General features: G+C 69.2%; 50 protein-coding genes and 1 pseudogene (1 of these 51 running past the window's edge). 16 read left to right on the top strand and 35 right to left on the bottom strand.

From position 1 onward, the window contains the following. The 6 genes from tsaD to dapA all read right to left on the bottom strand — a co-directional run. Positions 1-536, bottom strand: the 5' portion of a protein-coding gene (gene tsaD, locus ON43_RS06465) for a tRNA (adenosine(37)-N6)-threonylcarbamoyltransferase complex transferase subunit TsaD (protein ID WP_040804646.1). Its footprint begins 496 nt before the window's first position; the window shows 536 of its 1,032 coding nt (coding positions 1-536); the start codon lies at positions 534-536; the stop codon falls past the left edge of the window. Continuing rightward, entirely contained in the window at positions 533-1,042 is a 510-nt protein-coding gene (gene rimI, locus ON43_RS06460) for a ribosomal protein S18-alanine N-acetyltransferase (protein ID WP_051178016.1), read from the bottom strand. The genes tsaD and rimI overlap by 4 nt, the downstream gene beginning before the upstream one ends. Beyond that, the gene (gene tsaB / locus ON43_RS06455; protein WP_040804645.1) at positions 1,039-1,749 is read right to left on the bottom strand and encodes a tRNA (adenosine(37)-N6)-threonylcarbamoyltransferase complex dimerization subunit type 1 TsaB; all 711 of its coding nucleotides are present in this window, start codon (positions 1,747-1,749) and stop codon (positions 1,039-1,041) included. The genes rimI and tsaB overlap by 4 nt, the downstream gene beginning before the upstream one ends. Positions 1,750-1,843: 94 nt before the next feature. Beyond that, positions 1,844-2,290 (bottom strand): tRNA (adenosine(37)-N6)-threonylcarbamoyltransferase complex ATPase subunit type 1 TsaE, encoded by a 447-nt coding sequence (gene tsaE, locus ON43_RS06450; protein WP_040804643.1) that lies wholly within the window; start codon positions 2,288-2,290, stop codon positions 1,844-1,846. Further along, a complete protein-coding gene (gene alr, locus ON43_RS06445; RefSeq protein ID WP_245568492.1) occupies positions 2,287-3,423 on the bottom strand; it encodes an alanine racemase in 1,137 nt (378 codons plus the stop codon). Before alr ends, tsaE begins: the two co-directional genes overlap by 4 nt. 37 nt (positions 3,424-3,460) lie before the next feature. Then, a complete protein-coding gene (dapA, locus tag ON43_RS06440) occupies positions 3,461-4,354 on the bottom strand; it encodes a 4-hydroxy-tetrahydrodipicolinate synthase (protein ID WP_040804642.1) in 894 nt (297 codons plus the stop codon). 71 nt (positions 4,355-4,425) lie between these two features. Between dapA and ON43_RS06435 the strand changes: the two genes are divergently transcribed. After that, positions 4,426-5,316, top strand: coding sequence for a LysR family transcriptional regulator (locus ON43_RS06435; protein WP_040804640.1), 891 nt, complete (start codon positions 4,426-4,428; stop codon positions 5,314-5,316). On the opposite strand, the gene ON43_RS06430 is transcribed toward ON43_RS06435, so the two are convergent. Then, complete coding sequence (locus ON43_RS06430) at positions 5,282-5,773, bottom strand: hypothetical protein (RefSeq protein ID WP_040804638.1); 492 nt, start codon at positions 5,771-5,773, stop codon at positions 5,282-5,284. The two genes, ON43_RS06435 and ON43_RS06430, sit on opposite strands and share 35 nt — an antisense overlap. Before the next feature lie 91 nt (positions 5,774-5,864). Then, positions 5,865-7,394: an NAD(P)H-hydrate dehydratase gene (locus ON43_RS06425; RefSeq protein WP_040804703.1), complete on the bottom strand. Its 1,530-nt coding sequence runs from the start codon at positions 7,392-7,394 to the stop codon at positions 5,865-5,867. A gap of 167 nt (positions 7,395-7,561) precedes the next feature. On the opposite strand from ON43_RS06425, the gene ON43_RS06420 reads away from it, so the two are divergent. Beyond that, positions 7,562-7,987, top strand: a complete 426-nt coding sequence (locus ON43_RS06420; RefSeq protein WP_051178014.1) for a cupredoxin domain-containing protein — start codon at positions 7,562-7,564, stop codon at positions 7,985-7,987. 21 nt (positions 7,988-8,008) lie between these two features. Here ON43_RS06420 and glmS read toward each other — a convergent pair whose 3' ends face one another. Then, positions 8,009-9,877: a glutamine--fructose-6-phosphate transaminase (isomerizing) gene (glmS, locus tag ON43_RS06415; RefSeq protein WP_040804637.1), complete on the bottom strand. Its 1,869-nt coding sequence runs from the start codon at positions 9,875-9,877 to the stop codon at positions 8,009-8,011. A 101-nt stretch (positions 9,878-9,978) separates the two neighbouring features. On the opposite strand from glmS, the gene ON43_RS06410 reads away from it, so the two are divergent. After that, positions 9,979-10,842 (top strand): dienelactone hydrolase family protein, encoded by an 864-nt coding sequence (locus tag ON43_RS06410; RefSeq protein WP_040804635.1) that lies wholly within the window; start codon positions 9,979-9,981, stop codon positions 10,840-10,842. A 229-nt stretch (positions 10,843-11,071) separates the two neighbouring features. On the opposite strand, the gene ON43_RS06405 is transcribed toward ON43_RS06410, so the two are convergent. The 4 genes from ON43_RS06405 to ON43_RS06390 all read right to left on the bottom strand — a co-directional run bounded on the left by ON43_RS06405 (position 11,072) and on the right by ON43_RS06390 (position 14,056). Then, on the bottom strand, positions 11,072-13,048 hold the full coding sequence (locus tag ON43_RS06405) for a hypothetical protein (protein WP_040804634.1): 1,977 nt from the start codon (positions 13,046-13,048) through the stop codon (positions 11,072-11,074). Then, positions 13,045-13,383 (bottom strand): hypothetical protein, encoded by a 339-nt coding sequence (locus ON43_RS06400; protein WP_040804633.1) that lies wholly within the window; start codon positions 13,381-13,383, stop codon positions 13,045-13,047. Before ON43_RS06400 ends, ON43_RS06405 begins: the two co-directional genes overlap by 4 nt. A gap of 40 nt (positions 13,384-13,423) precedes the next feature. Next, positions 13,424-13,735, bottom strand: a complete 312-nt coding sequence (locus ON43_RS06395; RefSeq protein ID WP_040804631.1) for a DUF6802 family protein — start codon at positions 13,733-13,735, stop codon at positions 13,424-13,426. Between the two features lie 102 nt (positions 13,736-13,837). Then, positions 13,838-14,056 (bottom strand): PspC domain-containing protein, encoded by a 219-nt coding sequence (locus ON43_RS06390; protein WP_040804630.1) that lies wholly within the window; start codon positions 14,054-14,056, stop codon positions 13,838-13,840. 116 nt (positions 14,057-14,172) lie between these two features. Here ON43_RS06390 and ON43_RS06385 point away from each other — a divergent pair, with 116 nt between their 5' ends. Both ON43_RS06385 and ON43_RS06380 read left to right on the top strand, forming a co-directional pair. Next, entirely contained in the window at positions 14,173-15,816 is a 1,644-nt protein-coding gene (locus ON43_RS06385) for an ABC-F family ATP-binding cassette domain-containing protein (RefSeq protein WP_040804629.1), read from the top strand. A 4-nt stretch (positions 15,817-15,820) separates the two neighbouring features. Beyond that, the gene (locus tag ON43_RS06380; protein WP_051178012.1) at positions 15,821-16,954 is read left to right on the top strand and encodes an aminotransferase class I/II-fold pyridoxal phosphate-dependent enzyme; all 1,134 of its coding nucleotides are present in this window, start codon (positions 15,821-15,823) and stop codon (positions 16,952-16,954) included. A 113-nt stretch (positions 16,955-17,067) separates the two neighbouring features. Here the strand turns inward: ON43_RS06380 and glmM are convergent, their stop codons facing one another. The 3 genes from glmM to rplM all read right to left on the bottom strand — a co-directional run bounded on the left by glmM (position 17,068) and on the right by rplM (position 19,631). Then, a complete protein-coding gene (glmM, locus tag ON43_RS06375) occupies positions 17,068-18,444 on the bottom strand; it encodes a phosphoglucosamine mutase (RefSeq protein WP_040804628.1) in 1,377 nt (458 codons plus the stop codon). Between the two features lie 231 nt (positions 18,445-18,675). Next, on the bottom strand, positions 18,676-19,191 hold the full coding sequence (gene rpsI / locus ON43_RS06370) for a 30S ribosomal protein S9 (protein WP_051178010.1): 516 nt from the start codon (positions 19,189-19,191) through the stop codon (positions 18,676-18,678). Further along, positions 19,188-19,631: a 50S ribosomal protein L13 gene (gene rplM, locus ON43_RS06365; RefSeq protein WP_033086000.1), complete on the bottom strand. Its 444-nt coding sequence runs from the start codon at positions 19,629-19,631 to the stop codon at positions 19,188-19,190. Before rplM ends, rpsI begins: the two co-directional genes overlap by 4 nt. A gap of 266 nt (positions 19,632-19,897) precedes the next feature. Between rplM and ON43_RS42215 the strand changes: the two genes are divergently transcribed. Beyond that, positions 19,898-20,518: a hypothetical protein gene (locus tag ON43_RS42215; RefSeq protein WP_051178009.1), complete on the top strand. Its 621-nt coding sequence runs from the start codon at positions 19,898-19,900 to the stop codon at positions 20,516-20,518. On the opposite strand, the gene ON43_RS46085 is transcribed toward ON43_RS42215, so the two are convergent. Continuing rightward, entirely contained in the window at positions 20,435-22,915 is a 2,481-nt protein-coding gene (locus tag ON43_RS46085; protein ID WP_245568491.1) for a hypothetical protein, read from the bottom strand. The genes ON43_RS42215 and ON43_RS46085 overlap by 84 nt on opposite strands. A 79-nt stretch (positions 22,916-22,994) precedes the next feature. Next, the gene (locus tag ON43_RS06350; RefSeq protein WP_040804626.1) at positions 22,995-25,757 is read right to left on the bottom strand and encodes an FHA domain-containing protein; all 2,763 of its coding nucleotides are present in this window, start codon (positions 25,755-25,757) and stop codon (positions 22,995-22,997) included. 130 nt (positions 25,758-25,887) lie between these two features. Here ON43_RS06350 and ON43_RS06345 point away from each other — a divergent pair, with 130 nt between their 5' ends. Then, a complete protein-coding gene (locus tag ON43_RS06345) occupies positions 25,888-27,342 on the top strand; it encodes a neutral zinc metallopeptidase (RefSeq protein ID WP_040804690.1) in 1,455 nt (484 codons plus the stop codon). Positions 27,343-27,427: 85 nt separating this feature from the next. Here the strand turns inward: ON43_RS06345 and ON43_RS06340 are convergent, their stop codons facing one another. Then, a complete protein-coding gene (locus ON43_RS06340; RefSeq protein ID WP_040804624.1) occupies positions 27,428-28,849 on the bottom strand; it encodes an FHA domain-containing protein in 1,422 nt (473 codons plus the stop codon). Positions 28,850-29,005: 156 nt separating this feature from the next. Between ON43_RS06340 and ON43_RS06335 the strand changes: the two genes are divergently transcribed. From ON43_RS06335 to ON43_RS06315, 5 genes are all read left to right on the top strand, one after another. Next, a complete protein-coding gene (locus ON43_RS06335) occupies positions 29,006-30,577 on the top strand; it encodes a serine/threonine-protein kinase (RefSeq protein WP_040804623.1) in 1,572 nt (523 codons plus the stop codon). A gap of 82 nt (positions 30,578-30,659) precedes the next feature. After that, positions 30,660-31,886 carry a DUF7373 family lipoprotein gene (locus tag ON43_RS06330; RefSeq protein ID WP_157513934.1) on the top strand — a complete coding sequence of 409 codons (1,227 nt, stop codon included), beginning with the start codon at positions 30,660-30,662 and terminating at the stop codon, positions 31,884-31,886. 11 nt (positions 31,887-31,897) lie between these two features. Next, positions 31,898-33,118, top strand: a complete 1,221-nt coding sequence (locus ON43_RS06325; protein ID WP_157513933.1) for a DUF7373 family lipoprotein — start codon at positions 31,898-31,900, stop codon at positions 33,116-33,118. A 183-nt stretch (positions 33,119-33,301) separates the two neighbouring features. Then, positions 33,302-33,631, top strand: coding sequence for a WXG100 family type VII secretion target (locus ON43_RS06320; RefSeq protein ID WP_040804619.1), 330 nt, complete (start codon positions 33,302-33,304; stop codon positions 33,629-33,631). 41 nt (positions 33,632-33,672) lie between these two features. After that, positions 33,673-33,975, top strand: a complete 303-nt coding sequence (locus ON43_RS06315) for a WXG100 family type VII secretion target (protein ID WP_040804689.1) — start codon at positions 33,673-33,675, stop codon at positions 33,973-33,975. A 77-nt stretch (positions 33,976-34,052) separates the two neighbouring features. Here the strand turns inward: ON43_RS06315 and ON43_RS06310 are convergent, their stop codons facing one another. Further along, positions 34,053-38,084: a type VII secretion protein EccC gene (locus ON43_RS06310; protein ID WP_040804617.1), complete on the bottom strand. Its 4,032-nt coding sequence runs from the start codon at positions 38,082-38,084 to the stop codon at positions 34,053-34,055. Between the two features lie 81 nt (positions 38,085-38,165). Here ON43_RS06310 and eccD point away from each other — a divergent pair, with 81 nt between their 5' ends. After that, the gene (gene eccD / locus ON43_RS06305; protein ID WP_040804687.1) at positions 38,166-39,641 is read left to right on the top strand and encodes a type VII secretion integral membrane protein EccD; all 1,476 of its coding nucleotides are present in this window, start codon (positions 38,166-38,168) and stop codon (positions 39,639-39,641) included. A gap of 4 nt (positions 39,642-39,645) precedes the next feature. Further along, positions 39,646-41,061 (top strand): type VII secretion-associated serine protease mycosin, encoded by a 1,416-nt coding sequence (gene mycP / locus ON43_RS06300; protein ID WP_245568490.1) that lies wholly within the window; start codon positions 39,646-39,648, stop codon positions 41,059-41,061. Positions 41,062-41,162: 101 nt separating this feature from the next. On the opposite strand, the gene eccB is transcribed toward mycP, so the two are convergent. Continuing rightward, the gene (eccB, locus tag ON43_RS06295; RefSeq protein ID WP_040804615.1) at positions 41,163-42,650 is read right to left on the bottom strand and encodes a type VII secretion protein EccB; all 1,488 of its coding nucleotides are present in this window, start codon (positions 42,648-42,650) and stop codon (positions 41,163-41,165) included. 108 nt (positions 42,651-42,758) lie between these two features. Between eccB and eccE the strand changes: the two genes are divergently transcribed. Beyond that, positions 42,759-44,399 carry a type VII secretion protein EccE gene (gene eccE / locus ON43_RS06290; RefSeq protein ID WP_083913197.1) on the top strand — a complete coding sequence of 547 codons (1,641 nt, stop codon included), beginning with the start codon at positions 42,759-42,761 and terminating at the stop codon, positions 44,397-44,399. Here the strand turns inward: eccE and ON43_RS06285 are convergent. The 4 genes and pseudogenes from ON43_RS06285 to ON43_RS06275 form a co-directional block, all read right to left on the bottom strand. Then, positions 44,396-44,974 carry an NADPH-dependent FMN reductase gene (locus tag ON43_RS06285; protein WP_040804613.1) on the bottom strand — a complete coding sequence of 193 codons (579 nt, stop codon included), beginning with the start codon at positions 44,972-44,974 and terminating at the stop codon, positions 44,396-44,398. The genes eccE and ON43_RS06285 overlap by 4 nt on opposite strands. Positions 44,975-44,997: 23 nt before the next feature. Then, positions 44,998-45,978 (bottom strand): NAD-dependent epimerase/dehydratase family protein, encoded by a 981-nt coding sequence (locus tag ON43_RS47120; protein WP_444543737.1) that lies wholly within the window; start codon positions 45,976-45,978, stop codon positions 44,998-45,000. 201 nt (positions 45,979-46,179) lie between these two features. Beyond that, positions 46,180-46,407 (bottom strand): annotated as a pseudogene (locus ON43_RS47325) (NAD-dependent epimerase/dehydratase family protein); the annotation flags it as partial. A gap of 232 nt (positions 46,408-46,639) precedes the next feature. Continuing rightward, positions 46,640-47,455 (bottom strand): S-methyl-5'-thioadenosine phosphorylase, encoded by an 816-nt coding sequence (locus ON43_RS06275; RefSeq protein ID WP_040804611.1) that lies wholly within the window; start codon positions 47,453-47,455, stop codon positions 46,640-46,642. A gap of 96 nt (positions 47,456-47,551) precedes the next feature. On the opposite strand from ON43_RS06275, the gene ON43_RS06270 reads away from it, so the two are divergent. Further along, positions 47,552-47,896, top strand: coding sequence for a metal-sensitive transcriptional regulator (locus ON43_RS06270; protein ID WP_040804610.1), 345 nt, complete (start codon positions 47,552-47,554; stop codon positions 47,894-47,896). A gap of 4 nt (positions 47,897-47,900) precedes the next feature. On the opposite strand, the gene ON43_RS06265 is transcribed toward ON43_RS06270, so the two are convergent. The 10 genes from ON43_RS06265 to ON43_RS06220 form a co-directional block, all read right to left on the bottom strand. Beyond that, positions 47,901-48,887, bottom strand: a complete 987-nt coding sequence (locus ON43_RS06265; protein WP_083913196.1) for a nitrilase-related carbon-nitrogen hydrolase — start codon at positions 48,885-48,887, stop codon at positions 47,901-47,903. A 79-nt stretch (positions 48,888-48,966) separates the two neighbouring features. Further along, positions 48,967-49,929, bottom strand: coding sequence for an AraC-like ligand-binding domain-containing protein (locus tag ON43_RS06260; RefSeq protein ID WP_040804608.1), 963 nt, complete (start codon positions 49,927-49,929; stop codon positions 48,967-48,969). Between the two features lie 133 nt (positions 49,930-50,062). Next, on the bottom strand, positions 50,063-50,917 hold the full coding sequence (locus ON43_RS06255) for a nitrilase-related carbon-nitrogen hydrolase (RefSeq protein ID WP_040804676.1): 855 nt from the start codon (positions 50,915-50,917) through the stop codon (positions 50,063-50,065). Positions 50,918-51,000: 83 nt separating this feature from the next. Then, positions 51,001-51,981 (bottom strand): AraC family transcriptional regulator, encoded by a 981-nt coding sequence (locus ON43_RS06250; protein ID WP_040804607.1) that lies wholly within the window; start codon positions 51,979-51,981, stop codon positions 51,001-51,003. A 230-nt stretch (positions 51,982-52,211) separates the two neighbouring features. Continuing rightward, a complete protein-coding gene (locus ON43_RS06245) occupies positions 52,212-53,135 on the bottom strand; it encodes an AraC family transcriptional regulator (RefSeq protein ID WP_167333417.1) in 924 nt (307 codons plus the stop codon). Positions 53,136-53,332: 197 nt separating this feature from the next. Continuing rightward, positions 53,333-53,989, bottom strand: a complete 657-nt coding sequence (locus tag ON43_RS06240) for a hypothetical protein (protein ID WP_040804603.1) — start codon at positions 53,987-53,989, stop codon at positions 53,333-53,335. Between the two features lie 703 nt (positions 53,990-54,692). After that, complete coding sequence (locus tag ON43_RS42205; protein WP_051178000.1) at positions 54,693-55,664, bottom strand: AraC family transcriptional regulator; 972 nt, start codon at positions 55,662-55,664, stop codon at positions 54,693-54,695. A 13-nt stretch (positions 55,665-55,677) separates the two neighbouring features. Then, entirely contained in the window at positions 55,678-56,592 is a 915-nt protein-coding gene (gene truA, locus ON43_RS06230) for a tRNA pseudouridine(38-40) synthase TruA (RefSeq protein WP_083913192.1), read from the bottom strand. 34 nt (positions 56,593-56,626) lie between these two features. Next, positions 56,627-57,130 (bottom strand): 50S ribosomal protein L17, encoded by a 504-nt coding sequence (gene rplQ, locus ON43_RS06225; protein WP_040804602.1) that lies wholly within the window; start codon positions 57,128-57,130, stop codon positions 56,627-56,629. Positions 57,131-57,183: 53 nt separating this feature from the next. Continuing rightward, positions 57,184-57,671: DNA-directed RNA polymerase subunit alpha C-terminal domain-containing protein (locus tag ON43_RS06220; RefSeq protein ID WP_040804601.1), on the bottom strand; the 488-nt coding region annotated here is incomplete at its 5' end.

The following is a 57,671-nucleotide window of genomic DNA, read 5'->3' as shown; positions in this document are numbered from 1 at the left end:
TAGCCGAGACCGAGCAGGCGCGCCACCTTGTCGAAGGCCTCGCCCGCGGCGTCGTCGACGGTGCTGCCCAACTCGACGATGGGCTGCGCCAGATCGGTGACCTGCAGCAGATGGGTGTGCCCGCCGGAGACCAGCAGCGCGACCGCCGGCGGCATGGGCCCGTGCTCGAGGGTGTCCACGGCCACGTGCCCGCCGAGGTGGTTGAGCGCGTAGAACGGGATATCCCACGCCGCCGCATAGGCTTTCGCGGCCGCGACGCCGACCAGCAGCGCACCGGCCAGGCCCGGACCGATGGTGACGGCGAGCGCGTCGGGCTTGCCGATCCCGGCCGCCGCAAGCGCGCGGCGCATGGCGGGCACGATGGCCTCGAGGTGTGCGCGCGAGGCGATCTCGGGCACCACGCCGCCGAAGCGGGCGTGCTGGTCCACGCTGGAGGCGACCTCGTCGGCGAGCAGTTCGCAAGAGCCGTCGGGCAATCGGCGCACGATGCCGACTCCCGTTTCGTCGCAGGAGCTTTCGATACCCATGACGATCATGACGAGACCTCGGCGTCGGTGGTGAATCCGTCCTGCGGGAACCCGGCCATGGCGGGGCGTCGCATGGTGTACGCGTCCGCGCCGCTGGGCTGGTAGTAGTTCTTGCGCAGGCCGATGATGTGGAAGCCGTGCTTCTCGTACAGCGTGATGGCGGGCGCGTTGTCGGTGCGGACCTCGAGGAACACCGGTCCGCCGCGGCGTCCGGCCTCCAGCAGCAGGGCCTCCAGCAGCAGCGTGCCGATGCCACGCCGATGGTCGGCGGGATCGACGCCGATGGTGTGGATCTCGGCCTCGGGGTGTTCGTCATTGCCCAGCAGCGCGATTCCGGCGTAGCCGACCATGCGGCCCTCGCGGTCGCGCGCGGTGATGTAGCGGTTGTGCGGTCCGGCCAGCTCTGAGAGGAACGAAACCTCGTGCCAGGGATCGTCCTCCGGGAAGAGCACCTGCTCGAGTTCGGCGCAGCGGGAGACGTCGGCCGGCCGCATCGGTTCGATGCGGATGGTCATCGGCCCACCTGCGCGTAACTCTTCTCCACCGCGTCGGGGCGGCGCAGATACAAAGGGACCAGCGGCTCCGGGACGGCGCCGGCGAGAATGTCGCGGGCGGCGACCTGCACCAGGCCCTGCGGGGACGGCGTCTCGACCGGCAGCACGGGCAGGTCGAAATAGTCGACGTGCGAGGCGGATCCGGCGATCACGGTGGCGGCGGCCTGATCCAGATCGGCGGGCTTGCTCACCTCGGGACCCTCGACGCGGGCCAGGGTGTTGCCCTCGCCGATGGCGCGGTAGCGCGCCCAGTACACCTCGCGGCGGCGGGCGTCGGTGACGACCAGCAGTTCGGTCGGCTCGGAGCTCTCGCGCAGGTAGCTCTCGGTGTCGGCGGCGATGGCGTCCAGGCTGCACACCCCGTACACGGGGACGCCGAGCGCGTCGCCGAAGGCGGCCGCGGTGGCCATGCCGACGCGCAGTCCGGTGAACGGGCCGGGCCCGATGCCGGCCACGACCGCGGCGATATCGGCACGGGAGCGCCCGGATTCGGCCAGGCAGGCCAGAATCTGCGGGGTCAGCACCTCGTTGTGCGCGCGAGCGTCCACGGTCACCTTCGCGGTGATCGTGGTGATGCGCGGTGCGTTCGACCCGGGTTGCGCCGGTTCCAGTTCCACCAGTCCCGCTGTGACGGCGGGGGTCGCGGTGTCGACAGCCAATATCAGCATGATTGTCTTTACGATACCGGGTGGTACAGCCCACTCGGCGTGGTGTCTGCCTGCGGGAACTTACTCGCGGATCAGGTGGCTTCCGGTGCGCCCATCAATTCGCGGCGACCCACTCCCATTCGGCGGTGCGCACATCCGACTCCGGTTCGCGGCGCAACTGCACCCGCAGATGGCGGTCGGCCAGGTGTTCGGCCACGCCCAGACCCCATTCGACCACCACGACGGCATGCTCGAGATCGGTGTCCAGATCGAGGGCGTCGAGCTCGTCCAGATCACCGCCGAGCCGGTACGCATCCACGTGCACCAGCGCCACCGCACCCGGATGGGTTCCGGCGCGATGCTGGCGGGCGATGACGAAAGTCGGTGAGCTGACCCGTCCTTCGACGCCCAGCCCCGCCGCGATGCCCCGGGTGAGCGCGGTCTTGCCCGCGCCCAGCGGGCCGTCGAGGATGACCAGATCCCCGGCCTGCAACTGGTCGGCGAGTTCGCGGCCCAGCGCCTCGGTGTCCTCGACGGTGGCGAGCATGCGCTGCTCGGTCATCGGTCACCGCCGAGGTGGGTGCGCACGACGCGGCCGCGCGGGCCGCACACGATCTCGTAGTTGATGGTGCCCAGCGCCTGCGCCCACTCGTCCGCGTGCGGGTGACCGGGCTCACCGCCGAACAGGACCGCGGCATCGCCCGCCGCGACCCCGGCTTCGTTCTCGCCCAGGTCCACCACGATCTGATCCATGCAGACCCGGCCGATCTGCGGGTGGCGCGCGCCGCCCACCCACACCGAGAACTTGCCGCCCAGCGGACGCGGCACGCCGTCGGCGTATCCGGCGGGGACGAGGGCGACCGTGGTGTCGCGCTCGGCGATCCATTCGTGGCCGTAGGAGACGCCCTCACCGGCGGCGACCCGCTTCACCCGCAGCACCCGGGCGCGGAAGGTCATGGCCGGGCGCAGGCCGAAATCGGACAGCTCAGGCATCGGCGACAGGCCGTACACGGCGATGCCGGGGCGCACCATGTCGAAGGCCAGGTCCGGACGGGTCAGTGCGGCAGCGGAATTCGCCAGGTGCACCAGTTCCGGCTCCAGGCCGTGCTCCTTGGCGGTGGCGATGAATTCGAGGAAGCGTTGGCGCTGCATGTCATTGACCGGATGCGCCGGCTGATCGGCCAGCGCGAGGTGGGAGAAGATGGCGCGGAAGCGCACCGTGCCCTCGGCCACCAGTTGCGCGAGCAGGTCGAGGACCTCGGGGAATTCGGCGGCGGGAATGCCGTTGCGGTTGAGGCCGGTATCGACCTTAAGGCTCACGACGGCTGTGCGGCCCAGCTTCCGCGCCGCCGCTGCCACCTCCTCCAGCTGTGCGAGCGAGGAGACCCCGAGTTCGATGTCGGCGGCGATGGCGCTCGTGTAATCGGCGTCGGAGGTGTTGAGCCAGCACAGGATCGGGGCGGTGATCCCGGCCGCCCGCAGCGCCACCGCTTCGGCGGCCGTGGTGGTGCCGAGTTCCCGCGCACCAGCCGCGAGCGCCGCGCGTGCCACTTCGACGGCTCCGTGGTTGTACCCGTCCGCCTTCACGACGACCATGACCGCGGCGTCTCCGGCGTGCTCGGCCAGGATGCGCACGTTATGGGCGATGGCGTCCAGATCGACGAGGATTTCCACCTGCGGGTCGGGCTTGTTCACGCCCTCGATCCTGCCATTGGAACCACAGCGAGTCGGATCACACCCGAATCCCGGCCCGGTGGGCGGACACGACCGACAGGGCCGCGGACAGCGCCTCGGAGCTTGCCGGGAGCAGGGGAAGGCGGACATTCGGGGTGGGGATGCGGCCCTGGGCGGCCAGAACGGCCTTGACGACAATGGGATTGGGCTCGGCGAACAGGGCGGCCGCGAGGGGAGCCAGGCGGTTGCCGAGGTCGCGGCCGCGCGGAAGATCACCCGTGAGCCAGGCGGTGACGAGGTCGGCGTAGGCGGCGGGATCGACATTGGCGCAGGCGAGGATCGCGCCCGAGGCGCCCAGGGCGAGCAGCGGGGCGGCGTAGAGATCGTCGCCCGCCAGGATCGAGGTGTAGTCGGGCAGGCGGCTCAGAAAGGCGATGGTGGTGTCGTCGATGCCGCCGGCGGTGTATTTGAAGCCCGCGACATTCGGCAATTCGGCCAGGCGGCACAGGGTTTCGGCGCCGAGGGTGCGGGAGGTGCGGTAGGGAATGTGATAGATCAGCACCGGGACCGGGCTCGCGGCGGCGAGGGTCCGGAAGTGTTCCACCACACCGGCTTCGGAGGGGCGGTTGTAATACGGGACGACCGCGAGGGCGGCCGTCGCCTGGGGGTCGAGGGCGGTGAGGGCGCGGGCGGAGTCGGCGGTGGCGTTGGAGCCCGCACCGACGATCAGGGCGGCATCGCGCTCGCGGCAGACCCCGGCGCAGATATCGATGACCCGGGCCTGCTCGGCGGCGGTGAGGGTGGTGGGTTCGCCGGTGGTGCCGAGCGCGACCAGCCCGGCCGCCCCCGCGTCGAGGGCCTCGTGGGCGAGGGCTTCCAAGGCGTCTCCCGCCACCTCGTCGGCGGCCGTGAAGGGCGTGACCAGGGGCACGTACAAGCCGGTGAATGTCATGCCCACCAGCCTGGCCGCTCTGATGCGTCAGGTCTATTTCACGTTTCTACCCTCGAGCGTAAGCTCACCTGATGCTGGACGTCCGCCGCCTGCGCCTGCTCCGCGAGCTCGCCCACCGCCAAACCATCGCCGCGGTCGCCGAGGCCCTCACCTACACCCCCTCCGCCGTCTCCCAGCAACTATCGGCCCTCGAACGCGAAGCCGGAGTCCCCCTCCTCGACCGCACCGGCCGCAGCGTCACCCTCACCCCAGCCGCCCTCCGCCTGGTCGACCACACCGAAACCATCCTCGCCGTCCTCGAACAGGCGACAGCCGAACTGGCCTCCACCCGAACCGAACTCACCGGCACCCTCCGAATCGGCGCCTTCCCCACCGCAGTCCACACCATCCTCTCCCCCGCCCTCGTCACCCTCAGCCGAGACCACCCCCTCCTGGAACTCCTCGTCACCGAACTGGACCCGGCCGCCGCCCCCGCCGCCCTCCGCGCCGAAACCCTCGACATCGCCCTGCTCCAGGAATACGACTACGTCCCCCTCGCCCCCGAACCCGGCCTCGACACCGAACCACTGTTCGAGGAAACCATTCACCTCGCCACCCTCGAGCCCGGATCGCTTGCCGCGCAGTCGGATTCCCCTTGGATTGCGGGCACTCCCGGCACCCTGTGCCACGAAATGACCGTCCGCGCCTGCCTGGCAGCGGGATTCAGCCCGCGCATCCGCCATCACGCCGACGACTTCGGCACTGTTCTCGCCCTCGTCGCAGCGGGCCAAGGCGTGGCGCTCGTCCCCGACCTGGGTGCGCTCGCCGTGCCCGCGGGCGTCCGCCTCACCGCGCTGACGGCCCGCCGACGCACGCACCTCGCCTATCGCAGCGGCACCGCCGGGCATCCGGTCGTGACGGCGGCGCGCACCGCCCTGCACGCCGCCGCTACCCCGGGTACCTCGGATACGACGGGCTCGTGATCTTGTCCGGATACAACAGTGCGAGCCCCACGAGGAACCCGACGACTTGGAATCGGACCAGCCACACCACGGCATACCCGACCGCCAGCCGCCAGGGCGGGTTCTCCGCTATCACCATGAGCGCCAGGACGATCGGCACCACGAGCCACAATTCGGCGGCGAATACCGCCATGCCGGGCAGATCCGCCGCCGGGCTGTACCGTGCCAGCACCACGACGACGACCACGAACACCGCGTGGCACACGAACCAGCCGAGCAGATTCGGATATTCCGCATCGAAATCCAGCAGCCGGACGAAGGGCCATCGAGTCGGCTGCCAGTCGTCGCGCAGCCGGTCCCGCCAGGTCTTCCACAGGCCGTCATAGAAGAGCACGCTCATTATGAACAGGGCCGGAACGGCCCCCGCCAGTGCCCAGTACGCCGCATACGAGATGGACTTCACCGCAAGGTCATCCATGACCGAGCCCCCTCCCCGGAGTTCATTCTCCGCGCGACGCGTCGCATCGCCAAGCCACCGAAATCCGGGGAGAGACTCCCCACAGGAGACGTCAGATGGCGAGTTCGCGGAGGGTGCCGATGGCCTCGCGGAGGTGGGAGAGCAAGGGGGAGGCGGAGATCGGGGCGCCGGCGGTGGTGGTGGCGTGGGCGGCGAGATTGGCGGCGAGGGAGTGGGCTCGGGCGGCGGATGCGGCGGCGAAGGCGGGGTGGGAGCCGTGGGCCAGGAGGGCGGCGATGATGCCGGAGAGGACGTCGCCGGAGCCCGCGGTGGCGGCCCAGGAGCCGCCCGCCTCGTTCACGAAGACGGGGCGGCCGGGGGTGGCGATCAGGGTGGACCGGCCCTTCAAAAGGACTGTGACCTGCCAGGATTCGGCGAGTTTGCGGACCGCGGTGACTCGGTCGGGGCCGGGTTCGGAGCCGGTCAGGCGGGCGAATTCACCGGCGTGGGGGGTGAGGACGGTCGGGGCGGTGCGGCCCTGTACCAGGCTCGGCTCGGCGGCGAGGAGGGTGAGGGCGTCGGCGTCGACCACGACGGGCAGATCGGTGGCGAGGATCTCGGCCAGTCGGTCACGGGCGGCCGCGTCGGTGCCCGCGCCGGGGCCGACGACCCAGGACTGGACCCGGCCGGTGGCGGAAATCGATTCGGCGGCGATCACTTCCGGGAAGTGCGCGAGCACCTGGGCCGCACCGGTGCCCGCGTAGCGGACCATTCCGGAGGTGGCGGCGACCGCGCCGCCGGTGCAGAGGATGGCCGCGCCGGGGTAGGTGGCGCTGCCCGCGCAGACGCCGGTGACGCCCTGGGTGTATTTGTCGTCGAAGGGGCCGGGGACAGGCCATTCCTCGCCGACCGTCCGGGGTTCCAGCGCTGCCAGGCCCGGCAGGCCCTCACGTAATCCGATGGGCACCAGTTCGATTCGGCCGCAGTGCGGGGTGGCGAGGGCGTGCACCGGCTTGTACGCACCGAAAGTGACGGTGACGTCGGCGGTGACGGCCGGGCCGGTCACCTCGCCGGTGTCCGGATCGACGCCGCTGGGCAGGTCGGCGGCGATGATCGGGCAGCGCACGCCCGCAACGATTTCGGCGGCTACCGGCCGCAGCGCGCCGCGCCCCGAGATACCGACGATGCCGTCCACGACGAGGTCCGGTTCGCCGAGCAGGTCGCGAACCGGCCAGGGCACCTGCGAGCTGGTGCGCACCTGCAAGACCTGCCCCGGTGGCATTCGGTCCGCGCGCAGTTCCTCCGGGTCGGAGGGAGCGGATACGACTCGGCCGCCCGTCCGGCGCAACGCGGCCAGCCCTTCGGCATGCGCGCGTTCGGGCGACAGCAGGACCGCGCGCACCGCGACACCGCGACGGCGCAGAAACGAGCCCGCCCACAGCGCGTCGCCGCCGTTGTCGCCGGAGCCGACCAGCAGGGCGATCGCGCGTCCGGCCACACCGCCAGTGCGTTCCCGCAGTTCCCGCGCCACCACGTCGGCGAGTCCGAAAGCCGCCCGCCGCATGGGCATTCCGGCCGGTACCCGGGTGAAGAGTTCGGCCTCCATGGCCCTGACTTCATCCGCCGTGTAGTACGCGCGCACCGCCGGTGCGGTCATGGTTCGCCTCCCGGGACTGGACTGTGTGGGCCCGCGGTCGACCTCGGCCCAACCTGCCTGCGCTTCAGGACACTACGCCGGTCGGGCCGGGGCGCAGGTCAGCGCGGGTGCCCGCGAATGGTCGGCTATCGGCGGGGACTAACCTGGCCGACATGTCGATCCGTCGCCAGTCGTCCTCGCGTGCCCCGCTTCTCGTCGCCGTCGTGGCGGGGGCACTAGTGGTCGGGGGCTGCTCGTCGAACTCGGACAAGGCCGCCACCTCCACCACGGCGGCACCGGCGACCACCTCGGCCGCCGCGACCTCCACCGGTCCGGCCGCGGCCGCCGCGGTGACGGTCGAGGTGAAGGACATGAAGTTCTCGCCCGCCGACATCACCGTCAAGGCCGGGGACACGGTGACCTGGAAGTTCGATGATCGCGCGCCGCATGCCGTGCAGGGCATCGGGGATACGGCGCTCGGTATCAACAGCCCGATCATTCACAAGGGCGAGTGGAGCCACACCTTCACGACTCCGGGCACCTACCGGTACCTGTGCCCGCTGCATCCGGACATGAAGGGCACCGTCACCGTTCAGTGACGGCACCCGACCGGTCGAGAGCTATTCGACGGTGACCGACTTGGCCAGGTTGCGCGGCTTGTCCACGTCGTAGCCGCGGGCCTGAGCCACCTCCGCCGCGAAGATCTGCAGCGGAACCGTGGACAGCAGCGGCTGGTACAGGGTTGGGGCCGAGGGGATTTCGATCAGGTGGTCGGCGAAGGGGCGCACGGTGTCGTCGCCCTCTTCGGCGATGACGATGGTGCGCGCGCCGCGGGCCTGGATCTCGCGGATATTGCTGAGCAGCTTGGAGTGCAGCATGGCGCGGCCCTTGGGTGAGGGCATGACCACGAAGACCGGCAGCCCGTCCTCGATGAGGGCGATCGGGCCGTGCTTGAGCTCGCCCGCGGCGAAGCCCTCGGCATGGATGTAGGCCAGTTCCTTGAGCTTCAACGCGCCCTCGAGAGCGACCGGATAGCCGACATGCCGTCCGAGAAACAGCACGGTCGGTACGTGTGCGAACTCACGGGCGATCTCGCGCACCCGCTCGGCCGACTCCAGCACCTGCGCAACGAGTTTCGGCATGGACTCCAGTTCCGCGAACTCGCGCGCCACCTCGTCCGGATACTTGGTGCCGCGCGCCTGCGCCAGCGCCAGCCCGACCAGGTAGTTGGCCGTGATCTGCGCCAGGAACGCCTTGGTGGAGGCGACCCCGATCTCCGGGCCGGTGCGGGTGTAGAGCACGGCGTCGGACTCGCGCGGGATCTGCGCGCCATTGGTGTTGCAGATGGCCAGGACTCGCGCCTTCTGCTCCTTGGCGTGCCGCACGGCCTCCAGCGTGTCGGCGGTCTCGCCGGATTGGGAGATGGCGACCACCAGGGTGGAGCGGTCCAGAACGGGGTCGCGGTAACGGAATTCGCTGGCCAGCTCGACCTCGACGGGCAGCCGCGTCCAATGCTCGATGGCGTACTTGGCCAGCAGGCCCGCGTGATACGAACTGCCGCAGGCCACCACGAAGATCTTGTCGACCTCGCGCAGCTCCTGATCGTGCAGCCGCTGCTCGTCGAGAACGATCTTGCCGTTGGCGAAGTGGCCGATCAGCGTGTCGGCGACGCCCTGCGGCTGCTCCTCGATCTCCTTGAGCATGAAGTAGTCGTGGCCGCCCTTCTCGGCGGCGGCCAGATCCCAGTCGATGGTGAACGGGCGGGTGCGGACACCGTCGGTATTGCCGTGGAAGTCGGTGACCCGGTAACTGTCGGCGGTGATGACGACGGCCTGGTCCTGGCCGAGTTCGACTGCCTCCCGGGTGTGTTCGATGAAGGCGGTGACATCGGAGGCCAGGAACATCTCGCCCTGGCCGACCCCGACCACCAGCGGGGTGGAGCGGCGGGCGGCGACGATGGTGCCGGGATGGTCGGCGTGCGAGAAGACCAGGGTGAACGCGCCTTCGAGGCGGCGGACCACGGAGAGTGCGGAGGCGACGAAGTCACCGGCGGTGTCGCCCTGGGCGTAGGCGCGGGCGACCAGATGCACCGCCACCTCGGTGTCGGTGTCGCTGCCGAGTTCGACCCCGGCCTCCTCCAGTTCGCGGCGCAGCGGGGCGAAGTTCTCGATGATTCCGTTGTGCACCACCGCGACCCGGCCGGTGCGGTCGCGGTGCGGGTGGGCATTGCGGTCGGTGGGCGCGCCGTGCGTGGCCCAGCGGGTGTGGCCCATGCCGGTGGCCCCGGCGAATCGGGCGCTGCCGCCCTCGGCGAGCTCGGCCTCGAGATTGGCCAGGCGGCCCGCCTTGCGTTCCACGGCGAGCCCGCCCGCGCCGTCCAGGATCGCGACTCCCGCCGAGTCGTAACCGCGATATTCCATGCGGCGCAACGCATCGACCACCACGCCGAGCGCATCCCGGTACCCCACATACCCCACGATTCCGCACATGGGCCCATAGCCTAACGGGATAACCCGGATGCACGAATCCGAGTCGATGTCCGACCGGGCGAAACGCCCCAAGTACATCTCGATCGGATAGGTTCTAGTCCGTGTCGGCGTCTGTGAAATCGCTCCTGAGCACTCTGACCCTGCGTGGCCCGCACGAGGTGCTGCGCGGGAATCTCGGCATCGCTGGATTGCCCGGGGTGGTGTTCACGCCCGGGAAGGGGCTCAACCTGCCCGCGGTGGCCTTCGGGCACGGGTGGCTGACCGGCGTCGGCAACTACCGGCGGCTGCTGGAGCACCTGGCCTCCTGGGGATATGTGGCCGCCGCGCCCGACACCGAACGCGGACCCATTCCCTCGCACCTGAACCTGGCCACGGATCTGCTGACCACCCTGGACATCTGCACCGGCGTGCGGCTGGGCGCGGGCAATATCAGCGTCGACCCGCGCAAGCTCGCCCTGGTCGGCCACGGCATGGGCGCGGGCGCGGCCGTCATCGCCGCCTCCCAGCGCGAAGTCGCCGCCGTCGCCGCCCTGTACCCGTCCCCCACCGCGCCCTCCGCCGCGGCCCTGGCCCCCAAGGTCGACGCTCCCGCCCTGATCCTGGCCAGCGCCACCGATATCGACGCGGTCAGCTCCGACGCCCTCCCGCTGGCCTCCGCCTGGGGCGAGGACGCCATCCTCCGCTCCCTCGACAAGGCCACCCACAACGGCATGGTCGAGGGCCGCCGCGCCCTCGCCGCCCTCGGCGCCGGCAAACACGAGCCCAAAACCGAACGCCTCACCCGAGCCCTCCTCATCGGCTACCTCAACTACACCGTCCTCGGCGACAAGAAATACAAGCCCTTCGCCGACCCCGAAGCCCTCATCCCCCACACCCAACTCGTCGACCCCGACGCCGTCGAGGAAGAACCCGACCAGCCCCAAAAACTCCCGGTCCTCCAACTCATCCAGGCGCTGCGCAAGTAACCGACCACCGGTCGTCACCCGAATCCCGCGGCGAGCAACCAGGATTCGGACCGACGCATCGGCGCGCCACCGGCGGCCTGCCGACCATGCCTCGAGCCGCGACGCAGCCGGTCGGCCCTGGCCGGAGTATTCAGACTCCCGCCCACGGGGCTGTCCGCGATCGATCGCGAGTGCATTGAGCAGGCGGTCCTCGGACCCGGCAGCGGTCGTGACCCGGCAAGGCCCGGTCTCACGGCCCGGTTGGTTGAGCGTGCGGTGAGATCTCCGGGATCTCGATGCCTCCATCCGGGATCTCCAGGGGTGCGTCCGGACTGCCCAGTGGCGGAGCGGTATTCGGCTGCGGCGTCGATGGCGGCACGGAGTCCGCAGGCGGTGGCGGCCGATCATCCGCGTCAGCGGGAGGCGAAACTGCCGGTGGCACAGGGTTGTCGAGGGGCGGCTGCGGTGCGCCGTATTCAGGCGGTGGCACCGCGCAGGTCGACGGTGGCTGCGCAGGGGTGATCGAACCGTCGGTCGGGCAGGGGTCGGGACAAACCTTCGAGTCCCAGCCGGGCGGCGCATCCGCCGTACCAGGGTCAGTGGCGGGTCCCGGAGCGGCCGGAGCGGGATGCGGCGCTTCCCTGCTGCCTTGCTCGGGGCAGGGATCTGGCATGGCGTCCGGGGTACAGCCCGGCTGGTCCGCGCCGGGCGGCGGGTCGCTCGGCGCACCGCCACTCGCACCCGCCGGATCCGCCGGGGCGGGTGGAGTTCGGCCCGACTCATCGCCACCGGCGGGGGCCTCATCGCCGGCTGCGGGAGCGGTGGGGTTGGGCGGGTCGGCGGCGAGGGTGGGGTTGCCGTTTTGGTCGAAGGTCAGTTTGTAGGTGTGGGTTTGGCCGGATTCGTCGGTTATGGCGGCGGTCAGTTCGCCGGTTGGGGTGCGTTCGAGGACGAAATGCTTTCCAGCGAGGTCGAATTCGAGGTGACCGGTCGGAAGGCTCAGGCCCGATTGACGGTCCGGGGCGGGTTTGGGTTCGGTTGCCGACTCCGGATCGTCTGCCGCCTCCGGGGCGTCGGAGGTGGGCGGGGTTTGGTCGGCGAGGGAGCCGAGTTTTTCAACAGCGGCGGAGATGCCCTGTTGGAGGCCGGTTTCGAATTGGGTGAGGGCGTCTTTCAGGGTGGTGGCGAACTGGTCGGTTCGGGGTTGAACCGGGTCCGTCGTACCGGCAGGTTCTGTTGAAACGGCAGGTTCTGCCGAAACGACTCCATCGGCCTTGGGGTTTGGGGTTATGGCGGCGGGCTGGGCGCGATCCGTTGACGGTCCCGGAATCGGATCGGGCGTGGCAGCCTGAGCTACCGGTGGCGTCGAGTACGCAGGTCCGGCTCCGGAGGACTGTGCGGGGCCAGGACTCTCCGAAGCCGTCGGCCACGTCGCCGTGTACGGCTGCTGAGCGCTGCGCCGCTCAGCGGTCCCTACCGGAAGCGGTTGCGGGGCGGGGAGATTCGGGGCGGGGGCCGGGTCGGCCCGGGGCAACAGGGTTGGGGCGGGTTGGGGGTAGGGGTGGTCTATGACCTGGGCGAATGCGGTGAGGATGGTGCGGTAGTGGGATTCGAAGGTGTGGGCGGTGGTGTCGCAGGCGGCGGCGAAGGTGGTGAGTTTGCGGTCCACGTCGGGGCGGAAGGTGGTGGACAGCCAGGGGTCGGTGCCGTCGGTGACGAGAGCGTCGATGTCGTCGGGGGATTTGCCGTCGATGGCTACGCGGCCTGTCCCGTCGGCGGTGGGTTCGAGGAGCGCGAGAGCGACTTCGGCCTTGGTCAGGACCGCCTGGTGGAGGGGGCCGAGGGCGGCGGAGATGGCGGTGGCGGCCGTGCGGGCCGTGTCGAGGTCTTCTCGAGCCTGGCGGAGTTGGGAATTCATGAGGGTGAGGGCCTCGGTGCCGGTGGCGCCGGTCCAGGCCGCGGGGAGAGCCTGGGCCAGAGACTGGTGGGAGGACCAGCGGGATTCGGCTTCGGTGAGGGCCTTGTCGAGTTCTGCTCGGGCCGTGTCGAATTCGGCGAGGTTCGCGCCGCGTTGTTCGTCGTAGCGGGCGTAGACGTCGGTGAGGGAGAACCGGGGTGCGCCGAAGGCCTTGGTGTACAGGGGCAGGAAGTGTTCCCAGTACTCGAGGCCGGGAGCGCCGTAGTCGAGGATCTGGTCGACGCTCTTGCCGGTGGGGTCGAAGCTCATCGGCCCGCCTCCGTCAGGGCAGTGGCACCGGTGAGAGCGGCGGCGCGGGCGCGGTCGAGGCGGGCGTATTCGGCGGCGGCGCGGTCGAATACGTCGGCGGTGGCGGTGGCGGCGGCCGCCCAGCAGCGCAGGCAGGCGGCGACGCGTTCGAAGCCCTGGTGGATGGCGGCGCCCTGGGCCGCGTAGTCGCGTCCGGCCTGGTCGTTGCCGATACCGAAGGCGTGGTCGCCGACCGTGCGCGAATGCCCGTGCAGGGCAGCCGCATTGTCGCGCAAGGTGGTGGCCGCGGCGTGCAGCGTCGAAACGCGCACGCCGAAATCGCCGGATTCACCCATCGATCCCCCTCGAGTGCCGTGAAAACCCCCGCCGCCCCGGCTATTTGCCGCCGAGGTGTCCTCGATCCGACCGCACCCATTCGGTGGTGCCGTCGGGATGGTGGTGGAACTCCCACGCGGTGTAGTCCCCGCCGCCGTCCACCACGGTCACATGATCGGCCAACCCGTCGTGATCCAGATCCGTCCACACCTGCATGGCGTGGTCGGTCGTGGTGGTCACGGTGTCGAGTAGCCCGTCGCCGTCGAGATCCTGCGTGGGGTGCGGTAACTCCACCGTCCCCATCTCACCCAGTTCCGAATGCGCGTCGAAACCAGGCAGATCCAGCCCGGGCAGATCACCCGATGTGACCATGTGCGCTCCTCCGCAGTGACGTGGCACTCATCCTGTCACCCGCGGAAACCCCTCGCAGCACCTTCGATACCGAATGTGGATAACTCGCGGCCTGGGGATAACTCACTTCTTGGGGATGATGATCCACAGCGCGATGTAGAGCAGGAACTGCGGTCCGGGCAGCAGGCAGGACGCCACGAAGAGGATACGGACCAGGTTGGCGTTCCAGCCGAGATATTCGGCCAGGCCGCCGCACACGCCGCCGATCCACGAATCCGTGCTGGAGCGGGTGAGGCGCTTGTGGGTCTGGGGCGGGGTCGAGGTGGGGAACTGTGTTGTCATGACTCCACTGTGCCGAGTTCGATCACCTGGCACATCGGTCCTCCGCCCCATTCCGACCCTGACTTTCGGCAGGGCCGGAATCAGGGTGGCACCCTGAGCACGGCAGAATCGCCCTGGTGAGCACCACTCTGCATGCGCGCGGCCTGGCCGCCGGACACGGTGAGCGGATCCTGTTCTCCGATCTGGACCTGATCCTCGCCCCCGGCGACGTGATCGGGCTGGTCGGCGTGAACGGGGCCGGCAAGTCCACCCTGCTGCGCATGCTCGCCGACGGCGACGCCCCCGAGGGCGAGATCGTGCTGAGCCCGCCCGACGCCACCGTCGGCTACCTGGCCCAGGAGCCCGAGCGGGTGGCGGGCGAGACGGTGATCGAATTCCTGCGTCGCCGAACCGGTGTGGCCGCCGCCCAGCACACCATGGACGCCGCCGCCGAGCGTCTGGCCGACGGCGGCGAGGACGAGTACTCCCCCGCCCTGGAGCGCTGGCTCGCCCTCGGCGGCGCGGATCTGGAGCAACGCGCCGAGGAGGTGGCCGCCGATCTGGGCCTGGCCGAGAGCCTCCCGCACGGCCTGGACACCCTCATGACCGTGCTCTCCGGCGGTCAGGCCGCCCGCGCCGGTCTGGCCTCGGTCCTGTTGTCCCGCTTCGACATTCTGCTGCTCGACGAGCCCACCAACGACCTGGACCTGGACGGCCTGGCCCGCCTCGAGCAGTTCGTGACCGGCGTCCGCGAGCCGCTCATGGTGATCAGCCACGACCGGGAGTTCCTGGCGCGCACCGTGAATCGCATTGTCGAACTGGATCTGGCCCAGCAGCAGGTCGGCGTCTACGACGGCGGCTACGAGTCCTATCTGGAGGAGCGCGCCATCGCGCGCCGCCACGCCCGCGAGGCCTACGACGAATTCGCCGACACCAAGGCCGGTCTGGAAGCGCGCGCGAACATGCAGCGCAACTGGATGGAACACGGTGTCCGCAATGCCCGCCGCAAGTCGAAGGCGGATTCGGACAAGATGGGCCGCAAGGCCCGCGCCGAATCCACTGAGAAGCAGGCGTCGAAGGTCAAGCAGACGCTCAAGCGCATCGAACGCCTGGACGCGGTCGAGGAACCGCGCAAGGAGTGGGAGCTGCGCATGTCCATCGCCGCCGCGCCCCGCAGCGGCTCGGTGGTGGCGACCCTGTCCGGTGCGACGGTCACCCGCGGCGATTTCACCCTCGGACCGGTGACGGTGCAGGTGGATTGGGGCGACCGCATCGTGCTGACGGGCGCGAACGGCGCGGGCAAGTCCACCCTGCTGTCGCTGCTGCTGGGAAAGACGAAGCCCGACAGCGGATCCGCGGCCCTCGGCTCGGGTGTCGCCATCGGCGAGGTCGATCAGGCTCGCGGCCTGTTCCGCGGCAGCGCCTCCCTCGCCGACACCTTCAGCGCCGAGGTCCCCGACTGGAACGAATCCGACGTCCGCACCCTGCTGGCGAAGTTCGGCCTGCGCGGCCCGCATGTCATGCGCCCCAACGACACCTTGTCCCCCGGCGAGCGCACCCGCGCGGCTCTGGCCCTGCTGCAGGCACGCGGCGTCAACCTGCTGGTCCTCGACGAACCCACCAACCACCTGGATCTACCCGCGATCGAGCAATTGGAGGAGGCGGTCGAATCCTTCGAGGGCACAGTGCTTCTGGTGACACACGACCGCCGCATGCTCGACAATGTGCGGGCCACCCGCCGCTGGCACATCACCGACGGCCAGCTCACGGAGACCCTCTAGCCCCATGCTCGTCCAGCGCCTGCGCCCCTACAGCTCTTCGGTTTTCGGTGAGATCTCCCAGCTGGCGGTGACGCACGGCGCGATCGACCTCGGCCAGGGTTTCCCGGACTACGAGGGCCCGCGCGCCATGCTGGACCGCGCCCGCGAGGCCATCGCCACCGGCGTGAACCACTACACCTCGCCGCAGGGCCAACCGGAACTGCGCAATGCGATCGTGGCCGAGCGCGCCCGGCATCTGGGCGAACAGTACGACGCGGCAACGGAAGTCGTGGTCACGGCCGGTGCCACCGAGGCGCTGACGGCCGCGCTGCTCGGGCTGGTGGAACCGGGCGGCGAGGTGATCCTCATCGAGCCGTACTACGACTCCTATCCGGCCGCGGTCGCCCTGGCGGGCGCGGTCCCGCGCACGGTCGCCATGATCCCCGACGGCGACGGCTTCACCCTCGACCTCGACGAGCTGCGCGCCGCGATCAGCCCGCGCACCCGCCTGCTGTTGCTGAACTCCCCGCACAACCCGACCGGATCACTGCTGACCGACGAGGCCCTGCGCACCATTGCCGAATTGGCTTGTGAGCAAGACTTTCTCGTGATTTCCGACGAGGTCTACGAGCACCTCGTCTTCGACGGCGTCCCGCACGTCTCGATAGCCTCGCTGCCGGGCATGCGCGAGCGCACGATCGTGGTGTCCGGCCCCGCCAAGACCTTCAATGTCACCGGCTGGCGTCTCGGCTGGGCCCTGGGCCCCGCGCCGTTGATCCACGCGGTGCGCGCCGCGAAGCTGTATCTGACCTTCGTGCCCCCATCCCCGTTCCAGCCCGCCATCGCCTACGCGCTGGAGCACGAACAGGAGTGGGCCGCGGCCAATCGCACAGCGCTCCAACGCAAATCCCACCTGCTGTCGAACGCCTTGCGCGACCTGGGTTTCGACGTGAAGCGCAGCGCGGGCGGCTATTTCGTGTGCGCGGATGTCGGCACCGACGGCACCGCCTTCTGCAAGGATCTACCGGCCCGTCTGGGCGTGGCGGCGATCCCCGTCGCCGCCCTCTCCCATCGCACCGACTGGAACACCCTGGTGCGCTTCGCCTATTGCAAGCGGGATTCGACACTCGAGGACGCCATCGCCCGCCTCAACGCCTAGGCGATAGCCCGCCCCGTCATTCCGGCGCGCTTTTGGCCGGAATCCACCCTGACTGCTGTGGATCCCGGCCAAAAGCATGCCGGGATGACGAGTGGGGCCTGCCGGTTACGCGATCAGACCGCGGCGACCAGTTTCGCGAGGTTGTCGGCAAGCAGCTCGGCCTGGGCGGGGTCGGTGGCCTCCACCATGACGCGGACCAGCTGCTCGGTTCCGCTGGGACGCAACAGGATCCGCCCGGTGTCGCCCAGCAGTCGCTCGGCGTCCGCGACGGCCTCCAGCACCGACGGGGCAGCCGCGACGGCCGCCTTGTCCGAGACCGGGACATTGATCAGAATCTGCGGCACGGTCCGCACGATGCCCGCCAATTCCGCCAGGCTGCTGCCGGTTTCGGCCATCCGCGCCATCAGCTTCAGCCCGGTCAGCACGCCGTCGCCGGTGGTGCCGAACTTCGGGAAGACCACGTGCCCGGACTGCTCGCCGCCCAGCGTGTACCCGCCGTTGCGCAGATCCTCGAGCACGTAGCGATCGCCGACGGCGGTGGTGCGCACCGCGATTCCGGCCTCGCGCATGGCGATGTGCAGGCCCAGATTGCTCATGACGGTGGCCACGAGGGTGTTCTGCGCGAGCTCGCCGGAGTCGCGCATGCCCACGGCCAGCACGGCCATGATGGCGTCACCGTCGACGACCGCGCCGGTGGCGTCCACGGCCAGGCAGCGGTCGGCGTCGCCGTCGTGGGCGAGGCCCAGGTCCGCGCCGTGCTCGCGCACGGCATCCCGCACCTTGTCCAGATGTGTAGAGCCGCAACCGTCGTTGATGTTCAGCCCGTCGGGTTCGGCATTGATGGCGATAACGGTCGCGCCCGCCTCACGGTAGGCGGCGGGCCCGACCTCCGAGGCCGCGCCGTGCGCGCAGTCGACGACCACGGTGAGCCCGCGCAGATCGCGTCCGGTGGCCTGCACCAGGTGCTCGACATACCGCTCGTGGGTGCCCTCCAGGCTGTACTGATCGTGCGCGTCGAAGACGTGCCCGCCCAGCCCTGGCCGTCCCAGCACCCGCCCGATGGCGGCGCCGGTGGGCCGCGCGAAGCCGCCCACGGCGACCAGCGCCTCGATCCGGTCCTCGACGGCGTCGTCCAGCTTGTGCCCGCCCGCGGCGAAGATCTTGATGCCGTTGTCCGGCATGGGGTTGTGCGAGGCGGAGATCATGACGCCCAGGCAGGCGTCGTACACGCCGGTCAGATACGCGACGGCGGGGGTCGGCAGCACACCGACCGACAGCACGTCCACGCCCGCGGAGGTCAGGCCCGCGGTGACCGCGGCCTCGAGCATCTCGCCGCTGGCGCGCGGATCGCGTCCCACCACGGCCAGCGCGCGCTTCTTCCCCCGGCTCAGAACCTGAGCCGCCGCGGCCGAAACCTGCAGCGCCAGTTCGGGGCTCAGCGACTCATTGGCGAGCCCACGGACACCATCGGTGCCGAACAAACGTCCCATTACCTCAACACCCCTGCCGGATTGCGGTCGATACAGCACGAGAGCAGGCATCCGGCCCTCTCCCGGGCTCTCGTACTCCGCCGCGTGCCGCGGCGGAGTACGTCCAGGAAGATGGGTGCAATGGTTGCGTAAACCGTTGCGGGGAGCCTGCTCTCGTACAGGTTGCCGTATTGACGGTACCGTGCCCGGCCTCCGAGGAGACCGGGCACGGTAGAGCCGTACGGCGCAATATCAGCGCTTCGAGTACTGAGGCGCCTTGCGGGCCTTCTTGAGGCCGTACTTCTTACGCTCGGTGGCACGCGGGTCACGGGTCAGGAAGCCGGCACGCTTGAGGGCGGGACGGTCATCCGGCGTGACCTCGATCAGCGCACGCGCGATGGCGAGACGCAGCGCGCCGGCCTGACCGGACGGGCCGCCGCCGACCAGGCGAGCGTGGATGTCGAAGGTCTCGGTGCGCTCGACGGTGACGAGCGGCGACTTCACCAGCTGCTGGTGCACCTTGTTCGGGAAGTAATCCTCGATGGTGCGGCCGTTCAGCACGAAGTTGCCGGAACCCGGCACCAGGCGCACGCGGACCACGGCCTCCTTGCGGCGGCCGACGGTCTGCACCGGACGGTCGATGACGACCGGCGCGACGAAGGTCTCGGTGTACTCGGCCTCGGCCTCGTAACCGTCACCCTCCTCGACGACCTCCACAGCGGTGTCTTCCACGACGTAGTCGTCGTTGAATTCTTCGGGAGCGGTCACTGGGCCACCTGCTTGATCTCGAAGGGGATGGGCTGCTGGGCGGCGTGCGGGTGGTTCGGGCCCGCGTAGACCTTCAGCTTGCGAATGATCTGGTTGCCCAGCTTGTTCTTCGGGATCATGCCCTTGACGGCACGCTCGACCAGACGGTCGGGGCGGGTGTCCAGGATCTGGCCCACGGTACGGCCCTTCAGACCACCCGGGTGGCCCGAGTGGGTGTAGAGCACCTTGTCATCGCGCTTGTTGCCCGAGACGGCGACCTTGTCGGCGTTGATGATGATGACGAAATCGCCACCATCGACGTTCGGCGCGTAGGTCGGCTTGGTCTTGCCGCGCAGCAGGTTCGCAGCCTGCACGGAAAGACGGCCGAGCACTACGTCAGTGGCGTCGATGACGTACCACTTGCGGGTCACGTCACCGCCCTTGGGGCTGTACGTAGGCACAGTGCATCCCTGTCTGTCGTAGGTTTTGCCAGCACAAGCGTGTGGTCGAGCGATTCCCGGCGGCCGGTGGAGACCCGGGGCTCGTGCGCCACCCGTTTCCGGACGGACCACACGCCAACGAAGCACGATACCAGCGCAGGTGGGCACACCTCGAATCCGGCCCCCACGGGCGATCGGCCGCCCGGATCACGAGTGAGTCACATCACCCGGTAAACGGAATTGGTTCCTCCGCTACGGGCATTGTATTAGAAGCGAAGGAGGCCGCCATGGCGATGACCATTCCCTCATATCACCCGCGAGCGAAGGCCATGCGCCGAATTCTGCTGGCGGCGGTGACCGGCAGCCTGGTCTTCCTCGTCCCTTGGATCGGGTATCTGTCGGTGAGCCTGCCGTCCGAGCGTCAGGTCGATCAGTGGGACATCGCCTGGGTGGGCTTCGACTTCGCGCTGGCCGCGGCGATCGGCATGACCGCGTGGACCGCGTGGCGGCGACGGCAGGTCTTCATCCCGTGGGCGATGATCACCGGCACCCTGCTCATCTGCGACGCCTGGTTCGACATCGTGCTCGACTGGAACACCCCCGACCTGTGGTTCGCGGTGCTCTCGGCGCTGATCGGCGAATTGCCCTTGGCCGCATTGCTGTTCTACGCGGCCCGGCGACTGCTGCGGCTCACCATCGAGCGCGCCTGGGCGCTGACCGGGCACACCGGGCCTGCGCCCCGGGTCTCCCGGGTCGAGTTGCTGGTCACGGCGAACTGGCTGCGCCGCGATCTCGACTCGACCGGGGCCGAGGCGCTGAGCGGGTCAGATATGCAGGGCCGGACCGGGATCGGCGCCGCGCGCGGGACCGGGAACCGTGTAGCGGAGCGTGTCGATGCCGAAGCGTAGGCAGTCCAGGCTGTGCGGATTGTCGACGGTGGCGATGCCCGCGTGCGGGATGCCCGACACCAGCGGGGTCACCGCACAGGATTGATCGATCGGCTGCACACTGCTCGGCCCGACCTGAATCACGGTGTCCGGCACCGCCGTCGCGGTGGCGCGCTCCTGACCGTCGGCGTGCATGCCCATGATCGACAGCGTGGCCGCCCCGACGATGATGGGCGCACCGAACGGCTTCTTCATCTTGCCCCAGAGCTTGCCCTTGCGCTGTTTGCGCTCGGAGTCGGACCCGGATTCCGAATCCGACTGCCCTGCGGCATCTTCCGGCGATTGCGGATGCTGCTGACGCGCCCCCTGGGACATCGACCCACCGTACATCGCGCCGGGCTGACCAGGAGCGTTTCCGCCGGATCCAGCAAAACTCCCGCGACCGGAACCGGACGTATCACCCTCGGGCCCATAGCCGCCAGGCGTGCCCTGACCGCCGTAACCGCCCTGGCCGTAGCCGCCCTGCTGCCCATAACCGGGCGCCGAGCCGTATCCACCACCCTGGCCGTACTGCCCACCGGGGCCCGGAACATTAGCCGGAGGGTAGCCCTGTCCGGTCTGATACCCGGGAGCGCCCGTGCCCGGCCCGGATTGACCGTACGAACCACCCGGCCCGTATGCGCCGCCCTGACCGTAGCCTTGCTGGCCACCGCCCTGCGGTTGACCACCGGCCTGGCCGTAGCCGGGCTGGCCCGGTTGACCGTAGCCGCCACCGGGCTGGCCGCCCTGCTGGCCGTAGCCGGAACCGTACTGTCCCGCGGCGCCCGAACCCTGTTGCGCGCCTGCGGAACCCGGCCCGGCGGGCACGCCAGGCTGGCCGGGGCCCTGCGGCTGACCGGCGCCTTGCGACCCCTGCGGACCGCCGCCGACCTGGTCGCGACCCACGATCGCCGTCATCTGATCATCGGCGGGCGACCCCGGCGGCCGCATGAAACGGCCCCCGACACCTTCCAGCCCGGCCGGCAGCGGCCCGCGAGCCGCCGCCTGCTGACCACTGTCCGCCGCGTCGGCACCGCTCTCCCGCGCGACGCCTTGACTCGAAACGCCTTGCCCCGCTTCACCACCGGCCTGCTGCCCGGCGGCCGGAGCCTCATGCCGCCCGTGCGCGAAGATGCCCGCTTGCGCGGTACCGGAGATTCCGGCCTGTTTGGCCAGCCGCGCGACGTCCTCGGCCGTCATGTGCTGAGTGACTCCGCCCGGGCCGGTGTTCGCGCCCGACACGGCGCCCGCGCTGGCACCCGCGCCGCCCTGAGATGCGATCTCCTGTGCGGAGATTCGCCGCGTCAGCCCTTCGGCGGCCGCCGGATCGACCACCGGCTGCGCACCCGTGCCGGATCCGCCGGTCTGCGCGGAAACCGGTCGCGGCGTGGCGCTTTCGGCGGCGGCCGGTGAATCCATGTGCCGCGGGCCCTGTTCGACGGGCCGCGCCTCCACAGGCCGCTGCGCAGCCTCCGCGGGCCGCTGCGCACTCGGCCCCGATGTCCGGGCCGCCGGGGCCGGGGCGGGCCGGTCGTAGGCCGGATCGCCCTCGCTGTCGGCGACCAGCAGATGCGTCGCCCCCAGCACCAGCGCGTGCATGGGATGGTCGGCGACCTGGAAACGGTGGCCGAGATGGTTCTGGAAGGCCAGCCGCAGCGCGTCGTTGAAGCAGACATTGCCGGTGAGCAGCACCGTCGAGGTGTCGGCATTGATGGCGCGGGCGGCGGCCATCACCTCGATCACCACATTGTCGGCGGCGCGGGCCTCGTGCAGCGCGTCGGCGGTGATGGCGACGCTCACCGATTCGGTGGGCTCCTCGTCATCGCCGTGGACGGCCACCACCAGGCATTCGCGGCCGTCGGAGTAGACGCCGACCGCGCCCACCGCCGCGCCGCGGCCGGGCGCGCGCACCAGGCCGAGGGCGCGCACATAGCCCGAGAGCGCGACCGATTCGGGCAGCGGTTCGGCGGCGACGCCGAGCTGCTCGACCAGGCGCACGAATTCGTCGACCTTGGGATCGGGCCATTCGTCGGGATACGGCAGCGCCAGCACATCGGGCTGGGTGCCCAGGTGCTCGACGATCGCGGCGATGGGATTGTGCATGCGCGCCCGGAACACCAGTTCCGCCGGCCAGGTCGCCCCGGCCACCACGATCTGCGGGTGCCCGATGATGTCGCGCACATCGGAGATGGCGATGCCGACGTCGGGACGCCGATCCACCCCGGCGGTGTGCAGCCGCCCGGACGAATCCGCCAGCAGATACGCGGGCGGTGTGTATGTGCCTTCGACCTGGACCGGGCGGATGGGCGAACCGCCGCCTCCGGCGGCCGCCGACACCACGTCCCAGCCGAGATGCACTGCGCCAACTCGAGCCGTCACAGTCATCAGTCTGCCTGCTCGCTCCGCCGCGCGCGCGACCGATTCCACACTTCGCACCCCCGCCTGCGTGAATCCCCGATCACGCCGCCGACTTCTTCAGGCGCAGACGCGACCAGGTGAACAGCGCGAGCAGCACCGCGATCACGGCCAGCACGGACACGTCCAGGGCCCAGGCGCCGACCGTGTGCTTCCAGAAGTGATCGTTCTGGGCCGCCGAGGAGGCCGACAGCTCGGGCAGATTCACCGTGGAGGCGCCCGCGGAGTAGCCCCAGCGGGACGGGAACAGCCAGGAAACCTGGTCCAGCACAACGCGACCCGTCACCGGGATCATGCCGCCCGCCATCACCAGCTGCGCCATGATGATCACCACCAGCAGCGGCATCACCTGCTCGTTGGACTTGGCCAGCGAGGACAGCGCCAGGCCCAGCACCACGCAGGACACCGCGGTCAGCGCGACATCGAGGTAGAGCTCCACGGTGCCGAGCGGGATCACCGAGCCCTTGCTCGGCGGCTTCTTCACCGCCAGCACGATGCCGATCATCACCGCCGACTGCAGCAACGCGGCCAGGCTGAAGATGACCACCTTCGACATCAGGTATGCGCCCGAACGCAATCCGACCGCGCGTTCGCGGTAGTAGATGGCCCGCTCGCCGACCAGGTCACGCACGGTGAGCGTGGCGCCCATGAAGCACGCGCCCAGGATGAGCACCACCAGCAGCTGCTGGGCCTCGCCGTTGTTGGCGCGCACGAAGCTCCCGTCGGGAGCCTGCACGAAGCCGACGGATTCGAATCCGCTCTTGCCCTGCACGACCAGTGACAAGCCGCCGAGCACGAACGGCAGGATGCCCAGGAATGCCAGGTATCCGCGGTCGGCGAAGATGAGCCGCAGCTGCCGTCGCGACAGCGTCGAGAACTGTTTGATCGGACTGGATTTCGGCGCCTTCGCCCGCTCCACCGGTTTCACCGGCGCGGGCGGTTCCGCGAAGGCTTGGCGGGAGCGGAAATTCGCGAACGCGCGATCCGGATCCGCGGCGACCCGGCCGAAGATCTCGGCCCAGTCGGTGGTTCCCATGGTGCTCCCGACGCTGCCCGGATGCCCGCAGAACGCGGTCTTGCCGCCGGGCGCGAGCAGCAGCACCTGATCGCACATGTCCAGGCAGGCCACCGAGTGGGTGACCACGATGACGGTGCGCCCGGCGTCGGCCAGTTCCCGCAGCATGGTCATGACCTGGCGGTCCAGCGCCGGGTCCAGACCGGAGGTGGGCTCGTCGAGGATCAGCAGCGAGGGGCCGGTGAGCAGCTCCATGGCCACCGAGGCGCGCTTGCGCTGACCGCCGGAGAGCCGGTCCACGCGGGTGTCGGCGTGCTGGGTGAGCGAAAGTTCCTTCAGCACATCGGCGATCACCTGCTGGCGGTCGGCCTTGCTGGTGTCCGGGGGCAGCCGCAGCTGGGCGGCGAAGTTGAGCGCCTGCTTGACGGTGAGCTGGCGGTGCAGCACATCGTCCTGCGGCACCATGCCGATGCGGGAGCGCAGCGCCTCGTATTCGGCGTGCAGGTTGCGGCCCTCGAAGGTGACCACGCCCGCGGACGGAAGCGTGGTTCCCGCAATGAGTTTCGACAGCGTCGACTTGCCCGCGCCGGACGGCCCGATGAGCGCGGTCAGCGAACCCCGCCCGGCCTGCATGTTCACGTCGATGAGCAGCTGCTTGTTGCCCTCGACGGTGAATCCGACGCCGTGCACGTGCAGGCCCTGTTCGGCGACCGGCCGCTGGCGGTGCACCAGCGTGCCTTCCTGCACGACGAAGTCGACGTTACCGATGGTGACGATGTCGCGTTCGCGCAGCAGCGCCCGCTGTTCGCGACGGCCGTTGACGAAGGTGCCGTTGGCCGAGTTGAGGTCCTCGATGGCCAGGCCCTCGCGGTCCGGCACCAGGCGTGCGTGCCGGCGCGAGGCCATCGGATCGTTGACCACGATCTCGTTGTCGCTGGTACGACCGATGTGCAGGCCGTTGCGCGGAATCCGGTCGGCGCGCGCGATGGCCGCGGTGGAGGCGCGGGCCCGGATCGGCGGCAGCGCGGAGGTGTCCGCCTTGGTGGTCATGTTGATCGGGTCCATGGGCGGCGTATTCACCGGCGGGCGCGCCACATTCGGGGTCGGCGGGGTGCCGACGGGCGGAGACTGCCGCTGCTGCACGGGATTCGGCTGCCGCTGTCCGAGGTTCGTCTGCGGGGCCACCTGCTGATGCTGCGGCCCGGAGGCCGGTCTGTTCACCGGCGGCCGCTGCGCCACGTTCGGATTGGCCTGCGCGGCGTGTGGATTGCTCTGTGCGGCGTTCGGCTGCGGCCAGCCCGGCTGCGGAGTGGGCCGGGCCGCCTGCTGATTCACCGGCGGCCGCTGCTGCCCGAACTGCGGCTGCGGCTGCCCGTACTGCGGCTGCCCCTGCGCGGGCCCGACCTGCGGCTGCGGTCGCGACGGCGGCCGATTCTGCGGCGGCGTCAGCCCCTGCCGCTGCGGCTGGCCGCCCTGCCCGACCTGCGGCAGCAGGTGCAGCAGCGGCCCGCTGATGGCATCGCCGAGCCGCACCTGGGTGGGCCGGTTGATGACCAGCGGCGTGCTCAGCCGACGCGCGTCCACGAAAACGCCGTTGGTGCTGCCGTTGTCGGTGAGCATCCACGACCCGGCCTCGTAGGTCAGGGTCGCGTGCACCCGGGAGACCAGCGGGCTGTCGACGAACAGCGTCACCTCCGGCGCCCGGCCCATGGTGATCTGCTGTGTCGCGTCGAAGACCCGATCGGTTCCATCATGACGCACGGTGATCTGCTGCGCCCCCGGTGAAGACATGGCTGGATAATAAGCGAAGCTCCCGGGGTCCGGCGTTGCGCTTTGCGTACGCCCGCCCGATACCGGGACAAGGAACCGGTCGGCCTGCGAGGGAGTGGACGTGGCGAGACGCCAGGGGGAGGCGGTGCGCATGCGCCGGTCCGGAGGGATTCGCCGCCTGCTGGTGGTGGCCGGGGCACTGGTCGTCGCGGTCTCACTCTTGTCCGGATGTACACGAACTGTTCACGGTCACGCGGTTTCCATCTACGACGACCCGTTCAAGGTGGCCGGACTGCCCACCACGAGCGGTCCCAACGGTCCCCGCGCGGGCGTCCCGGATGCGTCATTGGTGGCGCAGAATTCCGATAACGGTGCGATCGACCACCTGGTGCTGAACGCCATCGACGATATCCAGACCTATTGGCAGACCGAGTTCCCCAAGGAGTTCGGCGGCGCGTTCGCACCGGTCGACAAGTTCATCTCCTGGAGCGCCAAGACGCCGCGCTCGCAGGCCGGGCAGTTCTGCGGGGAGTCCAGCTACCGGCTCGTGAATGCCGCCTATTGCCGACTGGACGGTTCGATCGGCTGGGATCGGGGCGTGCTGCTGCCCGCCGTGGCCGAGGAGTTCGGGAAGATGTCGGTGGTGATGGTGCTGGCCCACGAGTACGGGCACGCCATCCAGGAGATGGCCAAGACGGTGGGCCGCAAGACCCCGACCATCGTCAAAGAGCAACAGGCCGACTGCTTTTCCGGAGCGTTCATCCGCAGCGTGGCCGAGGGCAAGGCCAAGCACTTCACCCTCAACACCTCCGACGGCCTCAACCAGGTGCTGGCCGCGACGGTCGCCTTCCGCGACGCCGATCCCGATGATCCGCAGAACGTGCACGGTTCCGCGTTCGAGCGGGTGACCGCGGTGCAGATCGGCTTCACCGACGGGGCCAAGGGCTGCAAGGCCATCGACCAGAACGAGATCGACCGTCGCCGCGGCAATCTGCCGCAGACCCTCAACAATGACGCGCAGCGCGGCCAGTCCGACGTCACCCAGGCCACCCTGCAGGAGATGGCCAAGGCCATGGCCTCGATCATGCCGATCAAGAACGAGCCCAAATACAGCTACGACTCCGCGAAGCTGAACTGCCGCAACGGCGCCGACACCGCCCCGGTCACCTATTGCCCGGCCACCAATCTGATCGGCACCGACGTCCCGGCCCTGCACGATCGCGGCGTCTCCAATGCCGACGACCAGGACGCCCTGCCCGCCAACGTGACCGGCGACTTCACCGCCTACATCGTGTTCATCTCCCGATACACGCTGGCGGTGCAGAACGCGGCCGGGCAGGCGCTGAAGGGCGCGAAGACCGGATTACGCGCGGCGTGCCTGTCCGGGGTGATCTCCGCGAAGCTGGCCGACCCGAACCGCAGCAAGCAGGGCGACGTCAGCCTCTCGGCGGGCGATCTCGACGAGGCGGTCTCGGGCCTGCTCTCCGACGGGCTCGCCGCCAGCGACACCGACGGCAAGACGGTACCCAGCGGATTCTCCCGCGTGGATGCCTTCCGCGCAGGTGTGCTCGGCACCGCGGACACCTGCTATTCGCGCTACGCGTAACCCCGTCATCCCGGCGTGCTTTTGGCCGGGATCCACCCCACCGCGATGGATTCCGGCCAAGAGCATGCCGGAATGACGAGGGGATTCAGCCGAAGGGCGGCGGCGCGACCGGCTCCAGGCGCAGGACCCGGTTGCCCAGCATGATCTCGGCGCCGGCGACCAGGACGAACGGCTGATTCGCCTGCAGCCGAATCCAATCCCGGTACCCCGGCGGCCGGACCCGGGTGCCGTTGGTGGAACCGCGGTCGACGAGGGTGATATCCCAGTTCACCAGCCGGATTTCGGCGTGCGCCCGGGACATGCCGCCGGAGCTGTCGTCGATGCGCAGCGGAATCAGCCCCGCGCGCACCGCCTCCGAGTTCTCCGGATCGCGCCCGACCACGGCGTCGGTGGCCACCATGTAGGTCATGCCGTCGTCGAGCACCAGCATGCCCAGCGGCGGGCGGATCACCTCGGCGACCTGCTGGGTCTGGTCCACCGGCATGCCGCACACCGTGCAGAAGGCGGCGCGCGGATCGCTGGGATGCGCACGCGCGCACTTGAATCCGAGCACCTTCACGGTGAGGGCGGTGGCCTTGGCGGTCTGCTCCAGCCGCCGCTGCAGATCCGGATCGGGCTTGGGTGCGGGATTGGTGCCGCTCGCCTCGCCCGACCCGCCCATCTCGGTGGGCGCGTGGTGCAGGTCGATGCCCTCGGTATCGGGATCCAGCGCCACCTCCGGCGCCACGGTGAACTCCGGATCCAGAGGCGCGGGAATCCGATTCGACGTGCGCGTCGGAATCAGATTGGGGTCCAGGGGAATCGGCTCGTCGCGCACCGGAATCGGCTCGGGTGCCACGGGAATCGGCCGGGGCTCGGGCCGACTCGACTCGAGCTGGCGATCGCGATCGGCGTCGAAGGCTGCGGTCGGCGGGGGCGGTTCCGCGCTGCGCTGCCGCGCTCCGGCCGCGCGCACCGGCCGCCGCGACACCACCGGCTCGCCCTCGAACCACACCACCGCGCCCGCCGCGGGCGCGATTCCCTCGACGAGCGAACCGATTCCGCGCGCCGGCAGCTCCGGCGGCCGCCGCCGGCTCTCGTCGATGAACAGCGCCGCGGCCCGCGCGGGCGGCTCGGCCACCCGGTCCACGGTGAACGCCGCGTCGCTGCCCCGGTAGTACTCGACCACGGATCCGGCCAGCACCGCCGTCACCGATCCGTGCAGGAAGATGGCGACGCCACCGGTCTCGGCGGTCGTGAGGATCCCGAACTCGATGGGCTCCCCCGGCGAAATCTGCTCGGCCTCCCGCATCAGCCACCGCGTGGCCTGTCGCGCCACCAGCCGTCCGGGCCCGTCCGGCGCGAGGTCGGTGGCCTCGGCGACCAGCTCCCCGAGCGCCCGAGCCGCCACGACGGCCCGTGATTCGGATGTGAGTTTCCCCCGCTCCCGGTGCGCCACCAGCACGACCGCACCCGCCACGCGGATCAGCACATGGTCGCCCGCGACGACCTCGACCTGCCGATCCATCACGGGAACCGGCCCGCGACGAACACTGAGCAGGGGTAGTTCAACACAGCCACCAGGTTACGTCTCCCCCGTCCTCGCGCCCCGCCCAGGCGATAACCGTCCAGTAAGCTCCGGCTTGCACAGCAGGCCAACGAGGAAGACCGGGGGGACAGTTCAATGGCATTGAGTCCCGGCACCGTCGTCGGCGGCTACCGGATCGTGCGCGTCCTCGGGTCGGGCGGCATGGGCACCGTCTACCTGGCCAAGCATCCGCAGTTGCCGCGCATGGACGCGCTCAAGGTGCTCTCGGCCGATCTCACCAGTAACGAGGAGTTCCGGGGCCGCTTCGAGCGCGAGGCGAATGTGGTTGCGGGCATGGACCACCCGAATATCGTCGCCGTCCACAATCGCGGCGAGGAGAACGGGCAGCTGTGGATCGCCATGCAGTATGTCGAGGGCACCGACGCCTCGGCCGAGCTGAAGCGCGATCCCGCCTCGATCCCGCCGCTGCGCGCGCTGTCCATCGTCACTCAGATCGGCCGCGGCCTGGACTACGCGCACCGCCGCGGCCTGCTGCACCGGGACGTGAAGCCCGCCAACTTCCTGCTCTCCAGCGTCGACGGCGAGGACGAGCGCGCCCTGCTGGCCGACTTCGGGGTCGCCAAGTCCACCGAGGACACCACCGAGCTCACCCAGACCGGCAGCTTCGTCGCCACCATCGCCTACGCGCCCCCGGAGCAGCTGTCCGGGCATCCGCTGGACCACCGCGCGGATATCTACAGCCTGGCCTGCGCCTTCTTCAAGCTGCTGACCGGCCGGAACCCTTATCCCGCAACGCAACCGGCACTGGTCATGATGGGCCACCTGCACGAGCCGCCGCCGCGCGCCACCGACGTCGACCCGACTCTGCCCGCCGCCCTGGATCAGGTGTTCGCACGCGCCATGGCCAAGAATCCGGCCGAGCGCTACAACTCCTGCCGTGATTTCACCGAGGCCGCGGCCGCCGCGCTGGTGCCCGGCTACATGCCGGTGTCCACCACCACCTCGCCCACCTACCCGATCCAGGTGGCCCCGCCCGGCATGTTCCGACCGGGTGGCGAAACAGTAACCGGCACAACGGCTTCCACCGCCGATCCCACCGACACCGTCCGGCTGCCCCGCAATCACAACCGCCTCTACGCCGGCATCGGCGCGGCCGTGGTCGCGGTGGCGCTCGCGGTGGGCATCGGCATAGTTGCCACCCGCTCCGGCGAATCCGACCACACGGCAACGAATTCCGTGGCCGCCACCGCGAGCGACGCCGGTCTGAGCCCGATCGACAAGGCGCGCAAGGACAATCCCGCCTTCCAGGGCAAGACCGTCACTATGGTCGACGTGACGGGTTCGTCCTTCAGCGTCAAATACAGCATCTACCTGACCGGTACCCCGCAGGCGAAGTTCCTCGAGAGCCTCGGCTTCGTCTACAACGACCAGTACCGGGCCGCCGACAACGAGACCTCGCCGCGGCCGGCCGACGGCTGGGGGTCGCTGAAGGTGCCCGACAACTCCTACATCCTCGCGGTCCGCAGCGACGAGAAGGCCGGTGGCGGTGGACTGCTCGGCCTGCCGAGCGAGATCACCAGCTCGCGCGCCGTCGTCATCCCGGTCGACGACGCGGCCACGGTGGCGGCCCTGCGGAACTGGAGCGCGGACTCCTCGCAGGCCCTGATCGGCAAGCTCGTCCCGGTGTTGCACAACCGGATCAAGTAGGGTCACGACCGTTCGTCCTCCGGGGGGGAGGGAATAGGGTGTTGGCCGGTTGTTTGCCAATGGGAGGGGAAGCATGCGGGCGATGACGAGGGCGGCCATGGCGGCCGCGCTGGCGATAGTGGTGGCGGCGACCGCCGCGTGCGGCTCGGACGACGACCCGGCCCCGGCCACCCCGGTGGAACCGGCCATCGATCTGAGCAAGCTCGACACCGGCAACCTGCCCACCGAGCCCAAGCACTACGACAAAGCCGCCGACCCGCAACTGGCCCGGATCGTGCAGGCCGAGCGGCTCGCCAACTACATCCCGCTGCCGGTCGAGGTGAATCCCGAGATCAAATACCCGGCCCCCGCGGTCAGCGCCGCGGTCCGGCCGTTCATCGACCTCGGCTCCAGCGCCATCAAATTGCGCGCCAAGGCCGATCCCGCCGCGCTTGCCGCCGCCGCACCCGGCTTCCTGTCCGGCTTCGTCACCACCGGCAGCTCCGATCCGACGCCGGATCTGTCCTACGAGTACGAGAACCTGGTGCTGATGTTCACCGACGAGGGCGCGGCCAAGGCCGCCGCACCGGCCCTCGGGCAGGTTGATTTCGACGCGATCGGGGGCAGTCGGCGGCTGGGGATCGATAAATATCCGGACGCCTTCGTCTACCTCGACACCTCGTACGACTTCAATGCCGGAGTCCGATCCTGGTATGCCACCGGCAGATTCGTCATCTTCACCTACGTCTGGGACAACGTGATGGCCGAAACCGGGGTCAGCGATCCGGCCAAGCTCACCGCGCGCGTGCAGCTCGGCCTCGACGCCATCCCGCCCGCGCTGGCGAAATTCCCCGCTATCCCGGCCGATCAGCTGACCGAACAACAGGTCGATATGGACGGCGTGCTGGGGCGCAGCCTGCCGACCGTGGCCGTGGACCAGTCCGAGCGCGGCATCCCCGGCGTCTACGACCGACACGGCGGACTCCAGCTCTTCCCCGGTGACGAAGCGGCGACGCTGTTCGAGCAAACCGGTGTGGACCGGGTGGCGTTCAACGGCGGCTCCGTCTTCCGCGCCCGCGACGCCGCCGGAGCAGCAGCGATCGTCGCCGCCCGCAGCGCGACCTCGCGTACCTTCCGGCCGGCCGAGTCACCGGTGAATCTGCCGAATGCGCAGTGCCGCAAGTACTCCGGGCCGATCAAGCTCTCGATCTCCTACTACTGCTATGTCACACACGGCCGTTACGCCGCCGAGGTGGCCGCCAATCAGCTGCTCGACGCCCAGCAACGAATCTCGGCGCAATACGCCAGGCTCGTGAACGCGGACAAGTGAGGGGGAACGCCATGCTCTCGCGGAGACTTCGAACGACCACCCTGCTCGCGATCGCAGCGGCCGCTGTGGCGGGCTGCGCCACGACCGTCGACGGTGCGGCGCATCCCGGTGAAATCGACGTCCGGACACTGGATGTCGGAAAGTACTCCACCGATCCCCTGGAGCTGCGCTACACCTACGGCCCGGGCATGGGCAACGGTTTCAACCTGGCCACGCAGCGGCTGGCCGACCACGTCGTGAACGGGGCGGACATCGATCCCGCGCTCGCCTTCGGCACCGGCGTGATCTCGATCCTCGACGCGGATCGGGCCACCAAGGTACTGGCCAAGGCCACCAAACCGGTGCTCGAAGCCGACAAGATGATGTTCGGCATCTCGGTGGGGCACAGCGAAAAACAGCCCGATCCGACCGGCAAGACACCGGCCGACAGCGCCTTCACCACGGTGACGGTCATCCAGTTCCCCGATGCCGCGACCGCCTCGAAGGCCGCCGCCGAATTGGACGAGGCCGACTTCGGCGTGGCGCCGGATCTGAATCAACGCGTCCCCTTGCCGAAATACCCGGATGCCCACGCACATTGGCGTCCCGGGGTTGCGACCCTCGGCTCGACCATTGCCCGCGGAAGTTATGTCGTGAATACCTATCTCGGCGTGAAGGATCCGGAACTGCCGCAATTGACCGCGCTCGCGGAAAAGGTCTACAACGCCCAACTGCCGCTGCTGGATTCATTGCCGGCGCTCGATCGCGAAGGTGTACTTCGGCTTCCGTACGACGCCGACGGAATGTTGCGGCGCACGTTGAACACCGATGACAATTTCGCACCCAACTTTCTCGAACAGGCCGTCGCCGACCAGCGCGGGTTTCTGAATCGAATGACCGACCAGGTTTTCTGGCGGCGGCTCGTCACCGACAGCGGCATGGACCGGTATGCCACCTCGGGGGCGAGCTATTCGGGCAGCAGCATGCTCTTCCGCACCCGCGACGCGCGGGCGGCCCGGCAGTTGGCCACCGCCATTCTCGAACACGGCTATTCCGGCGCGGCGGACACACCGGCCGGAATTCCGGACACGAAATGCGGCGAATCCACCGCCAAGAACAAGAGCAGCGTCAAGCGCTATCGATGCATGCTCAGCTATCGCGGGTACACGGCCCTGGTCGAGTCCGATCAGCTCGCCGACGTCCATCAGCGGGCGGCCGCCCAGTACGCATTGTTGGCGAATAGCACCTGGTAACCGATTTGTGAGCTTCCTCTCGCGTGGAGGTTCTCACCCCTTTGCGGTTGGCACTGGTCAGAGGCACCGATCCTTGGATAGTGTGCTGACGAATAGCTGTAACAGGGGTGGAACCGCGGGTGCGTGACCTGCGTCCAATCAGGAAGAACGGGTCGTCCCCCCGCGAAATCGAAAGGAGGCACCGTGGCCGGTGCATTCGAAGCCAGTAATGAGCTCATCCAAACCAAGGCCAAGGAGTTCCAGCAGACGCACGACATGCTGATGCACGCCATCGCCGATCTGAAGCGCGATGAGGACAGCATGGTGGCGGGTTCGAACTGGCGAGGCGGCGCGGCCGACGCGTTCAACGCGTTCATGCAGCGCTACTACTTCCAGGCCGACAAGCTCAACGACAAGTTGATGCACACCGCCGAGAACCTGATCAAGGTCGGCTCCAACTACGAGGAGCACGACAAGGACTACCAGTCCAAGGTCAACGCGCAGATCTCGAGCCTCGACCTCCCGGCCGTCTGACCGGCTCCCCCTCTTTTCGGACTTTGGCAAAGGAATTCACCATGGCAGCAATCGACGGCCAGATCATCTCCGCTCATTTCGAGGGCGTCGCCGACGGCGCGAATTCGATCATCCGCCGCGCGGAGGTCATTCGCGACCAGCTCGAGGCGTTCCACCGCAATGTCGAGGAGTTCGTGCAGAACAACTGGAAGGGTGACGCGAACGATGCGTTCGCCGACCTCCAGCGCATGTGGAACCAGCACGTCCTCCAGCTCAACACCACGTTGAACGGCGCGGCCACGCTCGTTCGGACGGGCAACGCCGAACTCCAGGCCAAGGACACCGCCCTCGCGGGCCTCTTCTGAGGTTGATCAGCGCCTGACCAGAACTTCATAGCGAACGGGCCCCGGCATCGCGCCGGGGCCCGCTGGCGTTCAGGGGGTCAGGAGTCGGATGGGGGAAGCCAGCCGGTTTGGATGAGGTCTTCGCCTGCGCGGGTGCCGTACGTGCCGCGGCCGGGGGGCATGAGGGAGGGGCGGGTGTTGCCGAAGAGGATGCCCTCGTCGCGGCTGCAGCTCATGACCAGGGAGGCGGAGTTGAGTTCCTTCAGGCGGTTGAGGGTGGCCTCGTACATGGCTCGGCCCGCGCCGCCGGAGCGGCGGGCGAGGATGACGTGGAAGCCGAGGTCTCGGGCGTGGGCCAGGTGGTCGATCAGAGCGTGCAGGGGGTTGCCGCTGGCGTTGGCGACCAGGTCGTAGTCGTCGACGATCACATACAGTTCGGGGCCGGTCCACCAGGAGCGGTCCTTGAGCTGTTGCGGGGTGACGTCGGGGCCGGGCATGCGCTGGGTGACGTAGGTGGCCAGGTCGGTCATGTTCTGGGTGAACTGGGGTGCGGTGGTGCCGTAGCCGGCGAGGTAGCCCTGGGGGACGGTGCCGAGCATGGTGCGGCGGTAGTCGCCCATGATGATGCGGGCCTGGTCGGGGGTGTTCGAGGCGCAGATGGATTGGACCAGGGAGCGCAGGACGGTGGTCTTGCCGCATTCGGAGTCGCCGATGATGACGAAGTGCTGGCTGGCGGCCAGGTCCAGATAGACCGGGGCCAGCTCGGATTCGTTGATGCCGAGGGGGAACCGCAGGCAGGCACGGCTGCGGTCCAGCTGGGACGGCCAGTCACCGGCCATGCGCAGCAGCTCTTCTCGCTGCAGCCGCTCGGGCAGCATGCGCACGGCGGGAGCGGGACGACCCGGGGTGAACCGGGTGATGGCCGAGACCGCCTGCGCCACACCGGTTCCCAGACTCGCCGGGTCGGAGTTGCCGTCGACCCGGGGCAGCGCGGTCAGCATGTGCAGCCCGTCGGCGGTCATGCCGCGACCGGGACGCCCCATGGGCACCAGTGCCGCGAACTTGCGGCCCAGGTCGGAGTCCATCGGATCGCCGAGCCGCAGTTCGATGCGCGTCCCGATCTGATCCTTGAGTGCGGGCCGCGCCTCCGCCCACCGGTTCAGCGACATGATCACGTGCACGCCGTACGAAAGGCCTTGTACCGCAAGGTTCATGACGGTTTGTTCGAGCAGTTCGAATTCCTGCCGGAACGCGCCGTAGCCGTCGATCACCAGGAACACGTCGCCGAATGGATCGGCCTGGACGCCCGCGGCCGTCTGATCACCGGCCGCGTCGACTGACCGCAGTCGCCGGAATTCGGCCATGGATTCGACGCCCAGTCGCCGGAAGCTGGCCTCGCGCCGCCGCACGATGCCCACCATCTCGGCCACGGTGCGCCGCACGGTGTCCTCTTCCATGCGGGACGCCACCGCGCCCACGTGCGGCAGGCCCTCCAGGCCGACCATGGTGCCGCCGCCGAAGTCGAGCAGATAGAACTGCACCTGTTCGGCGGTGTGGGTCAACGACATCGCCATGACCAGTGAGCGCAGCGCGGTCGACTTGCCCGACTGCGGGCCGCCGACCACCGCCGCATTGCCGCGCGAACCGGACAGGTCCACCACCATGGGGTCGCAGCGCTGATCGTAGGGCCGGTCGACAATGCCCATCGGGGCCCGCAGTGCCGCAACGGGATTCCAGTCGCCGGTGAGGATCGAGCGCGGCAGCAGCTCGTCCAGGGTCGGGGCCTCGCCGAGCGGCGGCAGCCAGATCTCGTGGGCCGGGCGGCCATGCCCGCGCACCCGCGACACCAGCATCTGCAGGTTGGAGATCTGGTCGGTGTCGGCGGGCTCCTCGATCAGCTCCGGCAGTTCGGGCGGCGGAATCCGGTCGGAGGCACGGAAATCCACGTGGCCTGCGGTGAACGGGCGTGCGGCCGTATCGATCTGGACGGACTGGGAGGTGACTGTGACCTCCCGGTACGAACCGCCACCGAGATAGGGCCCGGAGACATAAGAGGACTGGAATCGCTGGATCTCGCCGGAATCCGACTTCAGATAGCCACCACCGGGATTGTTGGGCAGGTTGTACGCGTCCGGCACGCCGAGCACCTGACGGGATTCATTGGCGGAGAAGGTCTTCAAACCGATCCGATAGGACAGGTGGCTCTCCAGCCCCTTGAGCCGCCCCTCTTCCAGCCGCTGCGAAGCGAGCAGCAGATGCACGTGCAGCGAGCGTCCCAGGCGGCCGATCATGGTGAACAGTTCGGCGAAATCCGGGTGCTGGGAGAGCAATTCGGAGAACTCGTCGAGCACCACGAACAGCGCGGGCATGGGATCCAGGTCCGCGCCCGCCGCGCGCGCCTTCTCGTATTCGGAGACATTGGCGAAATTGCCCGCCGAGCGCAGCAGTTCCTGGCGGCGGTTCATCTCACCGGCCAGCGCGTCACGCATGCGGTCGACGAGGTCGGCCTCTTCCTCGAGGTTGGTGATGATGGCCGCGACGTGCGCGACGCCTTCGAGCCCGAGGAAGGTGGCGCCACCCTTGAAGTCCACCAGCACGAAGTTCAGCTGATCCGGCGAATGCGTGGCGATGAGCGAAAGCACCAGTGTGCGAAGGAATTCCGACTTACCTGAACCGGTAGCGCCGATGCACAACCCGTGCGGGCCCATGCCGCCCTCGGCCGCCTCCTTGATATCGAGGACGACCGGCAGCCCGTCGGCCCCCACACCGAACGGCACCCGCAGCCGCTCCCGCCCGTAGCGCGGCTTCCACGCGGTCTCCGGCGTGAAAGCCCCGATATCGCCCAGGCTCAGCAGCTGCGACCAGCTCGAAATGACCTCGCCCTCTTCGCCGGTCGCGTCCGCGGTCCGCTGGGCGGCGGCCCGATAGGGCGCGAGTCGCCGCGCCGCCTGTTCGGCCTCCTTGGCGGTGATGCGGTCGATGACCGCGAAGCGCTCCATCACCCCGGAGGCTCCGCGCCCGGCGCACTCCCCGTTCTCCACCACCATCTGGATGCCCCGCGAGGCGGCCAGCCGCGGCGCGTAGCCGCACAGGTCGATGACGGTCACGCCCTCGAAGCCGGTCTCGCGCAGCGGATCTTCCTCCGCCTCGAGCAGTCCGCCGTCCACCACCAGCACGATCTGGGTCAGATTCGGATTCGGCGGCTGATTGCGCGAGTACCGAACCCGGTTGTACAGCAAGGGATTCAGATCGGCGTGCGCCTCCCGGATGGACCCGTACACCATGCGCCCGCTGCCGACCCCGTCCTGTGAATCCGGGTGCTGGGTGTGCGGCAGCCACTTGGTCCATTCCCATTCGCGGGCGGTGTCGGGCCCGCAGACCACGGCGATCAAAACCTGGTCGGGCCCCTGGAACATGGCCAGTTGCAGCAGCATGGCCCGGGTCATCTCGCGAGCCTGGGCCCGGTCCCCGGTGAGCTGCACACTGGCGAAGCCCTTCACGGCGATCGCGGTGGGCAGATCCGGCACGGTCGAGTGGGTCCGCACGAACCGCCGCAGCGAGACCGCGGCAATGGGTTCGAGCTCCTCGACGGGCCCAGTTTCCGGGGCGACCAGTCTCGTAGCAAGCCTCTGGCTACCGAGTCCGATGCGGGCGTGGCAGAAGTCCTTGTCCCCCGGCCGGCGCTCCCACATCCGGGTCGTCCCGGCCAGCATCCAGATCAATCCGGGCTCGGGATGACTCCATTCGACGGCGGCCCGCTGCTGCCCGGCCGTCTCCTCCACGTCCTTGCGCACCTGATCGAGATAGCGCAGATAGTCCTTGCGGTCCTCGTTCGCCTCGGCCGCCTTCTGCCCCTTGCCGCCCTGCCCGGCATACATCCCGACCATGGAGAACACCATCATCATCGGGAACATGAGGCTCATCGGATTGGTAGCTATGCCGCTGCCGGAGGTGATCATGAGCGCCACCATCCCGAGCATGCCGACGCCCATGACGACGGGCATGAGCTTCGAGAAGAGATTGGCCGGCACCGCCCGGGGAATCACCGGCGGCGGCTGCAGGGTCACCTCGCCACCGGGCGAGCGGGGCATCTCCCGGCGTGGACGACGTTGGAACCGAACGGTGCTCATGGCTGAAATTTCACCCATCGAATCCGTTGGACATGCGGTCTCAGTGTACGGACGGCAACCATCATGCCGTACAGTGCGGGCGTGACGCACTCGCGTACGGACCACCACCTCGATGAGCTCCGGCCGGATCCGGCTGGCACCGTCCGCGCGCCGGATCTGGCGCGAGTCACCATTCTGGCCAAGCACACCCAGGTCGATATGGCCATTCCCGTCGATGTGCCGGTGGCGCTGGTCATCCCGAGCGTGGTCGACATGGTCGATCAACACAATCGAGGCAATGACTTCGACCAGGACGGCGAACAGTTCGAGCCGCACGAGTGGGTGCTGGCCCGCATCGGGCAGCCGCCGTTCTCCAATTCGCTCAGCCTGTCAGAGCAGGGCGTGCGCGACGGGGAACTGCTCATGCTGGAGAGCGCCGAGCACATCGCGCCCACGCCGCTGTTCGACGACATCATGTACAACGTCGCCATCGCCGACGCCGACCATTTCCGGGGCTGGACCCCGCGCACGGCCCGGCTGACCGGATCGGCGCTGGCCGTGGCCATCATGCTGACCGGCTGCTTCGGCCTGCTGGCCGCGCCGACCGCGATTCCCGGCTGGGTGAGCGGGATCGTCGCGACCTTTGTGACGCTGCTGCTGGTCACCGCGAGCATGGTGCTCAGCCGCATGTACCGCGATCACGCGAGCGCGCTGGTGCTGGGCGGCTGCGCGCTGCCCACCGCGTTCAGCGCGGGCATGCTGTACGTCCCGAGCCATTACGGCTGGGCCAACGCGCTGCTCGGCGCGGTCCTGGCCGGGGCCACCGCGATTCTGGCGTGGCGGGTGAGCGGGGTGGGGCTGGGCCTGTTCATCGGCGCGACCGCGGTGGCCGTATATGCGATCCCGGCCGCCCTGGTGGGCCTGCTGACGGATCTGCCCGCGCGGGCCATCGGCGGCGGTGCGGCCGCGCTCGGACTGGCCGGATTGTCGCTGGCCCCAAGGATTTCCATGCTGCTGGCCAAGCTGCCGCTGCCGCCGGTCCCCGCCCCCGGCACCCCGATCGACCCCACCGAGGACGATCCCGACGACCACCGCGCCCTGCCCAGCCTCGAGGCGCTGCGCCTGAAATCCGAACGCGCACGCGAATATCTGGCCGGATTGGTCGCGGCCACCACCGTGGTCGTGGTGGCGGGCGCGGTCACCGCCGTGGACCCGACCGCCGACAGCCCGTACTGGCCGGGGCTGGCCTTCGCCCTGGTGTGCGCGGTGGTGCTGATGTTCCGCAGCCGCACCTACGCGGGCGCGGAGCAGGCCGTGGTGCTCATCGCGGGCGGTACGGCCATCGTGCTGCTGGTGCTCATCGGCGCGGCCCTCACCCAGCGCCAGCCGCTCACGATTTTCGGTGTGGCCCTGCTGCTTTACGCGGCGGCGCTGGTGCTGGGCATTCTGGTGCCGCGCCAGCAGGCGACGCCGCCCATGCGGCGCGCGGTGGAGCTGCTCGAATACGCTTTCGTGGCGGCGGTTGTGCCGCTGGCGTTCTGGGTGACCGATCTGTACACGCTCGTGCGCGGACTGTGACCGAGTGGGCACCAAGGGCTTTCACGCAGCGGCAGCGACACTCACGCTGGCGCTGAGCGTTTCGTTCGGGCTCGGACCCGCGCCCGGCGTCGCCTACGCCGACAGACCGCCGCCCATCGACTCGGGCCTGTTACCGCCGGGCGGTCCGGCCGTGCCGCCCACCGAGACCGAGCACCCGGCGAACTCGCCCTGCTACAGCACTCAGTCGGGCGGTGAGGGGCCGACGATTCCCGTCACCCAGCGCACCCTGGATCTGCCCGACGCGTGGCAATTCTCCCGTGGCGCAGGGCAATTGGTGGCCGTCATCGATACCGGTGTATCGCCTCATCCCCGCCTGCCGGGCCTAATCCCCGGCGGCGATTACGTGGCCGCGGGCGGCGACGGCACCGAAGATTGCGACGCACACGGCACTATTGTGGCGGGCTTGATCGCGGCCACCCAGGCCGAGGGCCAAGGCTTCGCGGGCGTCGCTCCGGAGGCGCGGATCATGACCATCCGCCAGACCAGCGCGCTGTACCAGACCAAGGGCGCGGGCAAGGAAAAAGGCCCCGACGATATGCCCGACGGCTACGGCAAGATCTCCGCGCTGGCCTCGGCCGTGCGGCGGGCCGCCGACGCGGGCGCGCGGGTCATCAATATCTCGCTCGTCGCCTGTCCCACCAGCGAACCCACCAGCGCCGAGATGGGTGCGCTGGGCGCGGCCGTGCAGTACGCGGCCGAGGCCAAGGACGCCGTGATCGTGGCCTCGGCGGGCAATACCGACACCTGCAAGGCGAGCAATCCGGGCCTGGATCCGCTGCACCCCATCGCCGATCCGTGGGATCACGTCACCTCGTATGTGGTCCCGGCCTGGTGGGACACCTACGTACTGTCCGTCGGCTCGGTGGATGCCTTCGGCCAGCCCTCCAAGTTCACCGTCCCCGGACCATGGGTAGGGGTGGCCGCGCCGGGCGAGAACGTCATCTCACTCGATCCACGCAGCAATGGTCTGACCACCGCGAAGGTCACCAACCAGGGCCAGGTGATCCCTTACAGCGGAACGAGTTTCGCCGCGCCGCAGGTATCGGGTGTGGCCGCCCTGGTGCGTGCCCGCTTCCCCGACATGCGCGCCGCCGACGTCATCAAACGCATCGAGGCCACGGCGCACGCGCCGGGCGAGGGCTGGAACCCCTACATCGGTTACGGCACAGTCGATCCCGTCGCCGCGCTCAGCGACGAGGTGCGAAACGAACTGCCGCCCAAGCTCCCCGCCGGCCCGCGCGATCAACAACTGCCACTACCGAAGCCCGCACCCCCGGCCGACAACACCCCGCGCAATGTCGCCTTGATCGGCACCGGCGTCGTGGCACTCCTACTGGTCCTCGGCTTCCTCGCCTCGTTCCCCCTGCGCCGCCGCTTCGGCGTCCACGACGAGGGCTGATCACCACCGCCGTCATTCACCCGTCATTCCGGCATGCTTTTGACCGGAATCCACAGCGGCAGGGTGGATCCCGGCCAAAAGCGCGCCGGGATGACGGGTGCTCAATTCGCGGCTGGGCTCTGCGTCTTCACCGGTTCCTTGGCCGGACTCGGATCCGGCGCCACCCCGTCGTGCGCGACCATGGCGGCCTCGCGGCTGAGCGTCGGCCCGGGCGCGAGCAGGCCGACAATCGGCCAGGGCGCGGGTTCGGGCCGCACCTTTTCGGGGTCCATGCCCAGCGCCTTGGCGGCGTCCAGATTCTTGATGCCGAAGCGAACTCCGTAGTCGGACACGAAGAACAGGCTGTCGTGACGCTGGCTGTCCGGCTCGATCCCGGTCGACTGCACATACGCCCCCGCACCCGGCTTCATGTAGAAGCTGTCCACGTTCGGCCCGCTCCCGTCGGCCTGGGCCAGCGGAACCAGCTTGGCGCGGTCGGGAATCGGCACGGCGTGCCCGGTGAGCACGGTCAGTTCGGCGTGCTTGCTGCCGTCGGAGGAATCGGCCGAATTCAGCGGCTTCCAGGTCAGGCAGTCGATGGGCTGGTCCTTGCCGTCCACCAGCGTCGGCGCCTCGTCGGGATACTTCGACACCTGCAGCGCCGAGGACACCGGCGCACCGGTCCGGTCGGCCTGCGCGATGTGGTCGTCGGCGGCCGCGGACCGGTAGGCATTGCGGATGATGTCGGCGGTCAGAGCCGACACCGGCTGCAGCCCGTCGGCGAGCACGACGTAGTACTTGCTGTCGGTGCGCACCTGCACCACGTCGCCGATGCGGTGGTCGCCGATCGGGTAACCCGGTGCGGCTCCGGCATTCTCGATGCGCGGCGCCACCAGCGGCAGGACCTCGGGAATGGCATTGAGCAGACCCTCGCTGATCGGCCGCGGTGTCTGGCCGCGCAGGTCGAGGGCGTCGACGACGGCGCGATCGTTCAGATCGATCTGGGCGCGCTCATTGTCGTAGACCAGGTAGGTGTGCTCCCGGCTCTGCACCAGCAGTGCCTTGCCCGAACCCATCGCAGATGCCTTGTCCGCCAACGTCAGATCCCCGGCGAGCACCGAGGTGGTGAGGTTGCGGCTACCGTCATTGGACAGCGCGTCGCACACCGTCCAGGTGCGGCCGTCACCACCGGTGAAGTTCAGCGAGGTCGGCGCGCCCGGAATCCCGATCAGCTGCCCGCGCGGCTTCTTGGCCAGCTCGGACTCCTTGACGGTCGCGGGCTTGGCGGCATCGCCCGCGGCCAGCCGCGCCGAGGCGATGTTCAGCGCCGGATGCACGACCCCGTCGAGCACCACGTAGACCGCGCCGGTGTCCTTGCCGATGAGGATCTTGTTGGACCCGATCTTGTCCTGCGGCCGCAGCAGGGCCAACACTCCGCAACCCGCCAGTGCGACACACGCGAGGATGAGTCCGGCGGTGAACGCGCGGGACTGGGAGCGCATGGGATCGTGCAGCATTCGCACGTCCCTGCGGACCAGGGCGTGCTCCATGCGACGGACCAGGAAGCGGTAGCCGCTCACCTGCCATCGGGTCGTGGGTTTCGAAGGCATACAACTCCCGGAAGGTCGTTGCGTTCGCCGAACACAGTACAGTTACCAGGACCTTCATTCGCGCGCGGCCACTCCTGAGGGGCCGCTATCGGGGAGCCGGGGACGACGATGACGACCGATTCCGGGGAGACGGCGGGGCGGCCGTTGCTCGGCCGGATCTCCTTCGCCAACCTGGTCTGGGCCCAGGTCGCCGGACTGGTCGTTCTGATCCTGGCCGTGATGTGCGGATTGATCTGGTGGGGTGCGCTCGCCCTCGGCATAGTGGTCGGTCTGATCCTTCTGTTACCGCTCGGCAAACGCACCGTGTCGGACTGGATCGCGACCCGCGGCCGGTTCCGGGCGCGCCGCGGCCACCCGCCCGCCGACATCATCGACTTCCGCGCCCCCGACGGCCGCTCGCTCGGGCTCTACCGCGACGGCAGCCGCGTGGTGGCCGTCGTCGAGGTACTGGCCCCCAAGGGCGGACTGACCCGCCTCGGCCGCGCCACCGTGCACTCCGCGCACCTGCTGCCGCTGCCCGAACTCGCGAAAAGCCTGAGCCAGCACGACATTCTGCTGTCCGGCATCGATATCGTCTCGCACGGCTACCGCAGCCGCTCCGGCACGCCCGCGGGCGCCATCTACGAATCGCTGCTGGGCCCGCTGCCCGCCACCGCGCACCGCACGGTCTGGCTGGCCATCGCCTTCGACCCGATCGCCTTTCCCGAGGCCGCGGCCCGGCGCGGCGGCGGGCTCACGGGCGCGTGCCGGGTGGTCACCATCGCCACCCAGCGCATCGTGCGCACCCTGGAGGACGGCGACTGCTCGGCCCGGCTGCTCACCGCGCCCGAGATCCGCCAGGCCGCCCTGCAGGTCACCGCGGGCGTGGATCCCGGTGAGCTGACCCAACACTGGCGCTACGCCGAGCTCGGCAACAGCGTGAACATCGGCGCCGCCGTGGATCCCCGGCAGCTGGCCTCCGACCTGCTGGCCCAGCTCTGGGTGCCCGCCTCGCGCGGCACCACGGTGGCGGTTCGGCTGCGGCCGGGCCGCAACGCCGAGACCGTGCGCATCGGCGCGGCCTGGCGGCTCACCGCCCGGGAGCTGCCCGAGGAGCCGGTGCAGCAGCACATGATCTCCATGAACGGCCGACACCGTGAGGGCCTGCTCGCGCATCTGCCGTTCGCGGTGCCCGGCCTGGACGACACCGTGCCCACCGAGGTCCGCGAGATCGCCGACATCGACGCCCTGCAGTTGCCGTCGGCGGGCTGCGGGCAGCTGCTCGGCTCCGACGAGGACGGCAATGGCGTCGCGATCCGCCTTGTCGGCCAGGGTATTTCGAGCGTGTACGTGGCGGGTGAGCTCTATCTCGCGCAGCAGCTCATCTTCCGCGCACTGGCCGTCGGCGAACGCATCCTGATCCGCACCGACCGGCCACATGCCTGGCACCAGCTGGTCACCACCATCGGCAATCCCGAGCGGCTCACAGTCGCCGCCGAAACCCACCAGCCCGACACCGATTTCACCGCCACCGTCGTGGACGGCGTCCTCGCCCCCGCCCCGCACGCCGGTGTCACCACCCTCTACCTCACCGGCGATCCCCTCGGCTGGCCCGCCGCCAAACCGGACCTGTCCATCCATCAGCCGGGTGCCGCCGGGAACCGAATCATCCTGCGTACCGGCACAACCGAGGTCCCGCTGACCCTCGTCTCCATCCCCCGCGAGTCCACCTATATCGGGCAGCCCCGCGCGGCGGCCTTCGCGAACTAACTTCCCGGGTACGGTTCGACGGTCCTGGCGGTGCGCAAAGCCCCTGCCCACCAGGCGAGTTGGCGCAGCATGCGCTCGGCGGCGTCGATGGCCGCGCCGTCCTGGGTGTTGCCGTCGGCGTCGAATTTCCGCTTGGCCTCGTGGAAGCTGACGGTCTCACGGACGGAGACCATGTGGATCTCGGCCACCACCTGACGCAGCTGCTCGACCGCGCGCAGCCCGCCGGACAGGCCGCCGTAGCTGACGAATCCGATTGGCTTGCCGCGCCATTCCCGCTTGACGCTGTCCAGGGCCGTCTTGAGCGAGGCCGGATAGCCGTGGTTGTACTCGGAGGTGACCGCCACGAACGCGTCGGCCGCCGCGATCCGCCGCTGAAAGGCCCGCACCTCCTCGTTCTCGGTCAGATCCGTCGGCAGCGGCGTATCGATCAGATCGATGACCCCCACCTCGAACGCCTCGTCGGCCCGCGCCTGCTTCAGAAACCAGTCCGCGACCACCGGCGCGAACCGCTTGGGCCGCACACTGGCGATGATGACCTCGAGCCGCAGCGGGGTGTCCGTCGAATATTCGGCCATGCCCGGAGCCTAACGGCTCACCTTCAGCGGCGGCCGGTCCCGCGCGCGGCGTAGTCGGCCAGGCCCTGGGCGGGCGGGGTGCGGGCATTGAAATCCAGGGCGTGCCTGGCCCGTTCCGGATTCGCCACCACATGGCGGATATCGGTGACCCGGCACTGCCCGGTCACCACCGGCGACGGCCCGTCCACCGCCTTGGCCATGACCGAGGCCACCTCCCACAGCGTGAGCGGCCGCCCCGAGGCGATATTGAGCGGCAGGAATCCCGGCACCTGCCGCTCCACCGCCGCCACCGTCGCGACGGCCGCATCCCGCACATGCACGAAATCCCGTACCTGCCCGCCGTCTTCGAAAACCCGCGGCGGCCGTCCGGCCAGCAGCTCGGCCCGGAACCGTGCCACCACACCGGCTTCCGCGGACCGCACCCGCCGCCCATCGGCCACCGGCTCGCCGTAGAGATGGTGATAGCGCAGCACCGCCGCGGCCGATCCGGTGGTCGCCACCCAGGCCAGCGCGTAGTGCTCCTGCGCGACTTTGCTTGCCGCATAAGCACTCCGGGGCCGCAGCGGCGCGTCCTCCCCCATTGGCTCCCAGGTCAGCACATCGCCGGACCGCAACTCCCGATGATCGAACATCCCGCGATCCACATCTCGCCGCCGCCGTGGTCCGGGATAGAAGACTCCGCCTCTGGCCCCGCGATACCGGCCCTCGCCGTACACCGCCACCGACGAACCGAGGACCAGCCGCCGCACCCCCGCGCGCTCCATGGCGGCCAGCAGGACCGCTGTGCCCGCGTCATTGTGCGAGGCATACAGCGCGGCCCACCGCATCCCCTCCGCCCCGGGCCGACTCTGTCCCCCACGATCCGCGCCGATCGGGGCGCGCACGCACGGCCCGGTCCCGTAACCGGCGGCCTCCTCACGCCGCCCCGGCCGACCGGAGCCGTGGTCCGGCGGTGACGACCCCGCGAGCGGGGGCTTCGCGCCGTCCCCGCGAGCGGCGGGCACCGCCCCCGGATGCTCACCCACTTCGCGCGCGGGCGATCCGGTGGCCTCGCGGTCCCCGTCGCTGCTCGCGCGGCCCGCGGCGGCATCACCCTGCGGCCCGTGTGCGCCCGCTCGTCGCAGCGGCGTGAGTTCTTGCTGGGCACCGGAATTCGGCGGCGCGGGCGGGATGATCTCCAGGGGGTCGCGAAGCTGTGGCAGCGGAACGGCCGCGGCCAGATGGCAGACCACGTCCACGCCGTCGAGCAGCGAGTCCAGCGCCTCGCCGTCGCGAATATCGCCGCGGATAACGCCCTCGGGCGCAATGGCATTCACGCCGTGCACGGTCTCGAGCAGGGCGTCGACGGGAACGACCTCGTGCCCCGCCGCCAGCAGGGCGCGATGGACGTGGGAGCCCAGGTAGCCGGCCGCGCCGGTCAGCAGGACGCGCAGGGTGTCGGAACCACCACCCGCATTCATGGCCCCAGCCTATTCGACCGGCCGCAGATGCTCACGTCCAGCGGGGGCCGTAACCCGAATACCTATTGGGTGATGGACATTCCGGGCGAAACAGATTCCCGGCGAGCAGCCCCCGGAATGACGAAAACCGCCGCGAGCAGGTGCAATGGCGCACCTCGGGGCACAACGTGGTGCCCCGGTCGCTCGGGCGGCGGTTCCGGGTTCGTCAGGGCAGTTCGAAGGGCAGCTGCACGCCTGTGCCGGTGAGGACGCGGCACTTGTCGCAGGTGTCGTCGCCCTCGACGGCTGCGACGGCGCGGCGCATGAGGGCCTTGAACGGCACCAGGTTGCGCTCGAACTCGGCGAAGACGGCGGCGGCGCTGACGCCCTCACCGGACTCCAGTCCCGCGTCCAGGTCGGTGACGAGAGCGATTGCGGAGTAGCACATTTCGAGTTCGCGGGCGAGTACGGCCTCCGGATGCCCGGTCATATTGACCAGCTCCCAGCCCTGTCCGGCGAACCAGCGGCTCTCGGCGCGGGTGGAGAAGCGCGGGCCCTCCACCACGACCATGGTGCCGTAGTCGTGCGAGGGCAGTTCGTCGCCGACGGAAGCGATTGCGGCCGAACGCAGCTCGTCGCAGTACGGGTCGGCGAAGGAGACGTGCACGCCGCCGGTGTCGAAGAAGGTCTGGGCGCGGCCCGAGGTGCGGTCCACCAGCTGGTCCGGCACGGCCACCGTGCCCGGACCCCAGTCGGCGCGCAGGCTGCCGACCGCGCAGGGTCCGAAGATGCGGCGCACGCCCAGCGAGCGCAGTGCCCACATATTGGCGCGGTAGGGCACGGTGTGCGGGGAGAACTCGTGCTTGCGGCCGTGCCGCGGCAGGAACGCCACCGAGCGTCCCTCCACCTGGCCGATGGTGATGGGGGCGCTGGGCGCGCCGTAGGGGGTCTCGACCTCGACCGTGACGGCGTCATCGCCGAAGAAGTCGTAGAACCCGCTGCCTCCGATGATGGCGAGCGATGCCCGTGGATCCGAACTCATGGGCACGATTCTCGCGCATGCGGGCATGAGTGGTGCTACCAGGGCAAACCATGTACCCTAGGGGGGTATCAATGACCGGGAGTGAGGACAGCGCAGGTGACCACCGACAAGACCGCCACCGCAGAGACCACCGCCGACGAGTCCTGCCACGACCACGCCGCCCACGGCTACATCACCGCCAAGGACGACTACCTCAAGCGCCTGCGCCGGATCGAGGGCCAGGCCCGCGGCCTGCAGCGCATGGTCGAGGAAGAGAAGTACTGCATCGACATCCTGACCCAGGTCTCCGCCATGACCAAGGCCCTCCAGGCCGTGGCCATGGGCCTCCTCGAAGACCACATCAGCCACTGCGTGGTCGACGCGGCCGTGGCCGGCGGCCCCGAGGCCGAAGCCAAGATCAAGGAAGCCACCGACGCCATCGCCCGCCTGGTACGCAGCTGACCCCTCAGCAGGCGGCGGTGCCGCCGGGGTAGGTGCCGAGGGTCATGGGGAGGGCCCAGCGGTCGGGGCCCGCTTGCCAGCCGGAGGCGACGCGGCGGGAGCCGCGGCGGGTGGGGACGCGGTCCTTGTGGTCGCGGGTGGCTCGGGGGGATTCGTAGTGGGGGGTGTCGGCGGTGGAGGCGCCGATTTCCAAGTCGGCGTAGAGGATTCCCTCCTCGCCCTCGTTCAGGGCCGTCACCACTTCGGTGCCGTCGGCGCCGTAGATGCGGCTGCGGCCGGTGCGGCCGATGGTGCGGGGGCGGGGCATGCCGCCCCAGGCGGCGTCGCTCACGATGGCGGCGGGGGCCAGTACGAAGGCGCCGACTTCCAGCGCGTACATGCGGCTGACGGTGGTGCTCGAATCCGGGCCGGGCGCATCGCCATCCGGATTGGCGGGCCAGGCGGCCACGTGGATCTGCTCCTCGTCGGCGCGCAGCGCGCGGGTGAGCAGCGGGCGCTGGTTCTCCTGTCCGGAGAGCGCGCCGTACTTGCCGATCGGAGTGTGGTGCACGGCGGGCAGATTGGGTGTCCCGGATGCGAATATCTTGCGTTCCACGCTGTTCAGCCCGGCTTTGCGGCGTACCGACAGCAACTCGCCGGAATCGTCGATCACGGCCTGCGACAGATAGATTCGCCGATCCTGCCGTTCGCCGAATCCGAGGACGACGTGAATGCCGTGCGCGGCAGCGGCTTCGGTGATCGCGCGCATTTCCGCACCGTCCCGCGTCATCGAATTCTCGCGGCAGCGGGTCGAATACTCGACATTCCACTGATTGGTATCGATCCAGCGCCACCACGGATATCCCGGTAGAAACGCTTCCGGGAATGCGACCAGCCGTGCACCCCGCGTCGCTGCCGCTTCGATCAGTTCGACGACCTGTTCCACGCCGTCGGACAGCCGCAGCCAGCTGGGTTCGGCCTGGACGGCGGCGACTCGCACCGTAATCCTCATCGCTTTTCCCTCATGGCACGTGATGCTTGCCAAGAGTTTCGGGCCAAACAATGGCGACGGGTGCCTAAAGACCGACTGATCATGCCAAGGCGCGAAAAGCCCCGGGAGTCGTTCCCATTTCCAAACGGAAGCTTCGGTAGAAACTACGCTCCGTGAGGAATCCCGATGCTTTCGCCACAGCCGATAGCGGCAACTGTGGCGCATTCCGGAGAAGATCGCAAGCACGTTCGATTCGCATGCGCCGCAGCACAGTTCCGGGCCCGCCCTCGAACTCGCTGAACACCCGATAGAGAGTACGCCGCGACATGCGGCAGCCTTCGGCGATTCGATCGACTCCGAGATCGGGATCGGAACAGTTGGCGCGCATGAAAGTAAGCACTCGTTGCCGGTTCAACGCATCCGCGGACTGATCGTGCGGGGTGCGCCCCGCCGCGGCGACGACCGCGGCCGCCAGCAGATCCATTCCCGGCTCGGCCAGCAGGGTGGCGGCGGCCGGATCGGTGCGCTGCAATCCCGCGACGCCCCGGAAGAATTGCGCCACGATTCCCGGCGCGGTCCCACTGGAAAAGACGGTGGCCGTGGGAACTTCGGGATCGGCTATGCCGTAGTGCTCGCGCAACCGGCTCAGCGGCACCTGCACCACGACCTGCTCCCAGTCGTTGTGCAGATCCCACTGATAGGGCCGCGTGGTGTCGTAGAACACGATCGAACCCGGATGCACCTCGGCCACCCGGCCGTCCTGTCGCAGTAATCCGTGTCCGGAAAGCGGAATACTCGCGATGAGGTACTCGTCATTCGTGCGCGCTATCAGCCGATCCGTGCGCCGGATGAACTGGGTGGACGATCCGACAACGGTCAGATCGAGCTCGCCATATCGCGCGGCTTCGATATGCCCAACAAAACGATCGGTCGGTTTTGGTGAAACCGCCAATGGCACATACGCCTCGCTCACATGCGCTTCCCAGCGCTCGAAAGCCTCGGCCGCCGATTGCTCCGGTCCGGACCTCACCTCGATCCGATTGACCGCTTCTGACGCTTCCACTCCCCGTCCCTCGATGCCAAAGGTCGGCCCATGTACGGCCGAATACTCGGGAGAGTGTGTCAGATCGCGGGATATGGGGCCAATGCACCGAATTAGGTATCGGGCACTTCCTCCGTAGCTACCGGCACTTCCGCTATGCGGCGGACTCGAAACTCAGGTCCAGCTCCAGATCGGCGTACAGCAAACCCTGTTCGTGCCCACTCAGCGGCAAGGCCAGCTCCTCCCCGCCGGGCGCGAAGATGCGCGCATGCCCGCCCGGCCCGCGCACCAGCTGCTTGGCCGGCTCCGAGCCGCGGCGGCTCTCACTGCCCGCCACATCCATCACCGAGCACGCCGCGATCACGTTCAGCTGCCCGACCACCGCGTACCAGAGCGTGGCCGCATTGTTCACGCGCACACCCCAATCCACGTCTCGCGCCACGATGAAGCCGGGCCAGGACACCACATGGATCTGCGCCCCGGTGCGTTCCAACTCGCGCCGTGCCGGGAGATGCAACTGCTCGGAGCCGCCCTGCACCGCGATGCGGCCGATGCCGGTACGGAAGACCTGCGACTCGCCGGGCTCGCCGCTGCGGAAGATCTTGTGCTCCAGCGGCGTCAGCTCGGGCTTGCGACGGACTCCGAGCAGCACCCCTCGATCGTCGATGAGGCACTGCGACATGTAGAGCGCGCTGCCACAGCGTTCGCTGAAGCCGAGCAGCACATGGATGCGATGCCGCCGCGCGGCATCGGCGAGGCGACGGAACTCGGTGCGGCCCACCGTCATCGAGTTGGTGCGGTAGCGCGCGAAGAAGCCCTGACCCCAGCTCACCGAATCCAGCCACAGCCACCACGGGTAGCCGGGCAGGAACGTCTCGGGGAACGCCACCAGCTGGGCACCGCCCGCGGCCGCGTCCTCGATCAATTCGATGGCCTGCTGGACACCGGCACACAGATCCAGCCATCGCGGCTCGGCTTGGACGGCCGCGACTCGCACCTTCGTCGGCACCTCGGCTCCTTCGACGGATCGGATGATCTGTGCAATCACCCTTCGCCGAACGCGTGCCGCTTTCAGCGACATACCGTGCCGAGCTACCGACCGCGTGTGCCTGCGTCCAGGCGGGACCGGAATTGACCGGGCGTCTCCCCGGTTTCCTGGCGAAATGCCCGGTAGAAATGCCGATCGGTGGCGAATCCGGAGGCCGCGGCAATCGCCGAGAGTGGCCGATTCGGTTCGGCGCGTAGCAATCTCCGGGCATGCTCGACCCGCATCCGGCGCACCAGCGCGGCCGGGCCGCCGATGTCCTCGCACACCCGGTAGAGGGTGCGCCGCGACATCAGGCAGGCGTGCGCCACCTCGTCCACGGTGAGGTCCGGATCGGTGTAGCGCCGGCGCAGCACCGACAGCACCTGCTGGCGGGTGTAGAGCGAATCGGCCGGGGCCGGCGAGCTGTGCCCGGTGGCCAGCAGGACCGCCGAGGAGAGCATGGAGGTGACCTGCGACTCCAGCAGGCTTGCCGCACGGTCGGTTTCATTGACCGGCAGCACCGCCATGCCCCGGAAGAAGTCGGCCACCACGCCCATGGCGCCGGTGGTCGGCAGGGCCTTGGCGATGGGTAGCTCGTCGCGCGCCAGCCCGGCGTGCTCGAGCACCGCGGACATGGGGGTGCGCACGATGGTGGACACCGCGTTCTCGGTGGTGCGGCTCTCGATCGGGCGGGCGCTGTCGTAGAAGGCGATGGTCCCGGCCCCGCCCTCGGTGATCCGGCCGTTCTGCTCGGTCCAGTTCGCGCCCTCGACAACAATGTTCACCAGGAGGAAGTCGGCGCTGGCCTGTTCGAGCTGCCGCCTGGTGCGGACCACGCGCTGGGCGCTGGAGGTCATCAGGGCGAGGCTGGACCGATCGAACTGGGTGTAGCGGACCTTGCCGTGCCAAGGCCCCTTGCCCAGCGGTTCGATGATCGATGGCAGTACGGCGTCGGCAACGATCGCCTCCCACTGTTCGAATGCCTGCCGCGCGGAAACCTCGGGGGTCGTCGAGACCTCGGCGCTGGCAGTGGAAGCGGTACCCACTCCGACATCATTCCACTACCGGGCCTTCGACAGATTGCGAATGAAAGCGACCGATGCGACGAAACAGACCAACTGGACCGGATTTTCATGAGGCCGCCTGCCCGGTCGCCGGCGGCTCAAGGCGGCGACCGGGCGGCGCGATGTCCAGTATTGCGATCTTCGACCGTTCTGTGACTGTCCGCCCGTGCCAGATCACTGCCAGTTCACGTCACCCTCGTTTCACCTCCTGATCAGGCATGATGGGTGCGGAATTCGCCAGGGGTCATACCGGTTTCGCGCTTGAAGGCCCGATAGAACTGCCGCTCCGACACGAACCCGGCCGCCCGCGCCACCGACAACAGCGGTCGGGTGGGGTCGGTACGGATCAGCGCGAGCGCCCGCTCCACCCGCATCCGCCGCAGCATGGCCGCCACGCCGTCCTCGCCGTGCTCGAACAGGCGGTAGAGGGTGCGGCGGGAGACCGAGCAGGCGGAGGCCACCTGATCGATGGTGAGTTCCGGGTCGGCGTAATGACTCTGGATGAAACCGAGCGCCCGCTGTTTGGCCAGCGCGTGCGCGGGCTCCTCGCGCGGCAGGTCGCCGGCCGCCAGCTGCACCACCGAGGCCAGCAGGCCCGTACCGTGTTTGGCCAGTTCCGCCGCCTGATCCGGTGCGGTGTACTGCAATTGCGCCAGCCCGCAGAAGAAGCGCCCGACGATTCCGGCGGCGCCCTCCGGCGGAAACCGCACCGCCGTCGGCATACGGTCCGCCGAGACGCCCGACGCGCCCACCACCTGCGCCAGTGGCACCTGCACCGCGACGACACCCCAGGACTGCTCGAAATGCGCGCTGAAGGGCCGGGAACTGACGTGCAGGGTGAGTCCGCCGTCGGCCAGTTCGCCCACCCGCCCGTCCTGTTCCAGCCAGCCGTGCCCGTGGGTGGTCACGCTGGCGAACAGGATCGGTTCCTCGGGCTCGTTGATCAGCCGCGGAATCCGGCTCAGGTGCTGGCCGCTGGCGGTCACCATCGACACATCGATCCCGTCGAACCGGGACTGCACTATTCGTGCCCGGAACTCCCCCGACCGCACCGGAGTGACCACCAGCGGAACGTAGGCCGCGGCAACCACGGCTTCCCATTCCTCGAACGTCTCCTGCTGCGAAACCTCCGGCATGGAACGAACCTCCACCACCGCAGGCTCAACGCCGCCCCTCATCGCCCGATTCTCGCACCCCACCCCCACCCCAACCCCCCAATTCCCTTAACAACATCCAACTTTCACCCCCGCGCCCGAATTAACCCATTGCCCGCAAGTTGCGCAATGAATCCTCAAACAGGACTTGCCCTTTCATTTGACGAAGCCATCCGCAATCACCCCTGCGAAACCACCTCCGCGGCCCGCAAATGCGCACGCAACACCATCGCCGCAAGCACGTAGGGCACGGGCTCGTCATCCGGATCGGAATACCGGACCACGCCCCGGCGCAGATCCACCCGATCGCGCCGCGCCCGAACGTCCAACGCCGATTCGATCGAGTGCCGAAACTCGGGCAGCGGCAGATGCTCCACCGTGCCCGACACGCCCTTCCCCAACCGTTGCCGCTCCACGGCCAACTCGTCACCCGCCAGCAGCAGCATGCGGTAGACGTCACCCGCGTCGAGGTGATCCAGACAGACCTGGAACGCGTGGATCTCGCCCGCTCGCTCGAAACTGCCGGTGAGTACCTCGTCATCCCCGGATCGGACCCGCGTGAACTCGCGGGCTCGAATACACCCGAGCCGCGCGACCCACGGTGGCGGAATCACCCCCAGGGCTTCCACCCGATCCGCCGCCAGCCCTGCGGCGCAGGACAATTCCCCCACCGTGAGCCAGGCGATCCCACGCAGCATGCCCAGCGCCGTCGACGTAGCCCTGGCCTCGAGCAGCACCACGACCCATCCACCGAACAACTCCACCAGGCCGTAGTCCTCGACCGGCCATGGCGCCAAGAGCTCGGCGATCAAGAACTCGACCTCGAAGAGGTCCACATCGTCCTCGAATTTCGACGCCAGTGTGAGCGCCTTCTCCGCCGGCGCACGCGCTTCGGTTTCCGCACCACGGCACCCCGGACAGTCACACGGTTCCCGCCGCCCTCCCCACCCGGCCGCAGCCCGCCCACCGACCCGTCCAACCTTCTGCTTGCGGCGACCACGGCCGCGCTTCACTTTGCCCATGCACGAACTGTCCGCCGCCGTCCGGCCTTCCGCATCAGGCCGCCGAACTTCGCACCCCCCGTCGCGCATTCGTTCGTCGGCATCAGGCTTCAGACCGCCCCCAAGAGCAGGGCTTTTCATGACTTCGAATCGCGCAACGCAGGCTCACACGCCGCCGATGCGTCCGAAACTTCGCACCCCGGCGAATGCCGCAGCTGCCAGCGGGGATTCGATGCCTCACAGAAGTCCGACCCGTCATCCCGATGTGGGTCCGACCCGTCATCCCGGCGTGGGTCCAACCCGTCATCCCGGCGTGGGTCAACCCGTCATCCCGGCGTGGGTCCAACCCGTCATCCCGGCGTGCTTTTGGCCGGGATCTCGCTGTCCGAGGCGGATTCCGGCCAAAAGCACGCCGGAATGACGATGGAGCTTTCGACCAGACGCTCGGCAGCTCGCCACCAGTGCGGCGGCTGCGGCAGCGGCGGAGGGTCTGTGGCACTGCGGGTTTCAGGCTGCTGATCAACGCGCGGGATTCGGGTCAGTTGGCGGCGCGGAAGGCGGCGGGGGTGGTGTTCGTTTCGGTGCGGAAGGCGCGGTAGAACTGGCGCTCGCTGGTGAAGCCGGAGGCGGTCACGATGGATGAGATCGGGAGGGCGGTGTGGAGCAGGAGGTCGCGGGCGCGGTCTACGCGCATGCGGCGCAAGGCGGCGGCGGGGCCGTCGGGGAGTTCGTCGAAGACGCGGTAGAGGGCGCGGCGGGAAATCATGCAGCCCTGGGCTATTCGATCCACGGATAGGGCCGGGTCGGTGCGGTGGTCGCGCATGAAGGTCAGCACTCGCTCGCGGACCAGGGCGTCGGCGGATCGAGGGGCGGGGCGGTGGCCGGTCGCCAGCATGACGGCGGAACCGAGCAGATCGAGAGCGGGTCCGCCGAGCAGTGCCGCGTCCGTCGGCGAGTGGTCCTGCAGCCCGGCCAGTTCACGGAAGAACCGGGAGACCACCGCGGCCGCGCCGTGGTTGGGAACGGTCACCGCCAGCGGCACATCCTCGACGGTGAGGCCGGTGCGGTCGCGCAGGCTGGCCAGGGGCACCTGCAGGACCGTCTTCTCCCAGGCGGCGTCGAACTCCCACAACAGTTTCCGGCCGCTGCCGAAGAAGACCATCTCACCGGGCCGGATCTCGGCGGTCCGGTCGCCCAGGTGCAGCCGCCCCCGCCCGCGCACGCAGATGCTCGCGAGCAGGTATTCGTCGTCGGCGTCGGCGATCAGCTGATCGGTCAATCGCACCTGCTGCGGCGCGGATCCGATCCCGGTCACGTCCACGTCCCCGTATCGCGCGTGGGTGATCCGCCCGTGGAAGTCCGGCGCGGGCAGCGGCGCGACGGCCAGCGGGAAGTAGGTCTCGATCATCCCGGCCTCCCACCGCTCGAAGGCCTCTTCCCGCGGCAGCTCCGCGCTCGACCGCAACTCCACCCGGCGCACCTCGGGCGCGGGGTCGATCCCCGAACTCATCGAACGTGAACGATCAACCGCCGCAACAGTCTTCGCGCCCCGGCACGGTGCGAACCTCGCGGGTCTCGGCATTGCGGGCGGCCAGGTCGGCGTCGGCGGGATAGTCGACGGCGATGAGCGAAAGCCCGTGCGCCGGAGCCACTGTCACCGAGCTGGAACGCTCGCGTTCGTTCAGCAAACCGGCGATCCAGGCGGGGGTGCGGCGGCCCTCGCCGACGGCCAGGATGCCGCCCACCAGGCTGCGGACCATGGACCAGCAGAAGGCGTCGGCGCTGACGTAGGCGGTGAGCAGATCGCCGTCCTGCACCCAATCGAAGCGCTGCAGTTCACGAATGGTGGTCGCGCCCTCGCGGCGGCGGCAGAAGGCCGCGAAGTCGTGCAGTCCCAACAGGTTTCGGGAGGCTTCGCGCATGGCCTCGACATCCAGCCCGGATCGCACGGGCACAACGCCGCGGGCCTGCAAGGGTTCCGCGCCGTAAGGGGCCGTGGTGAGCCGGTACGCGTAGTGGCGGCGAATCGCCGAGAACCGCGCGTCGAATTCGGGCGGCGCGAGGCGCACGTCCTTGACGCGAACGTCCTTGGGCAGGAACCGCGCCAGCCGGTGCACCAGCTTCGGCCCGTCCACCTCGGTGTGCGTATCGAAGTGCGCGACTTGCCCTTCCGCGTGCACCCCGGCGTCGGTGCGCCCGGCCACGGTCAGCTGGATCGGCTCGCGCTGCACCTTGCTCAGCGCCTCCTCCAGCACGCCCTGCACGGTGCGCAGGCCGGGCTGGCGCGCCCAGCCGGTGAAATCGGTGCCGTCGTAGCTGATGTCCAGCCGTACCCGAATCGAAACCGGTTCGGGCGTCTGATCCTCCACGGTCACAGCGATCTCCTGGTTAACATGGAGAAAGCCCGCCGACCCGGAGGGGACGGCGGGCTCACTCATGGAATCTCCACGTTGAGTCCGAAGGACTGGAGTATTACTCCGCGTCCTTGGCCTCGGTGGCAGCCTCGTCGGCCGGAGCCTCGGTGGCGGCATCCTCGACCTTGGCCTCTTCGGCCGGGGCCTCGGTGGCCTTCTGCGAAGCCGCGACGCGACGGGCACGATCGGCCTCGTTGGTCACGGTCTTCTCGCGGACCAGCTCGATGATCGCCATCGGAGCGTTGTCGCCCTTGCGGGGGATGGTCTTGATGATGCGGGTGTAGCCACCCTCACGACCCTCGAACGAGGGACCGATCTCCGCGAACAGGGCGTGCACGACGTCCTTGGAGCGGATCACCTTCATGACCTCGCGACGGTCGGCAAGGGTGCCGCCCTTCGCCTTGGTGACAAGCTTCTCGGCGTAGGGGCGCAGCGCCTTGGCCTTGGCCTCGGTGGTCGTGATGCGACCGTGCTCGAAGAGCGCCGTCGCCAGGTTGGCGAAGATCGCCTTCTGGTGCGACGCCGTCCCGCCGAAGCGGGCACCCTTCTTGGGCTTGGGCATTGTTTGAATCTCCTGTGTTGAAGGCCGATTCGGGGCGCTACACCCCGAATGACCTAAAGCTGTTCGGTCTCGGCGTAGTCCTGCTCGCCGCTGTCGGTGTCGCTGAACGAACCGCTGTCGCTCCAGGTGCCGCTCGCGGCGTCGTAGCCGACGACGGAGGACGGATCGAAGGAAGCCGGAGAATCCTTGAGGGACAGGCCGAGCGAGTGCAGCTTGACCTTGACCTCGTCGATGGACTTCTGACCGAAGTTGCGGATATCCAGCAGGTCCGACTCGGTGCGGGCGACCAGCTCGCCGACGGTGTGCACGCCTTCACGCTTGAGGCAGTTGTACGACCGCACGGTGAGATCCAGGTCCTCGATCGGCAGACCGAACGAAGCGATGTGGTCCGCTTCGGCCGGCGAGGGGCCGATCTCGATGCCCTCGGCCTCGACGTTCAGCTCGCGCGCGAGACCGAACAGCTCGACCAGGGTCTTGCCCGCCGACGCCAGCGCATCCCGCGCGGAGATCGAGTTCTTGGTCTCGACATCCAGGATGAGCC

The organism is Nocardia concava NBRC 100430 (assembly GCF_000308815.1).
In the GTDB taxonomy this organism is placed as follows: domain Bacteria; phylum Actinomycetota; class Actinomycetes; order Mycobacteriales; family Mycobacteriaceae; genus Nocardia; species Nocardia concava.
Note: the sequence above shows the minus strand (reverse complement) of the source record. Positions and strands in the feature narration are given on the sequence as shown.

Bases quoted from the DNA above. Each gene is read 5' to 3' on its own strand.
- ON43_RS06380 (WP_051178012.1), top strand. From the start codon at position 15,821: ATGCTCGTCCAGCGCCTGCGCCCCTACAGCTCTTCGGTTTTCGGTGAG.
- dapA (WP_040804642.1), bottom strand. From the start codon at position 4,354: ATGACATTCACCGGCTTGTACGTGCCCCTGGTCACGCCCTTCACGGCC.
- ON43_RS06335 (WP_040804623.1), top strand. From the start codon at position 29,006: ATGGCATTGAGTCCCGGCACCGTCGTCGGCGGCTACCGGATCGTGCGC.
- glmS (WP_040804637.1), bottom strand. From the start codon at position 9,877: ATGTGCGGAATCGTGGGGTATGTGGGGTACCGGGATGCGCTCGGCGTG.
- tsaE (WP_040804643.1), bottom strand. From the start codon at position 2,290: ATGACCGAGCAGCGCATGCTCGCCACCGTCGAGGACACCGAGGCGCTG.
- ON43_RS06430 (WP_040804638.1), bottom strand. From the start codon at position 5,773: ATGGATGACCTTGCGGTGAAGTCCATCTCGTATGCGGCGTACTGGGCA.
- rimI (WP_051178016.1), bottom strand. From the start codon at position 1,042: ATGACCATCCGCATCGAACCGATGCGGCCGGCCGACGTCTCCCGCTGC.
- ON43_RS06405 (WP_040804634.1), bottom strand. From the start codon at position 13,048: ATGAGCTTCGACCCCACCGGCAAGAGCGTCGACCAGATCCTCGACTAC.
- tsaB (WP_040804645.1), bottom strand. From the start codon at position 1,749: ATGCTGATATTGGCTGTCGACACCGCGACCCCCGCCGTCACAGCGGGA.
- rplQ (WP_040804602.1), bottom strand. From the start codon at position 57,130: ATGCCCAAGCCCAAGAAGGGTGCCCGCTTCGGCGGGACGGCGTCGCAC.
- eccB (WP_040804615.1), bottom strand. From the start codon at position 42,650: ATGCCTTCGAAACCCACGACCCGATGGCAGGTGAGCGGCTACCGCTTC.
- ON43_RS06435 (WP_040804640.1), top strand. From the start codon at position 4,426: ATGCTGGACGTCCGCCGCCTGCGCCTGCTCCGCGAGCTCGCCCACCGC.
- ON43_RS06400 (WP_040804633.1), bottom strand. From the start codon at position 13,383: ATGGGTGAATCCGGCGATTTCGGCGTGCGCGTTTCGACGCTGCACGCC.
- ON43_RS06315 (WP_040804689.1), top strand. From the start codon at position 33,673: ATGGCAGCAATCGACGGCCAGATCATCTCCGCTCATTTCGAGGGCGTC.
- ON43_RS06390 (WP_040804630.1), bottom strand. From the start codon at position 14,056: ATGACAACACAGTTCCCCACCTCGACCCCGCCCCAGACCCACAAGCGC.
- ON43_RS06350 (WP_040804626.1), bottom strand. From the start codon at position 25,757: ATGTCTTCACCGGGGGCGCAGCAGATCACCGTGCGTCATGATGGAACC.
- ON43_RS06310 (WP_040804617.1), bottom strand. From the start codon at position 38,084: ATGAGCACCGTTCGGTTCCAACGTCGTCCACGCCGGGAGATGCCCCGC.
- ON43_RS06325 (WP_157513933.1), top strand. From the start codon at position 31,898: ATGCTCTCGCGGAGACTTCGAACGACCACCCTGCTCGCGATCGCAGCG.
- ON43_RS06395 (WP_040804631.1), bottom strand. From the start codon at position 13,735: ATGGTCACATCGGGTGATCTGCCCGGGCTGGATCTGCCTGGTTTCGAC.
- ON43_RS06245 (WP_167333417.1), bottom strand. From the start codon at position 53,135: ATGCCGGAGGTTTCGCAGCAGGAGACGTTCGAGGAATGGGAAGCCGTG.
- ON43_RS06340 (WP_040804624.1), bottom strand. From the start codon at position 28,849: ATGGATCGGCAGGTCGAGGTCGTCGCGGGCGACCATGTGCTGATCCGC.
- ON43_RS42215 (WP_051178009.1), top strand. From the start codon at position 19,898: ATGGCGATGACCATTCCCTCATATCACCCGCGAGCGAAGGCCATGCGC.
- ON43_RS06330 (WP_157513934.1), top strand. From the start codon at position 30,660: ATGACGAGGGCGGCCATGGCGGCCGCGCTGGCGATAGTGGTGGCGGCG.
- ON43_RS06345 (WP_040804690.1), top strand. From the start codon at position 25,888: ATGCGCCGGTCCGGAGGGATTCGCCGCCTGCTGGTGGTGGCCGGGGCA.
- eccE (WP_083913197.1), top strand. From the start codon at position 42,759: ATGACGACCGATTCCGGGGAGACGGCGGGGCGGCCGTTGCTCGGCCGG.
- ON43_RS42205 (WP_051178000.1), bottom strand. From the start codon at position 55,664: ATGAGTTCGGGGATCGACCCCGCGCCCGAGGTGCGCCGGGTGGAGTTG.
- ON43_RS06285 (WP_040804613.1), bottom strand. From the start codon at position 44,974: ATGGCCGAATATTCGACGGACACCCCGCTGCGGCTCGAGGTCATCATC.
- truA (WP_083913192.1), bottom strand. From the start codon at position 56,592: ATGAGTGAGCCCGCCGTCCCCTCCGGGTCGGCGGGCTTTCTCCATGTT.
- glmM (WP_040804628.1), bottom strand. From the start codon at position 18,444: ATGGGACGTTTGTTCGGCACCGATGGTGTCCGTGGGCTCGCCAATGAG.
- ON43_RS06275 (WP_040804611.1), bottom strand. From the start codon at position 47,455: ATGAGTTCGGATCCACGGGCATCGCTCGCCATCATCGGAGGCAGCGGG.
- ON43_RS06265 (WP_083913196.1), bottom strand. From the start codon at position 48,887: ATGAGGATTACGGTGCGAGTCGCCGCCGTCCAGGCCGAACCCAGCTGG.
- ON43_RS06420 (WP_051178014.1), top strand. From the start codon at position 7,562: ATGTCGATCCGTCGCCAGTCGTCCTCGCGTGCCCCGCTTCTCGTCGCC.